This window comes from Lactobacillus sp. ESL0228 (assembly GCF_003692825.1).
Lineage (GTDB): Bacteria > Bacillota > Bacilli > Lactobacillales > Lactobacillaceae > Lactobacillus.
Genome location: NZ_REHJ01000008.1, coordinates 344,383 through 402,053 on the forward strand (window position 1 = coordinate 344,383; position 57,671 = coordinate 402,053).

Consider the following 57,671-nt stretch of genomic DNA (forward strand, 5'->3'; position numbering starts at 1 on the left):
AGTGTGCTTAGCAACCATGATTCCACCATAAATAATGGTAATAGTATATGTCAAGCCAATTAGCAGTGTTCCTAACGGATCAAACATTGCATCCCATTTAAAAACTTTTTTGTTTATTTTGATCGTATCATTGACCATTTGTGTAAATGCTTCAGTATCCTGCTTTCCTTGACCAAAGGTCTTTAAAACTTTTATGCCAGAAACTGATTCTTGAGTTTTATTGTTTAACCTAGAAAAAGCAGCCTGTGATTTATCAAAAGAATCATGCAGTTGATCACCAAGTTTACGTGCGCCCCACGCTAAGAATGGCAAAGGGATTAAGGCAACAATTGTCAAACGCCAATTAACAAATATTATCATTGCCACCATTGTTGAAATTCCCATAATTAATGAATCAACTAGTGTCAAAACGCCTTCACCAGCGACTGATTGAACAGCTGAGACATCATTAGTTGCATGTGCCATTAAATCACCTGTTCTATGCCGTTGATAAAAGGTTCGATCCATTTCCATAAAGTGACGAAATAATTTTGAACGTAGTTTAAGTTCAAGCTTAGCGGCTCCACCCCATATTTGTTTACGCCAAAAATAACGAAAACCATATAATAATAATGCAGCAATAAGAATTGCAAAAATTAATACAGCATATTCTTGCCAACTAATGTACCCTTGATTTAATTGGTCTGCCATTAACCCTAAAATTCTTGGTGGAACTAAATTGACCACAGAAGTTAAAGCTAAAAATGCAACTCCAATTATATATCTCCTTTTTTCTTGTTTAAAAAACCATTTTAATTTAAAAAATATACCCATTTTTCACCTATCTTGCCTAAATAAAAAGACGAGAATAAATCCTCGTCTTTAATTTCAATCTAGTAAGACCTTTTATTTTTGATGCTTCATCATGTTCATCACTTGGTTAACCTTCTTTGCCGAAGGCTTTTGTCCCATTTGTGACATCATGGCAACAATCATATCTTCACTGATTGGTGGATTATCCTTAAAATATTTCTTCATATATGCTCTAGCACCATAAAAGCCTCCAACTAGACCTATTAAAAGTGCAATAACTATTAAAAAGATCGCTAATCCCAATTTCATAAAATAATCACCTCAATTTGTCCAATAGGTATATCTTACCTAAAAATCACATAAATTTAAAGGTCTAACTTAATCTTTTCTTAAACCTTTTTTACGTTGAACTGCTTTTGCTTTTTCAGATGTTAATTCGTTACCGTTTTTGTCAATTATGACTAAATTCTCAACATCTTGTTTAAATCCAGCCCGAAAATTCGCAATAAATTTCTTATGCAGTTCCCGACGCTCTCTTTCTTCCTCATCGGTTAGTCCGACAGATTTTTTCTTGTGGTACAATTCATTAATTCTATTTGTTAATTTTTTTTCATTATCTTTCGTCATGTTACACCTCTTGGTTTAAAAGTCTAACCTATTTTTACAAATAAAAAAAGGTTTAATAATTAGAACGTTTGTTTGTACTTGATAGTTATATCTGGTAAAATAACATTAAAATTAAGTCCGCTACATGGGAGAAATCTATGACTACCAAACAAAGCTCTAAACAATTACAAATACTTCAATACATATATGACACGGTTCAAAAACGTGGATTCCCACCGACTGTCCGTGAAATCTGCCATGAAGTTGATCTATCTTCAACTTCGACGGTTCATGGTCACTTAGCGCGCTTGCAGCGAAAAGGGTTACTAATTAAAGATGCAACCAAACCGCGTGCCCTTGAAATAACAGAAGCTGGAAAGAATGCGCTTGGTGTAAAGCCATCAGAAATTCCAATTGTAGGTGTTGTTACGGCAGGGCAACCGATTCTTGCCGTAGAAGATATTGAAGACTACTTTCCTCTACCTCCAGACTTAGCAAATGACGCGGGTGACCTGTTTATGCTTAGGGTACACGGCGAAAGCATGATCAATGCTGGCATATTAAACGGTGATAATGTAATTGTGCGTAAACAAAGTTCTGCTACTAACGGTGAAATTGTCGTTGCCATGACAGATGAAAACGAAGCAACTGTTAAACGTTTCTATAAAGAAAAGAACCATTACCGTCTTCAACCAGAGAACGATTCAATGTCACCAATTATTTTATCAAGTGTTCATATTCTTGGAAAAGTTATAGGCTTGTATCGCAACAGTATTATTTAAAGTAACCCAACTGATAATAGCTTTATAAAAACCGTAACTTCACTGTTACGGTTTTTTAATAGTCGACATTTTATATTTTTCCACATTAATTAAATATCATGAATTCACAAATTTTTGGAGCTTTTTGCATGCTTAACCTTGCTATAACAATATTTTTTCTTTGGATTGTGAAATTTTCTGCTGTTTCATATAGGTTTCACAACCATATTTTTCACAAAGTTTACTTAAACATCAGCAATTATTTTAGCCGCTAAAGTGAGAGCAGTTTCATGAGCATCCAGTCCCCAGCCCCTATCTTTGTGACATTCAATACTACTTAATGAATCTGCAGTAAATAAGATTTGAGCAAAATCAACTCGGCGAAATTGAGCACATGCAGCCATGGCTGCACACTCCATTTCAACACAAGCAGCACCAAGTTTTCTAAATTGTTGAACTTTTTGAGCCGTTTCTCTGAAAAAACCATCAGTTGTCCAGGTTAAAACTTTCTTAGCTTTTAAACCATTTTGTTTCATTAAAAATTCAATTCGGCTTAAATAAGCTGAGTTTAAGTCAACAAAGTTGCTGGCTTCCATATAATGAAATGAAGTACCTTCATCTCTAATTGCTTTAGTTGGTAATAAAAAATAACCTTCTGGAAGGTCAACCAATGTTCCAGCCGAACCAATCGTTAATATTTGCTTAACCCCATAACTAATTAGCCAATCAAGTAATTCCGTGGCAGCTGCAGCACCCAGTTTGGCTTGACAAAATGTGATTTTCTCTTGACCAATTTCAACTTCATAAATGGGGGTTTTACCTTCAAAGCAATCAAATTGTCCTATTAAACGATGCGGATATACTATTAAAAATTGTTTTATTGCGTCCTTTGTAATAAATGCAAATAACAATTTTCGGTGAAAGTGATAGTTCACTTTACTTCTTTCATGGTCTGGCTCTAGTACTGCGTTTCGATTTGCGTCAAAATCTAATAAAAATGGCTGTTGCACTTTAAAACCTCCTAGCTAAAATAAGATTACTGGTATTTTAGCATAAAAAAAGAACTATCCTTATCAAAAAGATAGTTCTTTTTATTTGATTAACGACGTCTCTCTGCGATTCTTGCAGACTTACCATGACGTTCACGCAAGTAGTAAAGCTTAGCACGACGTACACGACCGTGACGCAATACTTCAACCTTGGCTACACGTGGATCATTAACTGGGAAGGTACGTTCAACACCAACACCAGAAGCAATCTTACGTACAGTGTAAGCAGCAGCTATACCTGTACCCTTACGCTTGATTACAACGCCTTCAAACATCTGAATACGTTCATGAGTACCTTCAACAACACGGACGTGAACACGAATAGTGTCACCAGCGCGGAATTTAGGAATATCATCACGTAATTGGTCTTTAGTCAATTCTTGAATTAATGGATCCATTATTATTCTCCTTCTTCGGCATTCATAAACGCTATTACGCCAGCGGAACACCCCTAATTATTAATGCTTGTAATTCGCACCTGCATTATCTTAGCAAATTAACGGTTTAAAATCAAGTCCGGTCTTCTTCTTGTTTAATTTCCGCCAACATCTTTTTTTCTCGGTCAGTAAATTCGTAATTTTGCAATAAATCTGGTCTTTTCAAGTATGTGACCCGCAATGCTTCTTTTCGGCGCCATTCAGCAATTTTTTGGTGATTACCCGACACCAATACTTCAGGTACTTTCATTCCTTCAAATTCTTCCGGTCTAGTATATTGTGGGTATTCTAATAATCCTTGAGCAAAGCTTTCATCAACTGGTGACGCGGCATTTCCTAAAATGCCCGGTATTAATCTCACAGTAGCGTCTATCATACTCATCGTGGGTAATTCACCACCAGTTAAAACGTAATCACCAATTGAAACAACTTCATCAGCCATATCATAAACTCGTTGATCAAAGCCTTCATAATGTCCACAAATAAAGGTTAAATTTTCTTCATGCGACCAATTTTGAGCAACTTTTTGATTAAAAATTTTTCCTTGAGGTGCCGTGATGATCACTTTCCCTTTATTTTTTAAAGAAGCAAGTGCTTTTTTTATTGGCATAATCTGCAAAACCATCCCAGCACCACCACCATAAGGAGAATCATCAACATGATGGTGGACATCAGACGTAAAATCACGAAAATTGACTAAGTTTAATTGCCATTTATTATCCTCAAGACCGCGACCTAGCATTGAAGTTTGTAACGGCGTAAACATATCTGGGAAAAGAGTAAGCACATTAATCTTCATCGCGTAAACCCTCCAACAGTTCAACATAGACTTTTTTAGAGTCAATGTCGACTTTTTTAACAACTTCATCAATATATGGAATTAAATATTCATTACCTGAAGTTTCTGTAATTTCCCAAACATCATTAGCTCCAGGAGACTCTATTCCAGTAACTATACCTAAATTACTACCCGTTAAATTATCAACTACCTGACAACCAATAATATCTCGATAGTAGTAAACACCTTGTGGCAAATCATGTTGATCTTCCTTACTAACCACGAGAGTTTTACCTTTCAATTTTTCGGCAGCCTCAAGTGAACTTATTTCGGTAAATTGAACTAGCCAAAATTGTTTGAAAGGTCTACTACTTGCTACAGTTAAAACTTGCTCAAGTTGATTTTTTAAATATAATTGCTGTCCTTTAGCAAAACGCTGCTCCGGAAAGTCAGTAATCACATCAACCTTTAATTCTCCCTTTAATCCATGCGTCGTTAAAATACGGGCAACATCGTAAAATTGCATTTTTTCTCCTAACTCAAAAGAAAAAAGCTTGAAGCAGTTGGCTCCAAACTTTTAACTAACAAATCATTACTTGTTGAATTTTGAATCATGCAACTTCTTCATTAATCCAGCACCAGAAAGAAGTGAACGGACTGTGTCGGAAGGTTGAGCACCTTTCTTCAGCCATTCAAAAATCTTATCTTCATCAAGTTTCAATTCTTTTGGTTCAGAAACTGGATTGTAGTAGCCAACTTCTTCAATGAAACGACCATCACGTGGCATTCTTGAATCGGCAACAACGATTCTATAAAATGGTTTTCTTTTGGCACCCATACGGCGCATACGAATTTTTACTGACATAAGTTTAATATCCTCCTAAAAGTTACGAAATATAATATAGCACTTTTGTTTTTTGGTGTAAAGTGTTTTTGCTTAACAGAAGATTTTGTTATGAACGATAGCGTTTAACCTTCATACGTTTTTTCTTATTTTTCTTGAATTTTTTGCCCATATGACGCATTGCCATTCTACCCATTGGTGAATTCATTCCAGGAAGTTTATCCATTCCTTTAAAATTGCCCTTGGTAATTTTGCTCATCATATCACGGGCCTGCTTAAACTGCTTAATCATGCGATTAACTTCCACGATTGGTCGTCCAGAACCTGAGGCAATTCTTCTACGCCGACTCGGATTAAGCAAATCAGGATCCTCTCTCTCGGCTTGAGTCATTGATGAAATTATTGCTTTAACATAAACAATTTGCTTCTTATCAAAGTTCATATTCTTAAGCTGCGGATTATTAGCCATTCCTGGAATCATTTTAATTATTTGATCAAGGGGACCCATCTTCTCAACCTGTTCCAATTGGTCGACAAAATCATTAAAATCAAACGTATTTTCCTTCATCTTTTCGGCAACTGCTTCAGCTTTCTGAGCATCATAATCTTGCTGAGCTTTTTCAATTAAGGTTAATACATCGCCCATGCCTAAAATTCTTGAAGCCATTCGATCTGGATAAAATGGTTCTAAATCTTCTAATTTTTCCCCTTGTCCAGTAAAAATAATCGGCTTACCAGTTACCGCTCTAATTGACAAAGCTGCACCGCCACGTGTATCACCATCAAGCTTAGTTAAAATAACGCCAGTGATATCTAGGCGAGTATCAAAGCCTTTGGCAACATCTGTTGCAGCTTGTCCAGTCATTGCATCAACAACTAAAAGAATGTTGTCAGGTTGGGCAACCTTCTTGACTTCTTCCAGTTCTTTCATTAATGGTTCATCAATCTCTAAACGACCAGCAGTATCGATGATAACATAATCGTTTTTATTTTGATTGGCCAGCTCTAATCCATTTTGAACTATTTGAGCAACATTAGTTTGATCTTTTTCACTATAAACTGGGACTTGGAGATTATTACCAATTTGTTGCAACTGTTCAATAGCAGCTGGACGGTAAATATCACCGGCAATTAATAACGGTCGTGCTTTTTCTTGATTCATTAGGCGTTTTGCTAATTTGCCAACAGTAGTAGTTTTACCCGTACCCTGCAAACCAACCATCATAATGATTGTCGGAATATGCTTTGATTTAATCAGTTTAGTAGCACTTGACCCCATTATCTTAGTTAATTCATCATTAACGATCTTGATAACTTGTTGACCGGGGTTTAAACTTTCTTGTATTTCTTTACCTAAAGCCTCTTGCTTAATCGTTTTAATAAAGTCTTTAACGACCTTAAAATTAACATCCGCTTCTAATAATGCCAGCCTAATTTCACGACTAGCATTATTAATATCTTCTTCTGAAATTTTGCCTTTTCCAGTTAAATTCCGAAGTGCTTTTTGAATTCTCTCACTTAAATTTTCAAAAGCCATCGATTACTCTTCCCTCATTTTCTGTATTAGTTCATTTATCACTGTTAAAGCTTGGTCCTGCTTAGCTTTTTTAACTAATTCTATCAAAGTAAGCAGACCCTGCTCAATATCATGATAATCTTTTTGCATCTGCAATTTATCTTCATAATTTTGTAAAAGTTTGCGACACCGACGTAAATTGTCATAAACTGCTTGACGTGAAACTTGATGATTATCTGCAATTTCACTTAAAGAAAGATCATTGTAATAGTAGTCTTCAAAATAATTTTGTTGGTTTTTTGTCAAAAGCTTGCCATAATATGCATAAAGATCGCCTATAATTTCATTTTTTTCGAGTTCATCCATTACGCTCACCTTGAATTAGTATAGCAAAAAAGTGCCTACTTGACGATTTAGAACATTATTAATTAGTAAATCTACTTATAATAATAAAACTTGCTTTTCAGCTAAAATATCGGTATCATTACCACTGGTTATTTTACTTAGTAAACTTATTATGAAGCTAGTAAAAACAATCATAAAGCTAATGCAAATCAGTGGCGGTACTTGGGGGATTATAACTTTGGTACCGTTTTTTACTTTAGATAACCTGTCAGAACTTGCACAGTACCTACTGGATATGTTGCTTTACTTTCTACAAGTATAAAATTCAAAGTCGCAAGGAGAATATATATTGAATTTATGGAAAACGATGAATCGGAAAGAAGATCCCACTATTTACCAGCAAAAAGATGGTCAATTAAATCGAACTTTAAAGGTCCGGGATTTTTTAGCATTAGGAGTTGGAACGATTGTCTCAACATCCATTTTTACATTACCAGGAGAAGTTGCCGCCCTGCATACTGGTCCTGCTGTTGCAATTTCATGTATTATTGCATCAATTGTAGCAGGTTTAGTTGCTTTTGCTTATGCCGAAATGGCAGCTGCCATGCCCTTTGCAGGCTCAGTTTACTCATGGATTAATGTGATTTTTGGCGAATTTTGGGGTTGGATTTCCGGATGGGCGCTACTAGCAGAATACTTAATCGGTATGGCCTTTATCAGTTCCGGACTATCGGCTAATTTACGTGCACTGATTGCACCACTTGGTTGGAAATTACCCAATACTTTAGCAAATCCATTGGGTATTAATGGAGGTATTTTTGATTTAGTTGCTCTAATTGCAATTTTAATTGCAGCATTTCTGGTTAGTTTTGGTGTTTCCAAAGCATCAAAGGTTGAAAACATTTTAGTCATAATCAAAGTAATGGCAATTTTATTGTTCGTAATTGTTGGATTAACAGCTGTTAAAAAAGCCAATTTTTTACCATTTATCCCACAATATCGTGTTACTAGTCATGGGGCTTTTGGCGGCTGGCAAGGAATTTACGCCGGTGTATCAATGATTTACATTTCGTTTCTAGGATTTGATGCTATCGCATCTAATTCTGCCGAAGCTGTCAATCCCCAAAAAACAATGCCGCGCGGAATCATCGGTTCATTGCTAATTGCAGTTATCTTATTTGTCGCTGTAAGTCTTGTTTTGGTTGGAATGGTGCCATATCAGCAATACCTAAATTCAGCTGAACCAGTTGGTTATGCTTTAAGACAAACAGGTCATGGATCAATTGCAATTATTGTTCAATCAATTGCCGTTTTAGGAATGTTTACTGCCTTAATTGGATTATGTATGGCCAGTTCCCGTCTAGTTTATTCCTTTGGTCGTGACGGGATGCTACCACAAAAACTAGGTAACCTAAATAAAGACCACCGCCCAGAAAATTCTCTTTGGGCAGTTGCAATTGTTGCTATTATTATTTCAGCTTTTATTCCCTTCTCATTTCTAACTCAACTTGTTTCTGCAGGAACCTTAATTGCGTTCATGTTCGTTTCAATTGGGATTTATAAATTAAGACCTCGTGAAGGTCAGGATATTGCTGACCCAGCTTTTAAGATGCCACTATATCCCCTCTTACCTTGTTTAGCTTTTCTAGGTTCTTTCGCTGTTTTTTGGGGACTAGATAATCAGGCTAAAAAATATATGCTGTTTTGGACAATAGCGGGAATGTTAATTTATTTTCTATACGGAATTTATCATTCTAATATTACCGAAAGAAAATAACAAATTAACGATAGCGATTTTTATATAGTAAAAGTGTCAAGCTAATAACTAGCTTGACATTTTTTGGTACAAAAAAATTTAAGCAACGCTTTTATAAAATCCAATGATTCTGCTTACCGTGTTTGCAGTAACAAATTAAAGGCGTTTATATGCGACTAGCGAAAGTACAATGATAAATAAAAAGCACTAATCATCTAGATGCTTAGTGCTTAATAAATTATAAATATGTATTTTAACTAGCTTTCCAATTTATCCATTATAAGTTGGCATCCATATTAAATGTCAACTTGGACATCTTGATGGACTCAATCATCATTTGTCCCCATAGTTGCTCTGAACGCTTGCGCGTATATGCTACCGTTTCTTGGTTAGCCTTGGTTAAGTATTCCGTTAATTCAGCACCGGTTTTATTTCCAGCTTTAGCAATCACTTCACTAACTCTACTACGATAATATTGATTTAATTCTTTCAAATAATCTGTATCTAGCTGTACAAATTGTGGGTAGTGGCTTTCTACAAGCACCGCAAGTGACTTATAATACCACCATGCATCATTCATATTATAATCCATTGAAGTATTGCTATATGATGGATCAGTATCATTCATATTAGCAAAAAACGGCACAAATGGCGTAAAAGTAGGACCACCAATACACAACCACATAACTGCTGCTTTATCTTCTGGAACATCACTTCTAATTTGAAGAATATGAGCATTTTGTGTTCGATTTAAACCAATAGGACGAAAACGATGCTTTTCTTGTTCAGTTCCTTTACCAAAAGGATCATACGGTGTATTTTGATAGTGACTGCCCAATACAAATTCAATATCCTCACGAGTAATTTTCTTTGCTGCTCGCCGAATAAATGGCAGATCACCGTCAGTTGGATCCTGTTCAATTTCAGGATTGAAATATTTTTGACCATACCAAACACGGTTAGTGTTATAAAAACGATCCTGTTGACTATAAGTACCAAAAATATGACGGAAATTCCATCCTTTATGATCAACATTTAGATTGTTTTTAGAAACAAAGTCCTGAATTCCATCGCTCCACATAAAGTTGTCTGGATCATCAAAATCAACTTGCTCAATTGAAACCCGATTAGCTGCAACTGCATATGCATCATCAGGAATTCGTTGTGCAACCCAATGATGACCGGTAACAATTTCCATATACCAAATTTCATCTTTATCACTAAACAAAACAGAATTACCGGCTGGTGACCCATACTTCTTAATCAGCTTACCTAAATACTCAACACCATTTCTAGCTGAATGAATATATGGTAAAACCACCGTTTGCATACAGTCTTCATCCAAACCATCCTTTACTAGTGGGTCGTAAGCTAAGGCACGTTCATTACCATAAGTTGATTCGGTACATGACATAGCAACATTTTCTTGATTAATGCCGCTTTCATCGTAATATCCTCGATTTTTGTAATCAACATTCGGAACAGCTGGAACCGCCTGAGCATTTTCCGGTAAGTCCATTCTGAAATTATTAAGCCAAGATTTAATTTTACGGCCCTTTTCGCCTTTGACTGCTGGCTCAATGATAAACTTTTGTGGAGTAATTGGTCTAAAAGTATCATCATTTCGCGCAATCAATGTTGAACCATCAACTGATGCTTTTTTTCCAACTAAAATTGTTGTACATGCACTGTATTCTTTCATAAAAAATCTCCTTTATTCTTATTATATTAAATCATGAAAAAGACCAACAGCATAATTTGCAGCATCAAAGTCAGCCAAATCGCTAGCCTTTTCACCTAATCCAACTAGTTTAACTGGTAATTTCATCTCATTACGTATTGCTAAGACAACACCACCTTTAGAAGAACCATCCAGTTTAGTCAAAACTAAACCAGTTAACTTTGTGGATTTATCAAAATCTTTTGCTTGCAATAAAGCGTTTTGCCCAGTCGAACCATCCAAAACTAGTAAAGTTTCGGTTGGCTCATTTGGTGCCAGCTTTTTTATTGTACGCTCAATCTTTTCCAATTCGTTCATTAGATTTTTTTTATTCTGTAAACGGCCAGCTGTATCAACCAATAAATAATCAACATGTTCAGCTAGGGCTTTACTTGTTGCATCATAAACCACCGATGCGGGATCAGCCTGCTCTTTTCCTGTAACAACCGGAGCATTGACCCGTTTACCCCATTCTACAAGTTGCTCGACAGCACCGGCTCTAAAAGTATCTGCTGCCGCTAAAATAACCGATTTACCTTGATCCTTAAATCGTTTAGCTAATTTGCCAATTGTGGTTGTCTTACCCGCACCATTTACGCCAACAAAGAGATAGATAGTGGGCTGATCATTAGCATGAAAGCGCAATTTTTCGCTAGCTGCATCTCCATTTTGATCATATAAATCAACCAACTTTTCCACAATTACTTTTTTCAAATCATCACGTGACTTGGCATTTTGTAACTTAGCTTCATCTCTAAGTTCATCTGTTAAAGTTTCAGCTGTTTCATAGCCAACATCAGATTCAATCAGTAATTCTTCTAAATCATCAAAAAAATCCTCATCAACAGTTCTAAACTTAGCAAAAAATTGATTCAGTCGTGAACCAAAACCCTTATTAGTTTTCTCTAATCCTTTTTCGTACAACTCTGCACTAGCTGTTTCTTGAACTTGAGAATTATTTTTATCTGATTTTTTTTCGTCGACAATTGTTTCTTGAGATGTATTATTTGCTGTTGTCTTTTCAGAAAACTTATTGTCACCATTTGGTTGGTGATCTTGCAGTGAAGACGATTCTTTATCTGTTTCAGTTTGTTTTAAAAGGAGATTTTTCCCACTTTTTTCATCGCTTGATACAGTTTTTACATCTTGGTCAATTTCCTCGGTATTTTCTTTTTGGTCTGTTGCCGTCTTTTTAATAGCTGTTTCGTCATCATTGTTACCGAATAAAGACTTTTTTATTTTATCAAATAAACCCAATTTTAATTTACCTCATTTTTTATTTCTCTTAACGACACTGACAATACTTGTGAAACCCCAGATTCTTGCATCACAACACCATAAAGCTGATCTGCTTGTTCCATTGTACCTCTTCGGTGTGTAATGACAATAAATTGTGTGTGCAAGTCATATTTCTCCAAAAATTGAGCAAAACGTGTCACATTAGCATCATCAAGTGCTGCTTCAACTTCATCAAGCACACAAAATGGAACAGGTTTAACCTTAAGCATTGCAAACAATAAAGTAATTGCCGTTAAAGCTCGTTCTCCACCTGACAATAGGCTAAGACTTTGTTGTTTTTTACCTGGAGGTTGAGCAATAATTTCTATTCCCGTATTAAGTAAATCATCTGGAGCAGTTAAAACAAGTTTGGCTTTTCCTCCACCAAAAACAATTGGAAATAGTTCCATAAAGTTTTTAGCAACTTCACTAAAAGTTTTATTAAATCTGACACAAACCTCTTGATCCAATTCAGCCATTGATTTTCGTAAATTGTCACGTCCGCTCAATAAATCATTTTGTTGATTATTTAGAAAATCAAATCTTTTCTTTACATCTTCATATTCTGCAATAGATTTCAGATTTACCGGACCAATATCTTCAAGCGACATTTGATGCAGTTTAACACTCTTTTGTAGCTTCATCCTGGTTTGTTCATCATTTTCTAAATCAGACTGCGCAAGTGCTGCCTCATAAGTTAAAGAGTAATTCTTGCGTAATTGTTCAAGTCTTTGATCTATTTTACTATTTAATTGTGCTATTTTAACTGAAAAATTTTCTTGCTCATTTGCAGCATTTTTGCGTAAATCATAATTACGACTTGCAACTTGATCAAGCTGACTAATTTTAGCATCAAATTGTCCCAGTTGGGCACTGAGCTTGGTCACTTGTTGTTGCAGTTTTACTTGTTTAATAGTATCCTCTTTAGTTTGTGCTTCTAAGATTTGCTTTTTCTGCTGATCAAGATCACGATTATGGCTAATAGCCTCTAACTTATTAGTCAAATTCTTAATTTGAGTTTGTAGTTGCGTTAAGTGCTGCTGCTTTTCAACTTGCTGCTTAGCAATATTTTCTAGCTTATTTGTGTAAACAGCAATCTTGGGATCAAGCTCTGCTAATTGATCTTGTATATGTTGATTAAGAGATGTAAAGTTTTTGATTTTTTCTTGTAGAGAATCAATTTTTATTTTTTGTTGTTCAATTTGTTCAACAAAAGTTTCTTTTTTCTTTTTCGTAATGTGGATTTTTTCTTGAAGCTCTTTTAATTGTTGTTGATGCTGTTTTTGAGTTATTTTAAACAACTTATTTGCTTTCTCTAATCTTTTAACCTCTTTTTTCTGGTTTCGATACGATAACTCAACTTCAGCTAATTCTTGTTTATAATTTTGGTATTTTTCTTGAACTTCAGTAATTTCTCGACTTAGCTTTTGGTCAACAGAAGCCAACTCTTTATAGCTAACTTGATCTTTTTTTAACTGTCTTTCCAGTTTACTAAGCGTTGCTTTTAATTGATTGAGCTCAGCAACAGTCTGCAAAGGAGAATTATTTTTTTGATTACGTGCGCCACCTGTCATTGAGCCACCAGGAGAAACCAAATCTCCGTCAAGTGTTACAATTCGATAGCGAGCAATTCGTTGATGCATTTTTAATGCGTTATCAATGGTATCAACGATAATTGTACTGCCAAGCAAATAATTAATTGCAGGCCTAATATCTTGTACAACAGTGGTTTTAACTAATTCACTAGCTACTCCCTGGTAACCTGTATAAGAATCAAGGATTTTTTTGGTCGAAGTTGGGATTGTATATTCATTCAACCCATCAAGTGGCAAAAAAGTTGCCCGACCAGCATGGTTACTCTTTAAACGATTTATTGCATCGCGTGCACTTAATTTAGAACTAGTAACTAAATCTTGAACACCACCACCAAGCGCTGTTGTCATTGCAGCTTCCAATTCGATTGGAAATGAAATAAGTTCACCTACAACTCCAATCACTCCTGGATAATTATCTAAGTTATTTAAAACAGTTTTTACACCATAATAATATCCTTCATGCCGTTTACGAATATTTTCAAGTGCTTCAAAACGTGCCTTTATTTCCCGGTAGCGCTGGCTGTTGTCTGCTAATATTTGCTGAACATTAGATAACTTACTTTGATTATCATTTTTTTGATTAATTAATTTCGTTAGCGTAACTTGTTCATTTTGGGATTTTTGCCTTAAAATCTTGCCCTGTTCACCCAATCGTTTCAATTCCACTGAGCCATGGTCTAACTGCATTGTTACGTCATTATTTTGATTAGAATGATCATCGACAGTTCTTTTTAATTCTGAATTTAAATAGACGATCTCATTATTATTTGATGTTTGGTCCTGTAATAATTGGATATATTCTGCTCGCAAATCATCCAAATTTTGATTTAATTGGTCAGGATTTGCATCAAGTTGCACAGTCAACTTTTCTCTTTGACCTTTTAACTGCTGCTTCTCCGCCTTTAACTTTTGCTCTTTAAAAGTGAGTTCAGCACATTCATGTTCTAATTCTTTTACCTGACCATTTAAGTCTGTTAATTCTGTTTGATATTCGTTTTTAGTCGCTTCATTGTATTGTTTACTTTGCTCAGCTACCTGTAAATCAGTATTAATTTCTGAAAGTTTCTTTGTCAAAGCTAGTAAATCCTGCTGAATTTGTTCGCGTTGCGTACTGATTTTTTTATATTCTGCTCTTTTAGAAGCAACGGCATTTTGTGATTCCTTCACTTCGCGATCAAGCTTTGACAAAAGAACTTGATTTTGCTCTGCCTTTTCTTGGACTGCTTTTTTTTGCCCATCAATTGTTTCAATTTCAAATGCTAGCAAAGTTTTTAAATCCTGATCAAGCCCATTTTTCTGAAATTGATACTCTTTAGCCAATGAGCTTTGTTCATGCAGTGGTTCAAGACGCTGCTGCAACTCTTTAACCAAATCATTAATACGAACCAAATTATCAGTAGTCTGTTCAAGTTGGGCATTTGCCTCTTCCTTTTGCTTTTTAAACGAAAGAACTCCTGCAGCTTCTTCAAACAGACTACGACGCTCTTCAGGACGAGAATTCAAAATTTGATCAACACGTCCTTGCGAGATAATAGACAAGCTATTTTGTGAAATTCCCGAATCAAGAAATAATGATTTAACATCGCGCTGACGAACGCTTTGCTTATTAATAAGATATTCGTTTTCACCTGAGCGTAATATACGTCGCGTAATAGTAACCATTTCTGCATCTAAATTCAATTCATGATTATGGTTATCAAAGATCATTGACACTTCGGCATGATTTGTTGGTTGCCTAAATTCACTACCAGCAAAAATTACGTCTTTCATGTTAGACCCACGTAACGATTTCGCACTGGCTTCTCCCATTACCCAGCGAATAGCTTCAGTAATATTACTTTTACCACTACCATTGGGTCCAACAATACCAGTAATTCCGTTATTAAATTCAATTTTTGTTTTATCTGCAAATGATTTAAAACCATCAATAATTAGTTCAGTTAATGGCACAAACTTATCCTCCTAATTAAGTTTTGTCAAAGCTACTTTGGCCGCTTCTTGTTCAGCAGCTTTTTTATTGTGCCCCTTACCTTGTGACAAAACCTTACCGTCGACAACTAGTTGAACTGTAAACCTTAACGGCGTTTGTTCCTCTTTTAAAACCGTATATTCAATCTTTACAGGACCGTCTTTTTGTAATAGCTCTTGTAAGTCAGTTTTATAATCTCTGGACGCATCAAATTTACCAGCATCAATGATCGGATAAACAGTTAAGCTTAAAAAGTGTTCTACTGCATCCATGCCTTGATCAAGAAAAAGCGCACCATTAAAAGCTTCAAAAACATCTTCTAACAGTGTTTTGCGTGAACGCGCACCCGCTTTTTCTTCACCATGACCCAGATTTATTTCTGCTGGAAAACCAAATTTTTGTGAAAACTCAGCAAAACCTTCCGTATCAACAATATTGGAGCGCATTCGCGTCAATTCACCTTCATTTAATTCGGTAAAGTTGCAATATAAATAATTGGAAATTGCCAATTCAAGCACTGCATCTCCCAAAAATTCCAACTTTTCATAGTTCCTAATTCCACTTTCAGGATGCTCATTAGCATATGAGGAGTGAGTGAATGCCTCTTCTAGTAATTTTAAATTATTGAATTTAATGTGATATTTTGTTTCTAATTGATTAATAAATTTTGAACTAACCATTTTATCAGTTCCTTTCTTTCTCTAAAATTATACCAGTTTTTATGAGCAAAACTGAAAAAAGAAAACTATTGCATAATAAACTGCAATAGTTTTTCTAAAAATTATTTTATGATTTTATTTATTAAATAGGTAAATCAAAATTTCTATCTGGAAATCTGGTCAACAAATTATTTAGCATACGCTACGTTATACCATAACGGATGGTCATTATTTCTTTGTGACGGTTTTAATGAAAACCCAGTTAATTTGCTGTTAACCGCCCTTATGCTATATGAATTAATAGCTGGGATTACATAAGCCTCATCATTCATATACTTCTGCCATTCATGGAATTTTTGAACCCGGTAATTATGATCAAAGGCCTTCTGTGAATCCATTTCATCAATTAACTTATTATTTTCTGGGGTCACAAACCGTGAATAATTGGACATTGTCCCTTCACTATACATTTGAGTTTGGGAAGGTTCATCTGACAAACTCCAGGCTGCTAAAAACATGTCTACGCCCGGAGCGTCATGTTGCACTTTATCATAGAAAGAATTAAATTCGGTTAAACGTCCGCCAACAAGCTTGACATTTAAACCAATCTTATTCCATTGCTGAATGAAGTTTTGGATAATCGGTTCCTGAATGCTACTTCCAGACATAGCCATAAAATTAATAGTTAATGGTTTACCATTCGGAGTAGTGCGCCATTTACCTTTCTTCTTATAGCCAGCCTTATCTAAAATTTCATTGGCTTTCTTTAAGTTATACGTATAACCTTTATTACTCTTATCAAAGTAATCACCAAACTGCGCCGGAATCAAAGTAGGAATTTGGAAACTTAAGCCATCAGTATAATGTTTATAGACAGCATCTGTATTCATTGCATAAGCTATGGCTTGGCGCAAATTCTTATCACCCATCTTGGCATGTGGATCCATTACGTTCTTAGACTTATTTGCATCCCATTTACCAACCTTAAAAGCTAAATAACTATAGCTTAAGGGAATGTTAGCTACAAAGGTAACATCTTTGGTGTCCTTAACCTGCTTCCACTGACTATTAATTACTCCAGCAATATCAAATTTATGACTCTTAATTGCCTGTGAAGCTGAATTTGGTGAAACTACTTGATAAACAATCTTATCTAGTTTCGGTTTGCCACGCCAGTAATATTTATTTGGCACCCAAGTTACCGATTGCCCCCGCACAAGTTTTTGCAATTGATACGGGCCAAAGAAAAGCGGTTTCTTTCTGATTTGATCAGAAGATTCTAATTTAGCAAACGGAATATTCTTTAAATAGTGATAGGGGGCCGCATTTTCCCAAATATAACCGTTACCAATATTGGTCATACCAGGCTTTAGTTCTTTGCAATGGATAACTACCACACGACCATTTTCACCGTCAGGCATTTCAATCCCAGAAATGGTTTTGGCTTTGCCTTCATGGTATTCAGCCATACCGTTAATAATGTTAAACTGATCTGCATAACGCTGTGATTTGGTAGCCTTATTGGCAATAATTTCATAGGCATATTCAATGTCCTTAGCCGTTACCTGCTTGCCATCGGACCATTTAACCCCCTTTTTCACGGTAATAGTAACGGTTTTAGCCTTACGGTCAAGTTTTAAAGTAGCCGCGCCTTTATCATTAATTTTATAATGATCATCGGTATCAAACAGTGATTCTTGTCCCGGACTCGTGACATCGGCATCTATTTGACTCATTTGCAATTCTTCATTGAAAATTCCAGTAAATGGAGTATCGGTTTCTTCAGCAACTTTTATAGTTCCACCCTGTTTAGCGGGTTTGACGGCTGTCTTTATCGGAAATTTGCTGGCAGTTTTAGCGCCCTCATTACCGCCAGCATTATTACTTTTGCCACAGGCAACTAAAGTTAATGCCGCAGCAGTTACAACTCCAATTGAGCCAATTAATTTATTTTTCTTCATAAATGGATTTCTCCTTCTTTATAATGTTTATAGCTGTTTTGGAATAAGTTAATAATTAAATATTATCACTAAAATTTAATTTTGCAACATAATTTGTTAAATTTGTATTATCATCTTTTAATTTATGCTTTTTTGCTTATAAAAAAATCCCGAGCTTACTCGAGATTTTCTGATTATTAATACTACTTATTTAGCGAACCCAACTTCGCCCCATAACTGGTGACCATTTGAATTATCTGATGGCTTTGTCGAATAACCAGTCAGCTTCTTATTAACTGCTGTAACCTTATATGAATTATCCGTAGGAATAACATAAGCTTCCTCATTCATATACTTTTGCCATTCATGGAATTTTTGTAGTCGGTATGAATGGTCGAAAGATTTTGGTGAATCGATTTCATTTAAAAGCCGAGTGTTTTCCGAGGTTACAAATCTAGTATAGTTCATTGGTGCGCCTTCACCATAAAGAGAGGCCGGTGATGGTTCACTGGCTAAGCTCCAACCAGCTAAAAAGACATCTACTGCTGGATCATCATTTTGAATTTTATCTAAAAATGAATTGTATTCTGTTAAACGCCCACCAACTAATTTAACGTTTAAGCCAATCTTATTCCATTGTTGGATGTAATTTTGAATAGTTGGTTCTTGAACTGAACTACCAGTTTTTGCCATAAAATTAATTGTTAACGGTTTACCATTAGGTTGAACGCGCCATTTGCCTTTTTTCTTGTAGCCAGCTTTATCTAAAAGTTCATTAGCTTTCTTGAGATTATAATCATAGCCCTTAGCAGTTTTATCATAGTAATCACCAAACTGAGCGGGTATTAAAGTTGGTATCTTAAAACTTAACCCCGAAGTATAACGCTTATCAACTGCATCAACATTCATTGCGTAGCCCATTGCCTGCCGCAATGCCTTATTATTCATCTTTGACTTTGAATCCATCACATTCTTGCCTTGTTTGGCATCCCATTTACCAACTTTAAAGCCAAGATAATTATAAGATAATGGAATTTGAGCTATAAAGTTGACTCCACTGGTATTTTTAACTTGATCCCATTGATCATTAACTACTTCTGCTATATCAAATTTATGACTCTTAATCGCCTGTGAAGTCGAATTTGGTGAAATTACTTGCGCAGTAATCTTGTCTAATTTAGGTCTACCACGCCAGTAATATTTGTTGGGAACCCAAGTTACAGATTGACCACGCACAATACTTTTGACTTTAAACGGACCAAAGAAGATTGGTTTCTTTCGAATTTGATCGGAGGATTGTAATTTTTCAAATGGTACATCCTTTAAATAATGATATGGGGATGCATACTCCCAAAAATAACCATTACCACTGTATAACATCCCTGGCTTCATTTCTTTAAAATGCAAAATAACCGTGCGGCCATTTTCACCATCTGGTAATTCAATCCCAGAGATGGTTTTAGCTTTACCCTCATGGTATTCTTTCATACCAACAATTTCCTCAAGCTGACTACTATAGCGCTGGGCCTTTGTCTTTTTATTAGCCAAAATTTCATATGGATATTCGATATCTTTAGCAGTTACTTGTTTACCATCGGACCACTTAACGCCGTTTTTAACTGTAATCGTAATCGTTTTTGCTTTTTGATCAAGCTTCATAGTAGCTGGGCCTTTATCGGTTATCTTGTAATTATCGTCGGTATCAAATAATTCTTCTTCACCGGGTGCAGCGACATTACTATCAATAGTAGTCGTAGATAGTTCATCCGAAAAAATACCAGTAAACGGCGTATCAGTTTTTACCGCATATTTTATTGCTCCTCCCTGTTTAGCTTTTTTAACAGGGACAGCTTGTGGAAATTTACTTGCCGTTTTCGCATTCTCGTTATTTGCCGAATTGCTACCACTTTTACCGCAGGCAACCAAAGTTAATGCCGCAGCTGTTACAATTCCTACAGAACGAAGAATCTTAGTTTTTTTCATATATAAAAATACTCCAATCTATTTAATGAGTAATCATTATTAAGTTTTCGGAATAAGCTAATAATTATATTCTAGCATAGAAAAAAATAAGATTCATTAGCGGCGTATTACATAGAAAAAACAGCTTTGCTTTTGCAAAACTGTTTTAAAATTAATTTTCACGTTGTCTGGCATCACCTGCACGTTGCAAGGCTCGACCAACGTAGTTAATACTTAATGAAATTGCGAGTAATAAGATCGTCGCTGGTAACCATAGCCATGGCCGGCTAACAACGTTAACCGGATCATTAGCAAAACCAATCAATGTACCTAGAGAAGGTACTGTTGGTGGCAAACCGTAACCAATAAAGGAAAGCATTGTTTCAATACCGATATTCCCAGCAATCGTTAATACCACATCAATAATTAACATTGAAGTAATATTTGGTAAAACTTCTCGAAACATAATTTTCAAATCTGATGAACCTGAAGTTTTGGAAGCTAAAACATAGTCTCGATCACGCTGTGATAAAACAAATGCTCGGAAATATCTAGCAGTACTTGTCCAACCAAACATCGAAATTATCCAAACTAAACTTAGAGAACTGTAATTTGGAATAACAGTAACCAACACAATTTCAATTGGCATTCTTGGTAAGACTTGTATAAAGTCAACAATTCTCATGATGATTGCATCGATATAGCCACCATAGTAACCAGACACTAGCCCAACAATTAGTCCGACTATTTCACAAATTGCTGTAACACCCAAACCAATTAAAATTGAGTTTCGCCCACCCATGATTAAGAGATTAAGAATATCACGACCACCATCATCGGTACCTAAAATATGACCATTGACACCCCAACCATAGTAGGCATCAATAATATTTGCTTCTGTAACTTTACCTGCATTTAAGAATAATGATCCTCCAAAGGTAAATAGTAAAATCAAAACAATTATGATAAAAGCAGTTAAAGCAACTTTATCTCTTACAATTTCTCGTACAACTACTTTAAAGGTTGATTCAGGAGAAGATACTTTAGACTTTTGGGCTTCTGTTGTTGAAGTAGTTTCCTTTTTTTCAGACATTTCTCTTCCTCCTTACTTAATTCTGATTCTTGGGTCAACAATACTCATAATAATATCTGATAATAAATTACCTAGTAAAGTTAAAGTCCCAAAGATTAAAATCAGTGCCGTTAACGTAGTGTAATCACGTTGACCAATTGAGTCTAAGAATAATTTACCCATGCCTGGATAACTAAAGACCATTTCAACAACCATTGAACCACTGAGTAACCCAGTAATTACCGTACCAAATGAAGATGCAATTGGCAGTAATGAATTACGCAAAATATGCTTGTTAAATACCACATTTTCCGGTACCCCTTTACTATGGGCTGTACGAACATAGTCTTCGACTTTATTATCAACAATTCCGGTTCTTAAATATTGCACAATTGAAGTTGTAGTTATTACAGCAGTTAAAATAGCTGGTAATAAAATATGATAAATTTGACTTCCTAATGTGCCCCAGAATCCAGATGCATTAGGGGAAACAGATCCACTAATTGGGAACCACCCAAGTGTAAAACCAAATAACCAAATTCCTAAAATAAAGAAAACAAATGCTGGAACAGCAAAGGTAACATAATTAAAAATTTGAACTGCTTGGTCTTGCCACTCATCTTGATGACGTCCAGCAACAACACCTAAAGGTATCGAGATAGCATAAGTAATAATTGTTGTTAATAGAGATAACCAAAATGTATTTATAGCACGGTCAGCAATCAAAGAAGTTACAGGAACATGCTGGATATAACTAGTACCTAAATCACCTTTAAAGACATTGCCCACCCAACGAGCATATTGAACCGGTGCTGGATCATTCAATCCAGCTGCTTGCTTCAAAGCAGCTATTTGCTTAGGATCCGTATTTGGATTAATTTGCCCACTAAATGGATCCCCAGGCATCATTTTAGCTAAGAAGAAAACCAAAATACTCAAAATAATTAATTGTGGGATCATGATTAATATACGTCTTAAGACTGTTTTCCACATTATTAGTCGCGCCCCTTTTCCTTAAGCTCTTCTTGTTCAACCTCATCTTTTGGAAGTGCTACCCAATGATCACCTGAAACTTGTTGTAGCGGAAATACTCTTCCAGACTTGTCATACCATTTGCCCTGATCATTTTGAAATTCCTGTTCGACTTCCTGACGATGCTTTTTATTTTCTTCTCGATGTTCAACATCAACAACAGGAATAGCAGACAATAGCCGTTTAGTATAAATATGCATTGGATGCCTATAAATATCTTTTCGACTTCCAATTTCAACCAAACGACCTCTGTGCATGATTGCTAGATTTTCTGACATATGCTTGACAACACCTAGATCATGAGAAATAAATAAATAAGCTATATTATACTGTTGCTGAATATGCTTCATGAAATTCAAAACTTGAGCTTGAACAGATAAATCCAAAGCACTAGTTGGCTCATCTGCAACAATTAATCTTGGCTTTGTAGCAACTGCACGAGCAACACCAATTCTCTGCCTTTGACCTCCTGAAAATTCATGTGGAAACTTATATATTGCATCACTAGGCATCCCCACAATATCAAGCAATTCTTGAACTCGATCACGTTCTTGATCAGTAGTTAGATTCTCAAAATTGCGAATTGGTTCAGCGATAATATCTTCTATTCTCTTTCGTGGATTCAAACTAGACATTGAATCTTGAAAAATCATTTGGACATCTTTATTATAATTTAGTCTGCGTCTATTTTTAGCCTTAGTAATGTCAACGCCCTTATAAATAATTTGCCCACTGGTAACTTGCTCAACACCAACAATTGCTTTACCAGTTGTGGATTTTCCTGAACCTGATTCGCCAATTAAGCCGTACGTTTCACCCTCATTAATTGTAATGCTAACATCATCAACAGCCCGCACATAATCCGTAATCCGATTCCAAAAACCGGATCTAATTGGATAGTGGACCTTTAAATTTTTTACTTGAATAATTTCTTTAGCCATAAATTAATCCCCACTTACCTTATCTTGAAAGTGGAACGTTTTCCAGCAAGTACATCTTACCCAATGATTAGGTTCAACTTCATGCATTACAGGCTCTTTTTCATGAGCAGTTTCAGGAATCCACGGGATTCTTGCAGCAAAGCGATCACCTTCATGTGGCATATTTTGCAATGATGGAACCGTTCCTTGAATAACATGCAAATCCTCTTCTTCATCTTCAGATTGTGGCATTGAATTCAAAAGCGAACGAGTATACGGGTGAAGTGGATGCTCAAAAATCGTTTTTACATCCGCTTTTTCAACGATTTGACCTGCATACATTACAGCAACTTGATCAGCGGTTTCAGCAACAACCCCCAAGTCATGAGTAATTAATATAATTCCCGAATGTGATTGTCTCTGAATATCTTCAAGTAAATCTAAAATTTGAGCTTGAATGGTAACATCCAAAGCAGTAGTTGGTTCATCAGCAATAATGATTTCAGGTTTGCAGGCAATAGCCATTGCAATCACGATTCTTTGGCGTAACCCACCTGAAAGTTCAAACGGATACATGGCATATGTTTCTTCAGGCTTTGGCATCCCAACCTGATTAAATAATTCAATTACACGGGAATGACGCTCTTTTTCATTCATATCAGTATGGTAATAAAGTGTTTCCGCAACTTGATCACCCACGCGCATTAATGGATTTAAACTTGCAAGTGGATCTTGAAAAATCATCCCAATCTTATTACCACGAATCTTATCGAATAAGGCCTCATTTAACCCTACTAGATTTAATTCATTGTATAAAATATCACCGGTTACTTTCGTATTTTTGTGATCATAAAGACCAATAATACTTGCAGCAATTGTACTCTTACCACACCCAGACTCACCAACAACTGATAAAATTTCATCACGCTTCAATGTGATATTGATATCATCCGCAGCATCATAAAATTTTCCTTGTAAACGGTATGCAGTATGCAAATGCTGGATATCTAGCAAGAGATCACTTTGTTTTTCCAAAGGTCATTTCCCCTCTCAATCTTCAACGAATTTATTAAAGATAATTAATAAATTTATTTAATTTCTAATTATATACATTAAATCGCTTAGATGCAAATTTCATAGCGATTTTCTATAAATTATTTTTGATGCGCTAAGATATAACTCACTGCATCACCAACCGTTTTGATTTTTTCGGCATCTTCATCAGGAATCTCGGCGCCAAATTCATCTTCTAGTTGCAAAATAAATTCAACTAAATCAATGGAATCAGCGTCCAAATCACTAGTAAAATTAGTGTTTTTGGTTATTTCATCCTTATTTACCTCAAAATTATCTGCTAAAATATCACGTATTTTTGAAAAAATTTCATTTTCAGTCATTATAGTTCTCCTTTATAAGTTATTTATGGTGAGTAAATTCTGCCTTAAAATCAGCAATGATTTTTTCAGACAAGATTTTGTCAACTTGCTTAATTGTATAATAGATTGCCCTTTTGCCTGAACGACCGTGTGTTTTAACTATTGGGGCATTTACTCCTAACAAAACTGCACCACCGTACTTATCGACATCAAATTTTGACACTAACTTTTTAAGCGCACCTTTAATTAATCCAGCTCCCAGCTTAACAAAAAAGCCGTTATTAAGTAAGCTATTTTTCAATAAATGTATTAAAACACTTGCTGTCCCCTCAATGTTTTTTAATACAGCATTACCAGTAAAACCATCTGTGGCGACAATATCAGCCTTACCATCAAGTAACTCATTTCCTTCAATATTACCAATAAAATTGAGTTGACTATCAAGTAACAATTTATAGGCTTTTTGATGTAGTTCGTCTCCTTTATCGCTTTCAGCTCCATTATTTAACAATGCCACTTTAGGATTTTTAATTCCCCTGACCTTTTCTGCATAATATGAAGCCATTTTAGCCCAATCCAATATATATTCAGGCTTGGACTTAGCATTAGCGCCAACATCAATCATATTGAAGCCATTATCTGAATTTTTAACAGGTAAAGTAGGCATCAATCCTGGCCGAGCTACGCCACTAATTCGACCAATAATAAAAATACCACATGCTAAAATCGCGCCTGTATTGCTTAATGAAAGCAAAGCGTCTGCTTTACCCTGCTTCACGTATTGCGCTGCAACAACTAGTGAAGAATCTTTTTTGGCTCGAATTGCCTTAACAGGCTCATCTTCATCATTAATGACTTGTGTTGTCGCAACAATTTCAACTCGATCGGTATCATTACCGACTAAGTTCTTTATTTTGTTTAGATCACCAAATAAAATAAATTTGGTTTGCGTTAATTCGGCTTTTGCTTGCAAAACGGCTTGGACAATTGCCTTCGGAGCATTTTCGCCGCCCATTGCATCTATTGCAATTGTTCTCATTTATTACCACAATCTTTCCTATGTTCGTTCATGCTGTATTTCTTTATATTTTAGCACTTGCTTTAAAGTCTTATGTGCCGGCTCTTTTAGTTTGGGATCTTCTTTTATTAAGTCAAATGCTACCTGGTGTGCAACTGCTAGTGTTTCATAATTATTTATTACATTTCCAACCTGAAATTCTGGCAGCCCAGACTGTGCCTTACCAAACAAATCACCTTCACCACGTAATTTCAGATCTTCTTTAGCTAGCTTGAAGCCATCAGTTGTTCCAGCGACCGCTCTCATTCTTGCTTTCCCAGCTTCAGTTTTAGGATCAGCTAAAAACACACAATAACTTTGGGTGTTGCCTCGCCCAATTCTACCACGCAATTGATGCAACTGACTAATACCAAAACGATCAGCATTATAAATAATCATCATGTTGGCATTAGCTACATCAACACCAACTTCAATAACACTTGTTGCAACCAGAATATCAATTTGACCATCTGCAAAATCCGTCATTATCTCATCTTTTTTGGCTCCCGACATCTGCCCATGAAGTAAAACAACTTTTTGTTTAGGAAAATCATGACATAATTTCGCCCAAAGTTCTTCAGCGTTTTTTAAATCAAGAGCCTCAGATTCGGTAATTAAAGGAGTTACAGCATAGATTTGATATCCTTGTGCCAGTTGTTGCTGCATTAATTGATAAACTTGAACCATTTGACCAGTTGTTTTCCAAGTAGAAATAATTTGCTTGCGTCCAGCTGGTAAGTGATGAATTTCCGAGATTGTTGTTTCTCCATAAACAGTCAAAGCTAGAGTTCGGGGGATTGGTGTTGCAGTCATCGTCAAAATGTCGGGCACACACCCTTTATTGCTTAATGCCTGCCTTTGACTTACACCAAAACGGTGCTGTTCATCAATAATTACAATTCCCAAATTTTTAAAGATTACCTTGGGCTGAATCAATGCGTGAGTACCAATAACCACATTAATGGTACCGTCAATTAACTCTCGATAAATTTCACGTCTTTCTAAAGCTTTGGTTGATCCAGTCAGAAGTGCTACTCTAACGCCTAACGGGTTCAATAGTTCCTCAACCTTTTTAAAATGTTGCGTAGCCAAAATCTCTGTAGGAACCATTAGCGCAGCTTGAAAGCCAGCTGTTACTGCAGCAAAAAGCACATAAATTGCCACAATTGTTTTTCCGGATCCAACATCCCCTTGTAAAAGTCTATTCATTTGCTTTTCAGAATGAATATCAGCGTAGATTTCATTGATAACTTTCTTTTGATCATCCGATAATTCAAAGGGCAACTCCTTAGTCAACTTAGCAATTTCAACCAAATCATATTGTTTGGCAATACCCTTAGTTTGATTACCGTATTCACTTAACTGAGCAAGTTCCGTCTGAAACAAGAAAAACTCTCTAAAAATCGCACTTCTTTTGGCCAATTCAGCTTCATAAGAATTATGAGGATGGTGCATTTGTATAATGATTTCTTGCTCAGTGAGCAAGCGATATTTCTGCCGTATTTCTTGAGGTACAATATCTTCTATGTCTGATAAGTAATCATTTAAAGCCAGATTAATTAATTCAACTAACTTTTTTTGTCTTATATTTCGGTTAACTGAATAAATCGGGGCCATCCCACTATCATTTTCTTTAGCAGCTACAAATTTAAAACCCGAAAGACTTTGTCTAGCAGCATTATACTTACCATAAACAGCAATTTCCTTGCCAATCACAATTCTATCTTTTAACCAGGGCTGATTAAAAAAATTGACCATGATAACTTCATGGTCAATTTGCATCTTAAAGCTGAGACGATTTTTTTTGGAACCAAAACGGCTAATAAAGGCTGCAGTTGCAACAATTCCTTTCAACATTACCTTTTGACCATCCATGATCTGATCAAGAGGAATCGTCTGAAGCTCATCGTAGCGAAAAGGAAAATAGAAAAGTAAATCATAAATGCTGTAAATGCCGAGACTTCCTAATGCTACGGCAGTTTTTATTCCTACTCCCTTTAAATTTGTTACAGGGGCAAATACCTTTTCCGTATTCATTTTCTATTCAACAGAAATCAAGAAATTATAAACTGGTTGACCGCCATTATGAACTTCGAACTCAAGGTCATCATGCTTTTCTTCTAGTGCACTGACAATCTGTTGAGCTTGTTGCTGATTAGAATCACGACCGAACATAATTGTGATAATTTCTGAATCTTCATCTAGCATTTTTTCAATCATTGTCATAGTTGACTTAATTAAATCAGTTGTAGCAACTTGAATCTCACCATCAATAATGCCAAGATAGTCATCCTTATGAATATCAATATCATTAATTGATGTGTCACGATTGGCTTGCGTAACTTCACCTGAAACCACTGTTTCAAGCGCATTAGACATATTTTGGATATTGGCTTCAAGACTATCATCGGGATCAAATGATAACATTGCCGTTAACCCTTGTGATATTGTTTTCGATGGAACAATACCAACTGGAATATCACTAACTTCACCAGCCTGTTTAGCGGCCATTACAATGTTACCGTTATTAGGTAACACAATCGCTTGCTTAGCTCCTGATTTCTTAATGGCATCAATGATATCTTGAGTTGACGGATTCATCGTTTGACCGCCAGAGATAATCCTATTCACGCCTTCACTTTCGAATAATTTGCGAATACCATTTCCAGAAGCAACTGCAATCACAGCAAAATCAACACTTTCTTGATTTTCTTCATTGTTATTAACAATTGTTTCATGCTGAATCCGCATATTATCTATTTTTATCTTACCTAGTTGACCAAATTGGCTACCATAAGTGAAAATTTCACCTGGATGTTCAGTATGAATATGAACCTTGGCAACTTCATCATCTGAAACAGCTAATAAGGAGTCACCTAGTTCAGAAAGGTGAGCCCGAAATTCTTCAAGATTGAAGGTCTTTTTATCAGGAATATCGGCAGTTAAATCTACCATTATCTCTGTACAATATCCATGATCAATGTCTTGAGTTGATAACTGACTTTGTACTGATTGATGATGCATGGCATTAATCATTTCATCCATTTCGCCTTCATCTGGTTGATAGCGATCAGCAAAGCTTTCTCCTAATAGTCCTTCTAAAAAGCCTTCATAGATAAATAATAATCCTTGTCCACCTGAGTCAACCACACCCACTTGTTTAAGCACTGGCAATAAATCTGGGGTTGTTTTAAGGGCTCTTTTTGCCCCTTCAACTATGGCCTTCATCACTTCTTCGATATCATCAGTTTCGTTAGCTTTATTTGCTCCTTCTTGAGCAGCAATTCGAGCAACTGTCAGAATAGTACCTTCAACCGGTTTCATCACTGCCTTATATGCTGTTGCAACCCCATTTGAAAAAGCATTTGCTAGTTCTTGGGCATTTAGAGTATTCATGCCCTGTGTGGCTTTATACACGCCTCTAAATAATTGTGAAGAAATAACACCACTATTACCACGTGCACCCATTAGCATTCCCTTTGCAAGACTTTCAGTTAAATCTCCAACCTTTGAGCTAGGATTCTCACTAACTGCCCTGGCGCCACTTTCAATAGTCAAGTTCATATTTGTTCCGGTATCACCATCTGGAACAGGAAAGACGTTCAAAGAGTTGATAAACTCTGCATTTCGACCTAAACGATGTGTGGCCACTCGAACCATATCTCTAAATTTTTTGCTATCTATTTCCTTTAAAACCAATATTCTAAACCTCCGCTTGAGCTATTCGTCAAGCAATTTAACACTCTGAACGATGACATTGACAGCTTGTGTGTCAATCCCCAGTTGATTTTTCAAATTAAATTTAACACTATCCTGTACATTACGGCTAACTTCTGAAATCTTTAAACCGTAACCTACGATAATATAGACATCAATTGTAATCTTATTATCATCTGATTTGACTACAACACCACGCTTATAATTTGCGCGATTCAGAATTCCATCGAATCCATCACGAATAGCATTCTTTGATGCCATTCCAACAACGCCGTAATTGGATGTAGCTGCGCTACCAACGACAATAGCAATTACCCCGTTTGAAATATCAATCAAACCATTTTTTGTTTTGATTTTAACAGCCATCTTTATCCTCCATATCATTGTTCTCGATATTATGAATCTATTTTATCATAGTAATCAAATATTAAGTCAAAATTCCATTTACAAAAAATAGTTTTGCGGTTGCAATGATTTTTAAATTATGCTATCTTTATTTAGTATGAAAACACAATAAAGGAGGTTTAGCAAATGGCAAAAGATTATATAACTGGTAAAAAGACCACTTTTGGTAATACACGTTCACACGCTTTGAATTCATCACGTCGTGCGTGGAAGCCAAACCTTCAAAAAGTTCGTATTCTTGTTGATGGTAAACCAAAACGTGTATGGGTTTCAACTAAGACTTTAAAATCTGGTAAAGTTACCCGTGCCTAATTGCAAACAAAAAGCTGACAGAAGAAATTCTGTCAGCTTTTTGTTTTATCTAAAATCAAAATTTTGATAGCGATCAACATCTTTTGACTGTATAACTGCTACCGTACCCGTTGTAAATGATAATTTGAAATAATCTTTTTCTGATAAAAATTCATTAGAACTTAGTGAAACTGGTATTTTTGTAGAATAACTTTGCAAATCGTATTTAGCTCCAACAATGCTTAAATCCTGCACTACGTTTAGTGGAACTACTCCAAAATATGTATAATCTTTCTTTTTTCGGATTATATGTGTACCAGAATTATAAAATTCAAAAGAATTTTGTAAATCCAAAAACTCAATTTTTTCCGCGTACCCGTTAAATTCCGGCTTCAACAGCATAAATAAATTAGTCAAAAAATGGTCAAGTCGACCACCTGTTGCCCCAATTGCAGTTAAATGGTCAAGATGATAATTTTCAAACGCATATCTAAGCATTAACTCGGTATCGGTCAAATCTTTTTCCGGGACTGAATAACGAATGTCAGCTACATTTTTTTGAATCTTGGCTAATTCAAATTTTTGTAACGAATCAAAATCACCAACTGCTAAATCAGGAACAAACCCCAGCTCTTCCAATAACAAGCTACCACGATCAACCCCAATTAATAATCCAGCCATTTGTTGAACAGCTACAATTTGTTTTTTAATATCGCAGGGCCATTGAGCTTTTGGAGCCCCTAAAAGTGCAAGTCCTTTCATCGTAAAACACCATTTAGTTCATTAATTTGTCCAGCAATATTATTTTGACAAAAGATATACGAACCAGCAACAAAAATACTTGCACCAGCTTTTCGAGCAATCTTGGCTGTTTCAGCATTGATTCCACCATCAACTTCAACTGGAATTTTATTTTGCAACAAATTAACTGCTTGATTAATTCTTTGAGTTGATTCCGGGATAAACTTTTGTCCTCCAAAACCAGGATAAACCGTCATTAACAATACCTGATCAAGCATAGACATATACTTAGTCAGAACTTCAATTGGAGTATCTGGATTGAGTACCATTCCAGTCTTAACTTGGTGGTGTTTCAAGTAATCTAACCAGTAATTGAGCTTATCCTCAGGCATAGATTCATAATGAAGAAGCATCACATCCGCTCCCTCTTTAACAAATGCTGGTACCATATCATCTGGATTATTACTCATCAAATGTACTTCTGCTTCAAGTTGTGGGAAGTCACGTTTGAAATCTGCTACCAATTGCGGGCCAAAAGACAGATTAGGTACAAAATGACCATCCATAATATCAATATGAAAACGGGTAATTCCAGCTTTTGCAGCTATTTTAATACTTTCACTTAATTTCAAATTATCAATATTTAAAATTGAAGGTGCAATTAACATATCTTTCCTCACTTCAAATACTCAGGAAGACGGCCATTAGCAATTTCTGCTCTCATAAGGAGATAATCATCATACCGACTCCGTTTGATTTTTTCATTTTCAACTAAACACTTGACCGCACACTGTGGTTCTTTAAGATGCTGGCAACCACGAAATTTGCAATGTACACTAGCTTTTTTGAATTCAACTAAATATTCACACAACTCATTTATTTTAATTGGAGTAAGATCAATAGCAGAAAAGCCAGGAGTGTCGGCCAAAAAACCTTGACCTAATTGAAATAACTGCACAGTTCTAGTCGTGTGTTTACCTCGATTTAAGCTAGTGGAAATAGCTTGGGTTGCTTGATTCAAATCTTGTCTTAAATGATTAATCAGGGTTGATTTACCAGCTCCTGATTGTCCTGCCAAAGTCCAAATCTGACCATTAGCAATCATTGTTGGTAATTCATTAGCTAATTTTTGCCAGTTATCAAAAATTGGATATCCAATTTTTTCGTAATATACTAAATCTTGCCTCATTTTTTCTAATTGAACGTTTGAAGCGATATCAGTTTTCGATAAATAGATACTTACAGCTACATTTTGCCAAGAAAAAAAGGTTAAGAAACGATCTAACAACTGCAATGAAAAGTCCGGTTCAACTGCCGAAATAACTAATAAAACGTGGTCAACATTTGCTACTGCCGGTCTCCCAATTAAGTTAGATCTTGGTAAGACTTCCACTAAATAGTTAGTTCCTTGTTCATCGAGTTGAATGCGAACATGATCCCCAACTGTAGGCTTTAATTTGTTCTTTCGAAAAACCCCGCGAGCCCTAGTTCTAACAACGCCACTAACGGTTTTGACATCATAAAATCCAGCAATTAAGCCAATTACAATTCCCTCAGTTTGCTTTATCATTGCTTGACCTTCTCATTTAATATTATTTGTCCATCACGAACGACTCTTAAAGCACCAGCACCTTGCTTAAGCAAAAATGGAATTGAAAAGTTTACGTCGCGCTTAATGTACAAATCACGATAAATATTATTCAGAGAATGATTGTCATCAGAAATATATATTTGAATATGATTACCACGACTTTCTGTATCTTCATCATTTTTTTCATACGTAACGGTAAACGTTTTAATTGCAGTAGAATCTTTTTCCTTTTTTGGTCCTTCAGAAACACTTACCGTAATCGTACTACCATGAGAAACTTCAGTATCGGATGCAGGGCTCATTGATATGACCATTCCTTTTTTAACTTTGCTAGAATAAGTTGGATTTACTTGCAAGGTCAAGCCATGGCGATGTGCAAATTTCTGAGCAGTTTTAAGTGACTTATTACGTAAGTCTGGTAATTTGACAGAATCATTTTTAAAGCGATCATCATTTCCTTTAGAAACACTCAGCGTAATTGTTGTTTGTGCTGGCTTGACTTCGACATCCGCAGCAATGCTTTGAGAGATAACTGCTCCAAATGGGACATTAGAAGAATACTGATTTTCGCGAATAACCTCAAATCCTAATTTTTCCAATTTAACTACTGCACTCTGGTAATCTTCACCCGTTACATCGGGAACTTTAACCATTCCTGCTCCGTCAGAAATATAAAGGTCAATAAATCGTCCCCGTTTAATATTGCGTCCTGCTCCAGGAGAGCTTTTAATTACCTTTCCTTGAGCAATATTATCCGAACTCTTATGCTTAATTCGACCAACTTTGAGACCAACATTTTCTAACTTATCACGCGCACTTTGTTCAGTTAAATTAGTGACATCTGGAATGCGAACTTCATGATTATTTCTACCAGATAGAACAAAAGCCATCAAAAAAATGACTAAGATAGCGGCAACACCAACAAACAGCCACCACCATTTATATTTACGTAAATTTTGAAAAAAAGCTGTTCTTTTAACTTGATCATCATTTCCAGAATGTGAAATTGCATTCACCTTTTTTTCTGAACTATCCTTAGGTATTTTTGTCGGCTTGAAATTGGGTAAAATGATGGTTTCATCATTATTAATTCCTCGTCCATCTGCATATGCCGGCTCATTAGCACGTTCAGGATTTAAGCTTGTATCCAAGTCACTCTGCATTTCATGTACTGAAGCATACCGATTTCTTGGATCCTTGGCTGTTGCTTTTAAGACAACATTTTCTAAAGACTGAGGAACCTGATCATCTTTCTCTTTAATAGACGGGATTGCTTCTTGGGCATGCTTAAGCGCAATCGCCACTGCTGAATCACCATTGAATGGAACAGAACCTGTGATTAATTCATATAAAATTATACCAAGTGAATAAATATCTGACTGTTTAGTAACAAGTCCACCCCGAGTTTGTTCTGGTGACATATAATGAACCGAACCAACTGCGGAATTCGTTTGTGTAACTGAATTCTGATTTAATGCTACTGCAATACCAAAATCAGCAATTTTAATATTGCCACGCTTATCCATCAAAATATTTTGTGGCTTTAAATCACGATGAATCACATTGTGCTTATGTGCTAACTCCATTGCACTTAATATTTGATCCATTATACGGATAACATCATGTAAATCTAACGGGGCATTAAGTCTAATATAGTCTTTTAAATCTGGGCCATCAACATATTCCATAACCATATACGGCAACCCTTGATCAGTACCAACATCTAATACCATCACGATATTAGGATGGCTAAGTTCACTGGTTGCTAATGCTTCACGTTGAAATCGGGCTAAAGTTTGCGGTTCTTTTTGTAAATCAAGCCGTAAGATTTTAACGGCAACTTTACGTTGCAAGATAATATCTTCAGCTAGATAAACATTGGCCATACCACCTTCACCTAGTGTATCTATAATGCGATAGCGATCGCCTAATAAATAGCCCCTATCAATCACCGCTCATCACCACCTTCTTTTAGAATCAAGCAGACCGTAATATTGTCACCACCACCCAAGCGGTTAGCTTCATTAATCAATTTATGGCAACGTTGTTTGAGAGATAAATCACGTGTCGCCAAAATTTGTTGTATTTGTGGGTCATTTAGTGAATTAGTTAATCCGTCAGTACATAGCAGAATAAGATCATTTTCCTTCAGCTCAATTTGCCGAAATTCAGGATCAATGGTGCTGGAGACACCTAATGACTGAGTAATAATATTCTTTTGGGGATGATTTTGAGCTTGTTGCTTAGTAATTTGCCCCATTTTAATAAGCTCATTAACTAAAGAATGGTCTTCTACTAGTTGAATGAATTTTCCCTCAGTATACTCATATGCACGTGAATCACCTAAATGTGCAATCAGAGCTTCTTGAGCAAATACAATTGCTAAAACTATGGTTGTGCCCATTCCATTTAAATCAGGAAAACGGTCAGCAGTTTTTAAAATTGTTTCATTTTCAACACTTAATTGAACGTCTAGCCATTTATGTGCACTTTCACAATCAGTAAAATCAGTCATACTAAAATTATGGCCCAAATGACTAACAGCCATTGTTGACGCAACGTCACCACCTTGATGGCCACCCATTCCGTCGCATACTGTTGCCATTGTTACTCCATTTTTATTTTTATAAACCTGGACAAAATCTTGATTGCTTTCTCGTATCCTACCGATACTTGAAGCAAAAGCTGTTTTTATCAAAACCTTAACCTCGTACTACAAATTTAGAAATAAAGAATCCGTCACTATGATAACTATCTGGCATAATTTTAAGCATCCCTGTTGGTACAGTGATTTTACCAGTTTTAAATGGCTTCAATTCAAATTCAGGATGCTTTTCTAAAAAAATATTGACCACATCTTCATCTTCTTCTTGAGCAATTGAACATGTAGAATAAATCAGTTCTCCATTTACCCGCAGTAATGAACTAACATGCTCAAGAATCGCTAATTGAATTTTTTGTAAATTAGTTAAATCAGATAAACTCTTGTTGTAGCGAATCTCAGGTTTACGCCTAAGAAGACCCAAACCTGAACATGGCGCATCTACTAAAATTTTATCAAATTGACCTTTTTCAAATAAATGGTCAGCTTGGCGCGCATCCAGTTCTTTTGTATTAATGAGCTTTTTAACACCCATCCTAGAACTGTTTTGTTCAACTAAGTTTAGTTTTTTCTGGTGTATATCTAATGCCATTACATTTCCTAAAGGAATTTGCTCAGCGATCTGTTCCGTTTTACCACCTGGGGCACTACAAGCATCTAAAACCTGTTCATTTCCATCAAAATCAAAGGCATTTACCGCCAAACTAGCAGCTTCATCTTGAATTGTCAATAAACCATTTTGAAAAAGTTTCGTTGAACTAATTCCACCATGATTTAAAATCAATTCATCACTAGTTAATTCAGACTCCTGATAAGAAAAACCTAAATTAATTAATTCTTTTTTTACATCGTTTACATTTGCTAAGCGTGAAATACGAACAGTATTTTTAGCTGGTTCATTAATACTTGCAAGCACTTTTGATACTCTTTTGCTCCCCCAATGATCAATTAAATATTGAACTAACCATTCTGGCGTGCTCTCTTTTATACTCAGATAAGTTACTTTATCAGTGGTTTTAGGTAAAATCGGTCCACGACGAATAAGTGAACGTAAAACGCCGTTAACAACTTTAAAACCTGTAGAATGCAAACGACCAAATTCTTTCGCCAAAATATTTGCTTCATTCAAAACAGCCCTATTAGGCACTTTATCCAAAAACAAGATTTGATATGCCGACATCAACAGCAAGGGCTCAATATACCCTTCCTTTAATTTGGTTTTAATTAAGTCTTGAAGCTGAAACTTTAAGTAAATTTTGTATTGAATTGTTCCATAAACCAACCTTGTAGCAAATTTACAATCAGTTTGTGATAAATCTGCTCTTTTTAAAGCATTATTTAAACTAAGATTAGAATAAGAATTATTGCGAAAAACACGCATCAGTGTATCTAAAGCAACAGCACGAGCACTTTTAATTGTCAACAATTTTTTCTCCCACTTTAAATTTACTGCCTTGACCATTAAGGAAATTTTTTATTTCTAATGTTTTTTTGCCTGCTGGTTGTACTTCTAATAAGTCTAAAACAGTGCCTTGAGCAAAACTAATCGCAAAACGATCTGCACTGGCAACTAAACTACCTGCCGGTAATGTGGTCTTTTCTGAGCTAACTTTTGCGCGCCATACCTTAATTCGCTTTCCCTTTACCAATAAATAAGCACCAGGAGCAGGGTTTAAGGCTCTAATTAAATTATTTGCCTCTTTTGCAGTCATTTTTAATCTAATTTGTTCCTGAGTTTTACTAATGTTAGGCGAAAACACAACTTTAGATTGATCTTGTGCGACTTTAGCCTGTGGATCTGCAATTATTTTGGGCAAAGTTTCTAATAGTAAGTCACGACCAATAATTGCTAATTTATCAAATAGACTTCCCGTAGTATCATCAGGTTCAATATTAATCGCTTTTTGAGCATAAATATCTCCGGCATCCATTTGCTTTACCATTTCCATAATAGTAATGCCGGTTTCGGCTTCTCCGTTAATCAGTGAATATTGAATTGGAGCCCCACCGCGATACTTCGGTAGTAGTGATCCGTGTACATTTACTGCTGCTATTTTGACAGATTTTAAAAACTTAGTTGGTAAAAATTGACCATATGCGGCAGTTACAATTAAATCTGCATGCAAATCAATTAATTCGAGTAATTCAGAAGATACAGACAACTTTACTGGTTGGACAATCGGCAAGTTCAGCTTTTCTGCTGCTATTTTGACAGGCGTCTTAGTAATCTTCTGTTTTCTGCCAACTTTTTTATCTGGCTGAGTCACTACTGCTTTAATTTCATAATTGGATTCGACTAGTCCTTTTAAAATTGGTACTGCAAAGTTAGGTGTTCCCATAAATATTACTGATGTCATTAAACATATCCCCTTTACATAATTCGTTCTGGCTCATTATCAATATAAATACTCAAGCCATATTTCTTTGCCTTCTGTGCAGAATCTTGAATTTGATGCAATAATTGATTTAAATTCTCTTCTTTTTTATATTTTACCAGTATTTGATAATAAAATTTGTTTTTTAAACGAGAAATTGCACTTGGTGTCGGACCCAAAATAATTGTCGTTTGTTTTAATTGTTGTTGAAGATAATTCTTAATTTTAAATGCTGCACGAGCTGCATTCTGCTCTTTTTTTGCAGCTACTGAAATTAAAACAGTATAAAAATATGGTGGATAATTTCCAGCATGACGGACACGCATTTCATAAGCATAAAAGCGTTCATAATCCTGTGTTTGAGCAAATTTTATCGCATAATGATCAGGATTAAAAGTTTGAATAATTACCTCACCCTTTTTCTTGGCTCTACCTGCTCTACCAGAAACTTGAGTTAGCAATTCAAACGTTCGTTCCGAAGCATTATAATCTGGAAGCCACAAACCAGTATCAGCGTTCACTACACCTACAAGCGTTACATTAGGAAAGTCTAACCCCTTGGCAATCATTTGTGTTCCTAATAATACATCGGCTTGATAATTTGCAAAATCGTCAAGGATCCTCTTAAATTCACCTTTACGTCTAGTTGTATCGACGTCCATCCGTAAGATTCGAATATTGGGTATCAAATCCTGCAATTCTTGCATTACTTTTTGTGTCCCTGTTCCTAGAAAACGAATTTGCTGGCTCTGACACTTAGGACATCTCTTCGGTATTGTGGTTGTGAATCCACAGTAATGGCACTGCATTTGTTGGACATCTTTATGCATGGTTAAAGAAAGATCACAGTTAGGACATTCCATCACATAACCACATTCACGACATAACATGAAATTTGCATAGCCACGCCTATTGAGCATTAAAATCACTTGTTCTTTTTTAGCTAAGCGCTCTTTAATAGCTGACAATAATTGTTCACTTACATCAAATTGGTTTCCAGCAAAATTTGCATCTTTTAAATCAATTAATTTAACTTCAGGCAACTTTTGCTTATTAGCTCTTTGAGAGAGCTTAAGCAGTTGGTAAACTCCCTTTTGTGCTCTTGCGCGACTCATTAACGATGGTGTTGCACTTCCTAATATCAGCGGACAAGAATTATATTGACTACGCCACCTGGCCACATCGCGTGCATGATAACGAGGATTATCTTCCTGCTTATATGATGCTTCATGCTCTTCATCGATTACAATCAGTCCGATATTTGTTAAGGGTGCAAAAACAGCACTGCGGGCACCAACTACTACGCGAACCTCCCCACGACGAATTCTACGCCATTCATCATATAATTCACCTTCTGATAATCCACTATGTAAAACTGCAACTTGCTGACCAAAGCGAGACTTAACTTGCGCGACCATTTGAGGAGTTAAAGAAATTTCAGGCACTAACATCAATGCATTTTTATCAATTAACAAAGTTTGACTAATCGCTTGTAAATAGACCTCTGTCTTTCCACTACCAGTAACGCCTTCAAGCAAAAACGTTTGTGGAGTACAATTTTGAATTGCATTAGAAATTTGATTCAAAGCAGCTGCTTGTTCATCATTTAAAATAATTTTAGAAGAATGAGCAGATTGTTTATAGTCAACTAATGGATCACGATAAATTTCAGTTGATTCTTTTTTTAACCACCCTTTGGCAACAGCACTAGTCAGTGTGGCAGTCTTAATTCCCGTATCTTTTTCAATAACTGATTGCATCTTAGGAAAAGCGGAATAATTTGTAATTAAATATTGCAGTAATTGCCTTTGCTTTACCGCATTTTGTCTAAGCGATTCATAAGCTTGTAAATATTTATCTTTAGTTAATTCTAAGGAATATAAATTTTCCTTTTTAGTTTTTGCTTGATTTTCAACAATGTATTCAATTTTGGCATCTTGCTTTTTTATTAACTGGTGTATATAGGCAACCTCATGACTAGACTTAATTTGATTTAAGTCAACTATTTTTCCTTTAAAAAAGGGATTTTTTTTCGCCTGATCCGAAATTGGAATTAGAATTTTACGATAATTGGCACGCATGACTCTAGGGAGCATTGTTTTTAAAATTGAAATCCGATAAGAAAAAATTTCATTAGCTAGTGTTTTAGATAATGAAACTAATTCTGGTGTTAAAGGAGGCAACTCATCAACCACTAGTAATAAGTCCTTAAGTTTTCCTTGAAAATTACTTGTCTTACTGAGTCCTATAACAAAGCCCTGTAATTTTCGAGAACCAAATGGAACAAAAACTCGTGACCCAATTGCCACATCGATTAATTCATCGGGAACATGGTATTCAAAAATGCGATCTGTCTGTTTAGCTGCAATGTCAACAATAATTTGCGCTATCATATTACTCACCCTTAAAAAATAACCTTCATCTTTTCGGATGAAGGTCATAACTTTGGACAATTATTATTGGGCTGAGTGATTTGAATCAACTGTAACCTTACCAGCCTCAATTTCCTCTAAAGCTCTTCCAACAGGCTTAAGTGCCTTATACTTTTTCAATGCTTCAGGCTCACCCGCTTCAAGTTCATGTGCTCTTTTAGCAGCAAGTACCGACAATGAATAACGCGAATCAACGCGATCTAACAATTTATCAATTGATGGATATGTAACTCTCATTTTAATCCTCTCTGACCATTTTACGATATGTGTCAATTACACGGTTAACACTAACATGTTCGGCATCGACAATTGCCTTAATGTGATCAACGGCATTAGCAACAGTATCATTAACAACTGCATAATCATAGTCTTGCATTACTAGAATTTCTTGGCGTGCTTGTTTAATGCGACCCATGATCACGTCCTCTGACTCTGTACCGCGATTTTCCAGCCGTAGATGTAGAGTATGTAAATCAGGTGGTGTTAGAAAAATAAACACGCCGTCAGGCATTTGCTTACGTACTTTTTGCGCACCATTGACATCAATTTCTAGTAAAACATCCTTACCCTCATCCAACATTTTTCTCACTGGAGCAAGGGGTGTGCCATAATAATTATTGACATAACGATTATATTCTAAAAGCTCTCCCTGATTAATAGCTTGCTTAAATCGTTCTTTACTCACAAAAAAATAATCTTCGCCATCAACTTCGCCAGGTCTAGGTTTTCTAGTTGTCATTGAAACTGAATACTCAAATGGAAAAACCTGATTCTCAACGATTGCACTTTTAACGGTTCCTTTTCCTACTCCAGAAGGACCCGAAAGGACAAGTAACAAACCTTTTTCTGTCATGCCATACTCCCCTATAAAAAGCTATTACATCTAGTTTGCACTAAAAGAAAGATATTTTCAAGTTAAGAAGTTTTTTAACAAAAAACTTGTTTTTCTGAACAAATGTTCGTATAATTGTTTTAAACAAACGTGCGTTCGAAAATTGGGGTGGAATTAATGAAGAATTCATTTAAAAAAGTTTATCATTACCTATTTGAATATGACAACGACAAACTAAGCATCTATAATCAATATTACAGTGAGATTCTTTCAACACTTGAATTTGCTTTACTTCACCATGCTTTTGTCTTATTAAGTTACCAAGACGGATCAAGTGAAATTGGTCAAATTACTAAACAAATCTCACCTGGAAAATTCGTCTTATCTTCAATGAATAAAAAACTGCTTAGAATAATAGATCTTGACACAATTTTTAGAGTCGATTTGGCTTGAATTAAATTTAACTTTACTATTAACTAAAAATGCGAAAATATTTCCGCATTTTTTATTTTTTCCGTACTTAGAAAAGGGTTGTTACTGTTTTAAATAAATGTTTTTACTTCTTATCTTAAATCCAGCATTTTGATAGGCTTGGATTGCACAATGATTATCTACTTCAACATCAAGTACAAACTTTTGTGAACCTTGTTCTTGTAAAAGCTCCATTATTTTTTTGATAAAGTAGCTACCAAAACCTTGTTTCTGCCACTTATCAGCAATAAATAAACCAAAGAGATAATCAACTTTTCCTCTATCTACAGCACAATAACCTACAATTTCATCATTAAAAAGTAAAATGAAACTTTTGATTTGATCATTAGCTAAACTTTGCGCAATATATTTAGTTGAAGAAGATAAATTTTCACCAAATGCTCTACTCTGCAATTGAGCAACTTGCTCAATGTCCCGTTTTCTAAGATTGGCAATTGTTAATACTTGATTCAAATGGTCTGTTTGCTTAATTTTAGTTGGCTGTTTTGTTGCCATATTATATTCAGCATCATCGATTAAGTTTAAATGAGTTTTAGCCAAAAATTGAGGATTTCGGTTGAGAAAAATTTTTTCACATGGAAAACAAAAATTAGTATAGCCATATTTATTTAAAATTTTTTGGGCATCATCAATCATTTTGCTAGCAATTTGTTGTCTTCGAAAGTCCGGATCCACTAATACATACACATCAACCAAATCATTAGGCTTTTCATCAGCATATAACATTACTAAACCAACTAATTTTTGACCAACATATGCTAAAACAAAAGTCGGCATTTGCTCAAAATAATTATATGCATTACTTAAGTACGGATCAGAATATGTCTGATCAAATCGATGAACCTTTTCAATCAGTTTTTGACAGTTTACCAATTCTTGTGAATTTAATGTTATCTTTTCCGTAATCTGCACTTTGATTACTCCTCTTTAAAACTTCTCATTAAGTCTTCAGCATTTTGTTTTGCTGCCTGTGTTACGTCGCTTCCTGCCATCATTTCTGCAATCGCGGTAACTGTTTCTTCTTGAGTAAGTGGTCCAATCTGCGTATAAGTAGCACCATCTTCAACTTTTTTAGCAACAAGATATTTCTGATCACTTGCTGCAGCCACTTGAGGAGAATGTGTAATTGCAATTACTTGCTTATTTTTGCCAATTGAATGTAATTTTTTGCCAATTGCTGCGGAAACACGTCCAGAAACCCCTGTATCAATTTCATCAAAAATCATTGTACCAACTGGTTCAACTCTACTGAAAATCGTTTTTAAGGCTAAAATCAAACGTGATTGTTCACCACCTGAAACAACTTTGACTAATGGCATCAAATTTTCACCAGGATTAGGAGAAATCAAGAAAATTACTCGATCAGTTCCTTTTTTGGTAAAAGTAGTGGTTGGCGATAAATCAATCACAAACCGTGACTTAGCCATGTATAAATCAGACAATTCTAATTTGATTTTTGCTTCTAGTTTCTGTGCTATCTCTTTTCTGACTTGATGTAAGTAACCAGCTTCATGTGTTAACCGTGTCTCTACATCTTTAAGCCGTTTTCGCAATTTTTCTTCATCTAGTCCCCCAGTTTCAAATTGACTTAGTTCTTTTTGAACTTTTTCATAAAACACAAAAACATCGTTTAAGGTTGGTCCATATTTTTTCTTAAGTGAATTAAGTAAATCAAGTCTACTAGAAACATATTGAAATCGCTCTTCATCAAAATCTAATTCGTCCATCACATTAGATAATTCGCCTCGTGCATCACTTAATGCAAAAACACCATCATCAATAGTTTTAGCAATATCTTTAAACTTTGTCCCGTATTCAGAGAGTTCATTTGCTGCAGTTTGTGCGTTCCCCACAAGAGATTCAATCCCATGATCTTCATCATCATAAAGTTGCATTAAATACGACGCCGTATCAACAATCTTTTGATAATTATTTAGCTCATTATATTCTTCTTCAAGTTGTTCATCTTCATCTGGATCTGTTAAGTTGGCAGCCATTAATTCATCGTTTTGAAAAGTTAAAATATCCTGCTTTTGGGCAAGCTCTTGCGCATCATTACGTAAATGAGTTAACCTATCTGACAGGTCATGCCATGTTCTAAAATCAGATTGATATTCCCCTAACTTCTTCTTGAATTCAGCTGGAGCATAATTATCAACTAAGTCAATTTGTCGTTCTTGATCCATTAAAACTTGTTGATCATTTTGTCCATGAATATCAACCAGATAATTTCCTAATTCACGAAGAACATTAATCGTAGTCAACTGACCATTAATTCGAACAACACTGCGACCTTTAACTGCTAATTCGCGACTAATAATTAACTGATTATCTGCTTCAGGTAAACCATATTGTTCACAAATTTCAGCAATTTTGGGTGCTTGTTCATCAACTTCAAACAACCCAGTTATTACAGCTTTCTTTTCACCACTTCGCACCATTTCTTTTTGACCACGACCACCCATTAATAATGAAACTGCATCAATGATGATCGACTTGCCTGCGCCAGTTTCACCAATTAAAACGGTCATGTTTTCTTGAAAGCGAACCTTCAATGCCTTGATAATTGCAAAGTTCTTAATATCCAGTTCAACTAACATAGCTTTCTCCTATAGCCCTGCAACTGCTTTTTCAACGATTTCTGCTGGAGTTTGCGACCAAAGCAGTCTCCCACCAGTTGCCAAATCTTTTTGTAAATGAATTAAAAACTCAATGTTGCCTTTACCACCTTTAATTGGCGAATAATCAACATCAAGGACATTAAAACCAATTTCTAAAGCCTGTTTAATTGTATGTTCAATCACAGCACAATGAACTTGATGATCTGTCACAATTCCGTGTTTACCAACTTTTTCAGGACCTGCTTCAAACTGGGGCTTAATCAAACATACGGCATCACAATGATCTTTTAAAATTTCGTACATTGGTGGCATGATTAAATCAAGTGAAATGAATGAAACATCAGTCATAGCAAAATCAGGTAACCCTTTTGTAAAATCTTTCGGCATACTGTAACGAAAATTTTGTTTTTCCATGACAACAACACGTGGATCATCCCGCAACTGCCATGCGAGTTGATTATAACCAACATCCAAAGCATAAACCAATTTAGCTTTATTTTGTAAGGCAACATCAGTAAAACCACCAGTAGAAGCGCCAATATCAAGGCAAATTTTATCAGACAAATTAATTTCAAATGATTCTAAAGCTTTTTCAAGTTTAAATCCGCCTCTAGAAACATACTTTTTTCCTAAATCTTTAATAAAAAATTGTTCATTGATAGGAAAACTTGTACCACTCTTATCAATTCTTTGATGGTTATGATCGCAAACAAGTCCGGCCATAATTGCTCGTTGTGCTTGCGTACGGGAATTAAACAAGCCTTGTTTTGTTAATAAAACATCTGCTCTTTCTTTATCCATTATAATACCTTTTGATATAAGTTGAGAAAACCGGATAAAACCGAACTATCTAAAATTTTTAAGCTCTTTTGTGCATGCTCCATCAGTTGTCGTAATTTTTGCTGGCTGTGCTTAACTCCTAGCATGGTTAATGTATTATTTTTGCCATTTTTCTGATCTTTATGTGTCATTTTCCCAGCTTCTTCAGGTGTTTCAACAATATCAACCAAATCATCATATATCTGATATGAACGACCAAAATCTTGTGCAAATTTAAGCAGGGCATCTTTTCGTAAATCATCAACATTAGAATAAACAATTGCCATTTCAACGCAGGCTTTTATAAGGCACCCCGTTTTCAGCCATTCCATTTCATTAATCAAATCGGTATCATCTGCAACGCTTGCATTATTTGTTGAATCAATATCTAAATATTGACCACCAACCATTCCATTTACTCCGACTGCTTTTGTAATAATTTCAACTATTTCAGCTGAATTACTTGCTTGAGCAATCCATTGTATGCCTAACGGCAATAAAGCATCACCTGCTAAAACTGCTTCTGCCTCACCCCACTTTTTATGACTGGTTAACTTGCCACGCCGATAATCATCATTATCCATTGCTGGCAGGTCATCGTGAATTAACGAGTAGGTATGAATCAATTCTATTCCACAAGCTAATCGAATCTCTTTTTCGCTAATCCGTTTATCCAAGGCGTCTACAGTTGCCAAAAATAACAAGGGACGCAGGCGCTTACCCCCAGCCATTACTGAATAAGACATAATTTGACTCATTGTTTTATTGTTAATTTCCTGCTCCAAATGTTTTTTTAGAAAATTATCTATCTCTGGAGTCCATTTTGTTCTAAATTCCTTAAATATCATTTTATTCTTCCGGTGCTGCTGCATTATTTGGATCCAACTTATGTTCTGTACCATCACTTTCAATTAACTTTGCCACAGTTTCTTCAGCATCAGTTAATCTTTGGTTTAAATCTTGACTTAGCTTCACTCCTGTCTGAAATTCTTTAAGCGCATCTTCTAATGCGACGTTTCCATTTTCCAAATTACTAACAATTTCTTGCAATTGTTGTAATTCTTCTTCAAAATTATTCTTCTTTGTTGGCATTTTTTATTCTCCTAGTCGATTTAATAATTGCAGTTGCGACTCCATTTTTTAGGTGCAGTTTAACCTCATCATTTTTCTTGAGTTGTTCAATTGAACTAACTGCTTGGTTTTGATTATTAACTACATAAGCATAACCACGATCCAATGTTTTAAGCGGACTATAGTCATCTAGCTGTTGTCCAGTTTGAGCAAGCTGATGATGTTTTTCTTGCAAAAGATTTTGCATATTTGCTATTAATTTTTGATAATAGAAAGTTTCCTGTTGAAGTAATTTTTCTACTTTTTGATCTGGTTTATTAGTCAATAACCGTTGTTGTAACAACTCATATTCTTGTCGATCATGTTCTAAATGATGTGTCATACTGCTATGAAGTCTGCTACGCAAAAGGTCTAAAGTTTGAGCTTGCTCATCATAAAGCCTAGTTGGTTCACGCATAACTACAGAATTAGTGATTCGAGTTAATGCTTCTCGCCTAAGCCGAATCATATTCTGAATACTTGCTAATAGACTGCTCTGCATTTGATGAATATTTGCTAGCTCAGTTGGTAAATTTGGCGTAGCGTATTCTGCTGCGGCAGTTGGTGTAGCTGCCCGAATATCAGCTACTAAATCACAGAGTGTAGTATCGGTTTCATGACCTACTGAAGAAATGACAGGCATTGCCATTGCATAAACTTGACGAACGACTTTTTCTTCATTAAAAGGCCATAAGTCCTCAAGCGAACCGCCCCCACGTCCAATAATTAAAACATCATACTTATCACCGCTAGAGTTAATTTGATTCATTGCATCAACAAGTGAATCTGCTGCTCGCTCTCCTTGAACCTGTGCTGGGAAAAGATCAACTTGTGCATGAGGAAAACGTCGATTGACAGTGACTAATATATCATGAATTACTGCTCCAGATGCGCTAGTAATTACCGCAATTCGATCCGGAAAATGAGGAATGGGACGCTTATGACTTTGATCAAATAAACCCTCATCAGCTAATTTTTGTTGTAACTGTCTAAGTTGTTCATATAAAGCTCCCAAACCAGCAGGTTCCATCGATTCAGCATAAAATTGATACGAGCCTTGTGGACCATAAACATTGACATATCCAGTTATATAAACCTTCATTCCCTCCTCAGGTTTAAATTTAACCTTATCAAAATGTGAGCGAAACATCACAACATTTATTTTTGACTTTTCATCTTTTAATGAAAAATACTGATGCGAATTTCGACGATAGCGAAAATTAGAGAGTTCACCTTGAAGAAAAACCTTATGTAGATACGGGTCATTTTTAAACTTTTGGGTAATATAGTAGTTTAAATCTGTAACAGTTAAATATTTATTATCTGGCATTTTCCCTCCTTGTTAATCTAACAACTTGTTCCATTAGCGATTCGACGGTTAAAGGACCGATTCCGCCCGGAACTGGGGTGATAAAACTGGTTTTAGGTGCTACATTGTCAAAATCAACGTCCCCAACAGTTTTACCATTAACTTGACTAATCCCAACATCAATTACAACAGCACCCTTTTTTACCATTTCGGCTGTAACTAAGTTGACTTGACCAGCTGCTGATACAAGAATATCTGCTCTCTTGGTATATTGCTCAAGATTTTTAGTTTTCTGATGCAATATTGATACAGTTGCATCTTGTTCAAGCATTAAAGCCGCTAGCGGTTTGCCGACAATACTGCTTCTACCAATAATAACTACATTCTTGCCCCTTAACTCAATTCGATAATAATTTAATAGGGCTAAAATGCCATGTGCTGTTGCGGGCTCTACAAAATGATCCCCTCGCCATAACCTGCCAATATTGGCAGGAGTTAGACAATCAACATCTTTTGATGGACTAATCTTTGCAAGTGCTTCATTCAAGTTAATCTGATCGGGAACAGGTAATTGAATCATTATCCCATTAACGCGATCATCTAAATTTAAACGATCAATTAATGCTAATAAGTTTTCTTGTGTTACATTTTCAGATAGTTGATAGATATTTTGCTTAATACCAATCTCAGTTGCACGCTTTTTCTTTGAGCGCAAGTATATTTTACTACTTAAATCATTACCAATATTAATTACGCAAAATAGCGGATTTATTCCATTTTGTTTTAAAATAGCAACTTTTTCTTTAAGCTTGATACTACGCAGGTCTGCTAATGCTTTTCCGTCTAGGATTTGCCCCATAGCTTATAACTAATTCCTTTTCTACAAAAATAGTCGGCTCTACGGCCGACTATTAGTTATTTTGGGATAAAGTTTGCCAACATACCATTGATAAAAGGTTTATCTTTTGGATCTGCAAATTCATCGCATAAATTTAGTGCTTCGTTGACCGCTGCTTTGGGTTCAATTTCAGTGCTATACTTAATTTCAAACAAAGCAACTTCCAAAATTGCAAGCAATATTTGATTAATTCGATCAATTCGCCAGTTCTGTTTAAGATAAATGGCTAACGATCCCTTTAATTCATCCCGCTTTTCAATCACGCCTTCAATAATAGTTTTTGAATAAGCAGAAAGTTCTTTCAGATTAAGCATCTTAACAGTTTTAATTTCAACTTCAGCAGGAGTAGACTTAAGATCTTGATTCGCCAAGTATACTGCCTGCATTGCAATTCTACGACTCTGGTGTTGATTCATTTTTACTCTTTTCATCAATGTCAGAGAACAGCTGGGACGTTCCGCTTTCATCATGTTCTTCATCTGGAAATACCAAGCCTACAACATGAACATTAATTTCTTTAAGATTTAAGTCAGTCATTTGCAACACTTGCTGTCTCAGTGAATTTTGCAAATCCATAGCAACTTTGGGAACATAACTACCGGCAACAACGCTAACATAAACATCAGCAATCAAGTTATGTTCATCATCAAGCTTAACCGTAATTCCCTTACCATGATTTTCACGTCCCAAAACACGATTAATGCCTGATTTTACACTGCCATGAAGCCCAGCAATTCCTTCAACTTTTTCGGCAGCAATGCCCATGATAACTTCAAGAACACTTGAATCTATTTCGATTTCTTCGCCGTTATTTTTATCATCTAAGACAATTTTTGAACTATCTGCCATTTTATTTACCTCGAAAAACTACTTATTTGCGCGAGATACGTATGTCCCGTCGACAGTATTAATTATTAATGCATCGCCTTCGTTAATAAAGAAAGGTACGTTAACAACCAAGCCTGTTTCCATTGTTGCAGGTTTACCACCGCCAGAGGAAGTATCACCTTTAATATTTGGCTCAGTTTTAGCAACTGTTAATTCAACAGTGTTAGGCAATTGGATTCCCAAAGTCTTGCCTTCATGCATAATAACACTTACGTCCATATTTTCTTTCAAAAATTTGGCCTCTTCTTCAACTTGAGTATTCGGAATTGCCAATTGATCATAAGTGGTTGTATCCATGAAAACATAGTTTGAACCATCATTGTATAAATACTGCATACTCTTAGTTTCAATTTCAGCGGTCTCAACTTTTGCTGTTGAACGGAAAGTATATTCTTGAACAGCACCAGTATTTAAGCTCTTAAGCTTTGAACGAACAAAGGCACTGCCTTTTCCGGGCTTAACATGCTGAAATTCAACGATTCGCCATAAATCATTGTTGTATTTAATGGTCAAACCATTCTTAAACTCATTAACTGAAATCATTGTCATATTAACTACCTCATCTCCATAATAATATCTTACCAATTCATACGTGATTTTACTATAAATAATCTTTAACTTTTATAAAGAAATTAATTCATCCTTAGGCAAAGTTGACAATAGCTGCGGCGATTGATCATTAATCAAAATGTCATCCTCAATTCTAACCCCACCTTTATTCGGCAAATAAATGCCTGGTTCAACCGTGTGAACCATCTTATTAATTAATTTTTGCTTACCAAAAGGTAGTGCAGGTTGGCATAATTCGTGAATTTCTAAACCAATACCATGACCGATACCATGACCAAAATACTGACCATAGCCTTGCTCTTTAATGTAGTCACGAGCTGCTTTATCAACATCACTACCGCAATTACCGACAACTGCAGCTGCAATTCCCCGTTTTTGGGCTTCATGAACGATACCGTAAATTTTTTGTAACTCAGAATCAACCTGACCAACTGCAACGGTGCGCGTAATATCGGCTGCATAACCATGGTAAAAGGCACCGAAATCAATTACAACCAAATCACCTTTTGTGATTTTTTTATCGCTGGCAACACCATGAGCCCAGGCAGAACGAACGCCTGAAGCAATAATGGTTTCAAAACTTGGTCCGTCTCCGCCATGAATCTTAAATAAATAATCTAATTTAGCACCAATTTCACGTTCACTTACCCCAGGTTTAATCATCGGTAGAATTTCTTTGAAACTAATCATTGAAATTTCAATCGCTTGCTTTAAGGCTCCAAGTTCAATTTCATCTTTAATATTTCGAACTTGTTCAACTAGCTCTTCACAGAGTTCAAAGTCAATTTGTGGGTTAGATTTTTGTAAATTAGCAAATTCAACAGCTGAAATAGCTTCTCCCTCAACCAAAACCTTTGTTAAACCAGCTGCTTTGAGCTGATTACTAATCTCTTGAATTTGATCATTTCGCTTCATGACCACTTTTAATTTGCCTGGCGCTTGAGCCTTAATTTGGTCTTTAAAGCGCGAGTCAGATAATAGGATTCTGTCTCCTCGTGCAGTTAAAATGAGTTGCGCCTCTTCACCAGTAAAATTTGTCAAGTAGCGATAATTTGCCTGATTAAAAATAAGAAGACTATCAGCTCCACGGTCTTTAATCAACTTAGTCACTTCTGAAATACGTCGACCTAAAAGTGTCAATAATTTATCTGTTTGATCCATCATAAACTCCCCTAATTAGTAAATACCTGAGTTTATTTTACCGCTAAGGTTTTGTTAAAAACTACTATTTAAGTATTTTTATAATAAATCTTTAAACGCATAAAAAAGACGAGAAGCACATGCTTTTCGTCTTCTTATTAAGAACTAACTTACTTAGCTTCTTCTTCGACTGGAATTACAGAAACTTGCTTTCTATACTTATCCATCCGTTCAAATTTAACAACACCATTTATTAATGCAAATAAAGTGTCATCTCCACCTTGGCCAACATTCTTGCCTGGGTGAATCTTAGTACCACGTTGACGATAAATAATCGTACCTGCGTGGATAGTTTGACCATCTGCAGCCTTCGCGCCTAGACGACGACCAGCTGAGTTACGACCATTGGCAGTAGAACCTCCACCCTTGTGGTGGGCAAATAATTTAAGATCTAAAATATTTATATTCATAATCATTTCACCTCTAGCCTAGTTCAATCTTTTCAACTGCAACCTTAGTATAAGGTTGACGGTGACCATATTTTGAATGTGAGTGCTTCTTAGGCTTGTACTTGAAAGTCACAACTTTCTTTTCCTTACCTTGCTTTTCAACTTTAGCAACAACCTTAGCACCCTTAACTAACGGGGCACCAACCTTAACATCCTTGCCGTCAGCAACTAAAATCACTTCATCAAAAGTAATTTCTTTGCCTTCTTCAACATCAAGTTTCTCTACAAAAATATTATCGCCTTCAGCAACTTTGTATTGCTTACCGCCGGTTTTAATAATTGCGTACATTACAACCCTCCAAAAAAATACTTAGACTCGCCAATTGAGGTGCTTAGTTATCTAAAGGCTTCAGACCCCAAAATGTGCGGTTGCAGATGTGGAGGTTTCCACAAATACAACTACTGTATCATACTCCTACTGAACCAATTTATCAATGAAAAAACAAATTTCGATAAGTATTTAACAACTAGTTTAAATTTGCCACTTACCGCCATGAACCTTAGCAACATTTTCAGTAACAATAAAGGCTTCGCTATCAATTTCGCGTGCCTTAGAAACTAATTGTCCGTATTCATTAGTATCAACGATGATAACTAACTGTTGCTTATTTTCATCACTATAGCCGCCAACTACATTATAAACAGTCAAGCCATCATAATCTTTTTGAAGCATCGTTTTAATTTTATCAAGTTTTTCATTACTCATAATACGAACCTGAAATTTCTTGTCAAAGCCCGTTTCAGCGTAGCGCATCGTAATAGTTGTAATTATTTGGGAAAAGGCAGCCAATAAAAAGGCCTCGGTTCCATCAACAAAAATATTTAACACAATAATCACCATATCAATTGCCATCAGTGACATTGCAGGATCAACAAAGAAATATTTTTTGATAATTAATGGGGGGATGGTTGTGCCTCCAGACGATGCATTAATGCGATACAGCATTGAAACACCAATGCCCATCAGTACTCCGCCATAAATTACCGCAAGCATATTATTTGAGGTCAATTTAAAGCTGGGAGTAATTGCCATTAATACTGGTAAAAGCAAACTACCTAGTGCAACTTTTTTGAAAGTTGCTTTACCCAAAAACACAACTGCTAAAATAAGCATTAAGGAATTAACTATAAAAACCGTTAGCGAACGATTAATTCCCCATACCGCATCTACTAAAATTGAAATACCGGTTGATCCTCCAGCCGCCACATTGATGGGGGCATAAAAGAAATTAATAGCGACGGTAATTATTTCTAATCCAGCCAAGAAAAATAGCCAGTACTGCCAAGTATGTGAGTGTTTATTTGTTTGCATCTCATCTTCCTCTCATAAAACGTTATTAATCATTGTACCGAAAAACAATTATTTTATTCAAGAAATATGCAAAAACCAAAAGCTTTCTTAATGAATTTAAAACGGTAATAAAATTTATCATTATTTATCAACTATCGGCAAACTCATCTACTTCATTAATTAATCCCAAAATTAGTTAAGAAACAAAACTTACTTTTCGATCTTATATTCCAAACTCTGATTTCCTTCATATGCAGGCATACCCTTTTCAGCACGATAAAGTGCTCGTTCAAATGCTTGGTATCCCTTACTTGAACTAACAGCAAATTTAACATTATACTTACTTGCAAATTCGCGAATATTCCAAGTACTATCATGAGCCGCAAATGCCGTTATCAAAATAACAATATCTAAATTCTGTATCTGTTTTTCAATGGTTTTCTTTTTGCCTTCAAAAGCGTCTATTGCTTGTGGAATCCCGTGGTAACGTTTGACAATACCTTCAAGCAAGGCTTCATTTTGATTATTACCGATTGCAATTCCGACTCGTTGATAATGTAAATCCATATCCAACTTAGTTAACGATGTAGCGTCTTCATCATGATGCTGTTTCTTTTTGCTTGCGTGTTTAGCCGTTTGAGGAGCATCAAGATCATATACCCAGCGAATTTGAATTGCCATAGCAGGATTTTTCTTTAAATTCACATCGCCATCATACCAGGCCAAGTCAACAATCGAGCCATCTTCAAGTTGAACATTTTTCTCTTGAAAATTACTAGCATCTACTGGTAGAAGAATGGTTTTCCCACGAATCCGTAATTTTTTGCCACTAATATTGCGACTAATTGCTAAGTGTCCCGGTCTTCCCTGAACAACCGCGTATTTAAAGATAGAAATCGAATCGACTTCCAACTTAGGTAATTGGCGAAACCCGACAACTCGTAAAATCTCAGCTTCATAATATGAATTAGCTTTTTCAGCTACTGCTTCAACAATGTCACCACTTTTTAAATTTAAATCGTGAATTTGCGATTCCTTTAGTGTAAAAACACACCGGTTACTATCGTTTACTAAGTCACAGCCCGATAATAAGCGAATTACGGTATAGCGGTGCCCCTTTCGGTAATCACGTTTAACTTGCTTTTTAGGCTGTAAAGCCTGTTGAAACACTTTTTTGTTGATGACTTCTTTAGTTGTTTGTGATTGTTTAATTGCTTGTTCCAAATGAGAAAAAGTTTGCTGATAATTTTCATTCTGCTGAGACATTTGTAACTGGTGTACAGCCTTAAGAGCCTTATTTTTAGCCTGAATATCTCCTGGAGTGATTATTAATGTTGTCAGATTAGTAAGCAAGTTATTTATTGCTAACTCAAGCTTAGCCTGTTTCTTGTCATGAGTCAGACTATCAAACTCACTATTGGGCACATCATCTGCCATATTCAAAATTGCTTTAATTGCCGCTAAACCATTGCGCAACGATTGAGCGTCTCCTGAAACTTGATTCAGAATTCTTTTTAAATTATTTCGATAATCAAACATATAATTTCAACTTCTTTATTTTGATTACTTAAGTATACCAGTAAACAGAAAGCAGTTAAAACCAAACCGCGCTAAAAGTGAAATACGATATAACTAATAGTTTAAAACAAAAAAGTACTCAAGCTTTATGCTTGAGCGCCTTTTATAAAATTATTATTACTGCCTACCAAACAAAATGCAAAGTCTTACGTTTACTTAATTCCTGTGGATAAAGTCCAAGTTAATGAGGTCGTATAAGTTCCTGCTGCAATATTGGCATCGGTTGGTAAAGACAACTGGATATCTTTTGGATCCCAAGCAAAAACTTCTGCTCCGCTACCAGTAGTAGCTTTTGCGGTTGCAACCTGAACTGCAGTACTGTCGGCAGCTAAATTAACCGTCAAATTTTTAATCACATTATCAGCCAGCCAAGTAACGTCATTACTAAAATTTTTATCTGCATTATTTCCTGTTAAGCCAAAAACGTTTGCAGTATGACCAGCTGCAGTATTGTTAAAGGCTAGCTTGGCGCCAGTTATTGTTTTGGCGCTAGCACCACTTCCAGTAGTCAGCGGGCCGTCGGCTTTGACGCTTAATTGCCAATCTCCTGAATGACTATCACTCTTATCATCAGTGTCTGTACGGTCTCTTTGCTTATCAATCACTGTTACCCAAGTCTTGCCCTTAACATTGTCTAAATCAGGATCAGTAGTAGAAAGCTTCGGGGTCTGGTTATCTGCCCCAGCATATCCAGGATGTACATCATTACCGGTACTATTTAAGTTCATACCAGCTGCTGTAAAGATCGGAGCAGCGGGATCAAACTTAGTATGACTACCAAAATCCAGCACTGCGGGCACGTATTGTAAACGTAAGTATCCGACGCCATCATCTGGTTTATTTGGATTATCTGGGTTTGGATTTGGCTTGGCGTCTTGGTCCTGGCTAAAGCCAATTCCTACTGTACTATGATTGGTATCTGGTAAGGCTTTACCACCGTTCATTTTTGCATTGCCTTCTTGAGTTTTAGCTTGAATAATGGCCGGGGTAGCGACAGCTACAGTCGATAAGACTGTGGCACTTGTCATTACCATACTGGCTATTTTAGTTAATTTCATCTTGAAGTTCCTCCTTCAAATTCAGATTTTTCATACACAATTAATCATCTTGCAATGATTATCCAACGATTGTTTACTAATTAATAAAGATTGATCATCTTCCAAGTATTGAAATCGTGATAGGTTTTGATGGTAAAGTACAGACACGTCGCAAAGGCAATTGCTAAGAGAATGGACAAACCCAACCAAAACCACTGCACGCGGCGATAGGAAAATTTTGCGATCAATGCTTTCAAAATGACACCACCTCCTTTATAGTTAAAAACTAGCGCGGCCGAAGCATGAAAGTCCAAACCAAACCGCCGAGACTTAATACCAGTAAAACCCCGCAAATAATCGTGGCGTACAGCCAATAATTAATCGGCTTCTTAACGGCGCGGTCATTGATTGTCTTAGCCTGCGTATTATTCACCTTCATGGTTTCGTTAAAGGTCCAACTTACCGGGAAGCGATTCTGCGTATTCAATCCTTTTAGGGTGACTTTGATCTGATAGGTGCCAGCTTTGAGCGCATCATAGCTCCAGGAAATGGGCAACACAATGCGCGAATTAGGGGCAATCATAAAGTTGTTGGCGTTAAAGGTGCGCACCTCGCCACCAGCTTCTCCTATTGCTACTTTGACGTTAGCTTGGGAAATAGCCATGGGAGCAATGTTGCGCAAGGTAACTCCTAAAGCGGGGTGACGGTTAAAGAGTATCGGCGTGGTTTTAGCGTACTTCACCTTGGGAAAGACCTGATAGTTCTGTCCGCGTAAGACAATTCCTACGGAATAGGCGTAATTAGAAGTAATCATGCCGCCCTTAGTCTTGGGCGTCTTGGGGTGTTCGACAAAGTGCCAATCCCCATAGATCATGCCATCAAAGCGCTCTTTAGGCAGCTTAACGGTAGCACTGATAATGCGGGATTGCTTCGGCCCTAACTTAAGCTTCTCGTCGCCTCGATGCAGCGTGATTAAGGTAGTTAGAGGATGCTTTAAACTAGGATCAAGCGCTTTAGTCTGGGGCGTGAAATCAATGCCGCCCCCATCTTGGGTATAAGCATTACGCAAATTAACCCGCACTGTAATGGTCTTAGAGGCAAAATTTTGGACTTGCATTTTAATGACATGAGTAGAGTTTTTCCGATAAGCTAGATTAAAGTAGTTGAGAGTTGTATCGACTTGCTCTTCTGGGAAAAGCGGCTTAACTTCAAAATCAGTACTATCATCTGATTGAGCGGCTGCTACCATGGTTTGCGGGGTTAACCAAATTGCCAAGACCAAAATTAACCCTAGCCACCAACGTTTTCTACCTTGCAAAAATTACTCCTCCTCTTACGTTTAAAAAAATAATTGGCAATTAAACCCGCTGAATCTAAGTTAATTCAGCGGGAAAACTTCAAAACCCATGCAGCTGTTTTTATCAAACCAATCGCTAATTTCGTAGTAGTAAAATGAACAAGCAAAAAGTATCACTATTACAAAAGTTGGCAAACCGATTAACTATATTAAAATAGTGGTATCAACATTGCACTGGTAGTTTGAATAGCGCAGTTAGTATAAATGTATATAGCCATAGGTTTGGACTAACAAATTGAATTATAAAAATACGAAACAAGAAATATATAATTCAAAAATAGTCGTAAATAGGAAATGAAAGCTATTACTAAATGCGCTTAAGTTTATGATATATCAATTTGCGGGATCGTACAGAGTATATAAAAAAAAAAAAAAAAGTAATATAGAATTACCGTTATTAGGAAAAATTGTAAATTCTGAAAAAGCTGTATTTAATTAAAGCTAATTAGCTACTAGCATGGGGTTAGCAATTACTAAATAAGTAAACAAGAATTAATAAAATAAAGCAAATAAGCCAAGAAAAAGTAAACATTAATTCTTAGATAACGGTAGTTATTAATAACAGATTAAGATTTTGTTATGCTTAAAAGCAACAAAAAAGCGTTCACTCATTTAAATGATTTAAACGCTTTAAAAATTGATTTTATTAATTTTAATGGCAATATTGGATTAAAAGAGTTTATAGTATCTCGTTAGAAGGCACCACCGCCGGAGCCACCACCAAAGCCACCCGATGAACCGCCTGAAAAGCCTCCAGATGACCCAATTATTGATGAACTAGCACTGGCCCCGGCACCCTTAACAAAGCTTGCTGAGAAGCTTTCTGCAAAACTGTTTTTACCAGAACTATAAAATGGACCATAGAGATAGAAATTACTTTGCGCCAACTCCTCTTTATTAAATTCTAAATTTATTTCTTTTAACACCTTTTTAGCTAAATCGAAACTAACGGCGTAAGGCATGAAATCTTCCCAAAGAAGCAGATCCCCGACATTGCGCATTTTAAACTGTCCAATATCACTTAACATATGTTTAAAGCCACGTACTTGATTGGTTTTTTCAGCACCAAGCTTGGAATAAATTGAAATGCGCCAATTGGCAACTAATAGTCCGATACCTGTTCCAAATAAGAGAGCTATGATTACGAGTATAAGATTAATATTACTTACGTTAAAAGCAAAATATGCAGAACAGCAACTAATAATAGTTAAAACAATAATAACTGCTTGATTAACTTTTTTTCGATTTATCAGCTTTTTAGAAATTAAACCCTTTTTTTGAACTTGTCGATATCTTTGTTGCGCCCACTGATCAAAATATTTACCAATTTTGGTACCATGATATTTACGAATTTGCTCAGTAGTCACCGTTTTTCCGTCACCGACAATTTCAAACAATCCACCTAACAACTTATCTTGCTTAGTTATCTGCTCATCTAAACAGCTAATGCGATAGCACGTTTTTCTGCCAGCTTGATAATCAGTAATTTCCAGCTTGTGTTTACTAGTTAACTGCATTAAATAGGCAGTAAAAGCCTTGACGTCAGGTTTACGAGCTCTGTCTAATATTTGTGCACTTACAGGATCAACATCTGGAATTTCA

General features: G+C 35.8%; 57 protein-coding genes and 1 other annotated feature (2 of these 58 only partly in view). Of the genes, 4 read left to right on the top strand and 53 right to left on the bottom strand.

Features of this window, described 5'->3' with window-relative positions; genetic code table 11:
* The 3 genes from F5ESL0228_RS05145 to F5ESL0228_RS05155 all read right to left on the bottom strand — a co-directional run.
* Nucleotides 1-813, bottom strand: the 5' portion of a protein-coding gene (locus F5ESL0228_RS05145; RefSeq protein WP_122018401.1) for an ABC transporter ATP-binding protein. 942 nt of this gene lie to the left of the window's left edge; 813 of the gene's 1,755 nt are visible here — the first part of the coding sequence; its start codon is at nt 811-813; its stop codon lies off the left edge, out of view.
* A gap of 72 nt (nt 814-885) precedes the next feature.
* Entirely contained in the window at nt 886-1,101 is a 216-nt protein-coding gene (locus F5ESL0228_RS05150; RefSeq protein WP_122018402.1) for a YneF family protein, read from the bottom strand.
* Between the two features lie 69 nt (nt 1,102-1,170).
* Nucleotides 1,171-1,419, bottom strand: coding sequence for a DUF896 domain-containing protein (locus F5ESL0228_RS05155; protein WP_122018403.1), 249 nt, complete (start codon nt 1,417-1,419; stop codon nt 1,171-1,173).
* A 137-nt stretch (nt 1,420-1,556) separates the two neighbouring features.
* On the opposite strand from F5ESL0228_RS05155, the gene lexA reads away from it, so the two are divergent.
* A complete protein-coding gene (gene lexA, locus F5ESL0228_RS05160) occupies nt 1,557-2,180 on the top strand; it encodes a transcriptional repressor LexA (protein ID WP_122018404.1) in 624 nt (207 codons plus the stop codon).
* A gap of 224 nt (nt 2,181-2,404) precedes the next feature.
* Here the strand turns inward: lexA and F5ESL0228_RS05165 are convergent, their stop codons facing one another.
* From F5ESL0228_RS05165 to ylxM, 7 genes are all read right to left on the bottom strand, one after another.
* Nucleotides 2,405-3,169: a nucleoside phosphorylase gene (locus tag F5ESL0228_RS05165; protein ID WP_122023070.1), complete on the bottom strand. Its 765-nt coding sequence runs from the start codon at nt 3,167-3,169 to the stop codon at nt 2,405-2,407.
* An 89-nt stretch (nt 3,170-3,258) separates the two neighbouring features.
* On the bottom strand, nt 3,259-3,606 hold the full coding sequence (rplS, locus tag F5ESL0228_RS05170) for a 50S ribosomal protein L19 (RefSeq protein WP_122023071.1): 348 nt from the start codon (nt 3,604-3,606) through the stop codon (nt 3,259-3,261).
* A 112-nt stretch (nt 3,607-3,718) separates the two neighbouring features.
* Nucleotides 3,719-4,444 carry a tRNA (guanosine(37)-N1)-methyltransferase TrmD gene (gene trmD / locus F5ESL0228_RS05175; protein WP_122023072.1) on the bottom strand — a complete coding sequence of 242 codons (726 nt, stop codon included), beginning with the start codon at nt 4,442-4,444 and terminating at the stop codon, nt 3,719-3,721.
* On the bottom strand, nt 4,434-4,949 hold the full coding sequence (rimM, locus tag F5ESL0228_RS05180) for a ribosome maturation factor RimM (RefSeq protein ID WP_122023073.1): 516 nt from the start codon (nt 4,947-4,949) through the stop codon (nt 4,434-4,436). The genes trmD and rimM overlap by 11 nt, the downstream gene beginning before the upstream one ends.
* Nucleotides 4,950-5,015: 66 nt before the next feature.
* A complete protein-coding gene (rpsP, locus tag F5ESL0228_RS05185) occupies nt 5,016-5,288 on the bottom strand; it encodes a 30S ribosomal protein S16 (protein WP_122018409.1) in 273 nt (90 codons plus the stop codon).
* Nucleotides 5,289-5,376: 88 nt separating this feature from the next.
* Complete coding sequence (gene ffh, locus F5ESL0228_RS05190) at nt 5,377-6,804, bottom strand: signal recognition particle protein (protein ID WP_122023074.1); 1,428 nt, start codon at nt 6,802-6,804, stop codon at nt 5,377-5,379.
* Between the two features lie 3 nt (nt 6,805-6,807).
* A complete protein-coding gene (gene ylxM / locus F5ESL0228_RS05195; RefSeq protein WP_122023075.1) occupies nt 6,808-7,149 on the bottom strand; it encodes a YlxM family DNA-binding protein in 342 nt (113 codons plus the stop codon).
* Between the two features lie 328 nt (nt 7,150-7,477).
* On the opposite strand from ylxM, the gene F5ESL0228_RS05200 reads away from it, so the two are divergent.
* Complete coding sequence (locus F5ESL0228_RS05200; RefSeq protein WP_199713323.1) at nt 7,478-8,905, top strand: APC family permease; 1,428 nt, start codon at nt 7,478-7,480, stop codon at nt 8,903-8,905.
* 256 nt (nt 8,906-9,161) lie between these two features.
* On the opposite strand, the gene F5ESL0228_RS05205 is transcribed toward F5ESL0228_RS05200, so the two are convergent.
* The 15 genes from F5ESL0228_RS05205 to F5ESL0228_RS05275 all read right to left on the bottom strand — a co-directional run bounded on the left by F5ESL0228_RS05205 (nt 9,162) and on the right by F5ESL0228_RS05275 (nt 29,547).
* Complete coding sequence (locus F5ESL0228_RS05205) at nt 9,162-10,586, bottom strand: C69 family dipeptidase (protein ID WP_122023076.1); 1,425 nt, start codon at nt 10,584-10,586, stop codon at nt 9,162-9,164.
* Between the two features lie 21 nt (nt 10,587-10,607).
* Nucleotides 10,608-11,861: a signal recognition particle-docking protein FtsY gene (gene ftsY / locus F5ESL0228_RS05210; RefSeq protein WP_122023077.1), complete on the bottom strand. Its 1,254-nt coding sequence runs from the start codon at nt 11,859-11,861 to the stop codon at nt 10,608-10,610.
* Between the two features lie 2 nt (nt 11,862-11,863).
* A complete protein-coding gene (smc, locus tag F5ESL0228_RS05215) occupies nt 11,864-15,427 on the bottom strand; it encodes a chromosome segregation protein SMC (protein WP_122023078.1) in 3,564 nt (1,187 codons plus the stop codon).
* A 12-nt stretch (nt 15,428-15,439) separates the two neighbouring features.
* Nucleotides 15,440-16,126: a ribonuclease III gene (gene rnc / locus F5ESL0228_RS05220; RefSeq protein ID WP_122018415.1), complete on the bottom strand. Its 687-nt coding sequence runs from the start codon at nt 16,124-16,126 to the stop codon at nt 15,440-15,442.
* A 167-nt stretch (nt 16,127-16,293) separates the two neighbouring features.
* On the bottom strand, nt 16,294-18,066 hold the full coding sequence (locus F5ESL0228_RS05225) for an oligopeptide ABC transporter substrate-binding protein (protein ID WP_122023079.1): 1,773 nt from the start codon (nt 18,064-18,066) through the stop codon (nt 16,294-16,296).
* 186 nt (nt 18,067-18,252) lie between these two features.
* Nucleotides 18,253-20,028 carry an oligopeptide ABC transporter substrate-binding protein gene (locus tag F5ESL0228_RS05230; RefSeq protein WP_122023080.1) on the bottom strand — a complete coding sequence of 592 codons (1,776 nt, stop codon included), beginning with the start codon at nt 20,026-20,028 and terminating at the stop codon, nt 18,253-18,255.
* A gap of 151 nt (nt 20,029-20,179) precedes the next feature.
* Nucleotides 20,180-21,100, bottom strand: coding sequence for an ABC transporter permease (locus F5ESL0228_RS05235; protein ID WP_122023081.1), 921 nt, complete (start codon nt 21,098-21,100; stop codon nt 20,180-20,182).
* A 12-nt stretch (nt 21,101-21,112) separates the two neighbouring features.
* Nucleotides 21,113-22,072, bottom strand: coding sequence for an oligopeptide ABC transporter permease (gene opp4B / locus F5ESL0228_RS05240; protein ID WP_122023082.1), 960 nt, complete (start codon nt 22,070-22,072; stop codon nt 21,113-21,115).
* Nucleotides 22,073-22,074: 2 nt separating this feature from the next.
* The gene (locus F5ESL0228_RS05245; RefSeq protein WP_122023083.1) at nt 22,075-23,052 is read right to left on the bottom strand and encodes an ABC transporter ATP-binding protein; all 978 of its coding nucleotides are present in this window, start codon (nt 23,050-23,052) and stop codon (nt 22,075-22,077) included.
* Nucleotides 23,053-23,055: 3 nt separating this feature from the next.
* On the bottom strand, nt 23,056-24,066 hold the full coding sequence (locus tag F5ESL0228_RS05250) for an ABC transporter ATP-binding protein (RefSeq protein WP_122023084.1): 1,011 nt from the start codon (nt 24,064-24,066) through the stop codon (nt 23,056-23,058).
* Between the two features lie 119 nt (nt 24,067-24,185).
* Nucleotides 24,186-24,428, bottom strand: coding sequence for an acyl carrier protein (gene acpP / locus F5ESL0228_RS05255; protein WP_122018423.1), 243 nt, complete (start codon nt 24,426-24,428; stop codon nt 24,186-24,188).
* 19 nt (nt 24,429-24,447) lie between these two features.
* Nucleotides 24,448-25,446, bottom strand: a complete 999-nt coding sequence (plsX, locus tag F5ESL0228_RS05260; RefSeq protein ID WP_122023085.1) for a phosphate acyltransferase PlsX — start codon at nt 25,444-25,446, stop codon at nt 24,448-24,450.
* 18 nt (nt 25,447-25,464) lie between these two features.
* Nucleotides 25,465-27,501, bottom strand: coding sequence for an ATP-dependent DNA helicase RecG (gene recG, locus F5ESL0228_RS05265; RefSeq protein WP_122023086.1), 2,037 nt, complete (start codon nt 27,499-27,501; stop codon nt 25,465-25,467).
* 3 nt (nt 27,502-27,504) lie between these two features.
* Nucleotides 27,505-29,163, bottom strand: coding sequence for a DAK2 domain-containing protein (locus F5ESL0228_RS05270; protein ID WP_122023087.1), 1,659 nt, complete (start codon nt 29,161-29,163; stop codon nt 27,505-27,507).
* 21 nt (nt 29,164-29,184) lie between these two features.
* Nucleotides 29,185-29,547, bottom strand: coding sequence for an Asp23/Gls24 family envelope stress response protein (locus F5ESL0228_RS05275; protein WP_122018427.1), 363 nt, complete (start codon nt 29,545-29,547; stop codon nt 29,185-29,187).
* Between the two features lie 165 nt (nt 29,548-29,712).
* Between F5ESL0228_RS05275 and rpmB the strand changes: the two genes are divergently transcribed.
* On the top strand, nt 29,713-29,898 hold the full coding sequence (rpmB, locus tag F5ESL0228_RS05280; protein ID WP_034981532.1) for a 50S ribosomal protein L28: 186 nt from the start codon (nt 29,713-29,715) through the stop codon (nt 29,896-29,898).
* 45 nt (nt 29,899-29,943) lie between these two features.
* Here rpmB and F5ESL0228_RS05285 read toward each other — a convergent pair whose 3' ends face one another.
* The 10 genes from F5ESL0228_RS05285 to gmk form a co-directional block, all read right to left on the bottom strand.
* Complete coding sequence (locus F5ESL0228_RS05285; RefSeq protein ID WP_122023088.1) at nt 29,944-30,639, bottom strand: thiamine diphosphokinase; 696 nt, start codon at nt 30,637-30,639, stop codon at nt 29,944-29,946.
* Complete coding sequence (gene rpe, locus F5ESL0228_RS05290) at nt 30,636-31,286, bottom strand: ribulose-phosphate 3-epimerase (RefSeq protein WP_122023089.1); 651 nt, start codon at nt 31,284-31,286, stop codon at nt 30,636-30,638. Before rpe ends, F5ESL0228_RS05285 begins: the two co-directional genes overlap by 4 nt.
* 8 nt (nt 31,287-31,294) lie before the next feature.
* Nucleotides 31,295-32,188, bottom strand: a complete 894-nt coding sequence (gene rsgA / locus F5ESL0228_RS05295) for a ribosome small subunit-dependent GTPase A (protein ID WP_122023090.1) — start codon at nt 32,186-32,188, stop codon at nt 31,295-31,297.
* Nucleotides 32,185-34,161 (bottom strand): Stk1 family PASTA domain-containing Ser/Thr kinase, encoded by a 1,977-nt coding sequence (pknB, locus tag F5ESL0228_RS05300; RefSeq protein WP_122023091.1) that lies wholly within the window; start codon nt 34,159-34,161, stop codon nt 32,185-32,187. The genes rsgA and pknB overlap by 4 nt, the downstream gene beginning before the upstream one ends.
* Nucleotides 34,158-34,907, bottom strand: a complete 750-nt coding sequence (locus F5ESL0228_RS05305; RefSeq protein WP_122023092.1) for a Stp1/IreP family PP2C-type Ser/Thr phosphatase — start codon at nt 34,905-34,907, stop codon at nt 34,158-34,160. The genes pknB and F5ESL0228_RS05305 overlap by 4 nt, the downstream gene beginning before the upstream one ends.
* 4 nt (nt 34,908-34,911) lie before the next feature.
* Nucleotides 34,912-36,273, bottom strand: a complete 1,362-nt coding sequence (gene rsmB, locus F5ESL0228_RS05310; protein ID WP_122023093.1) for a 16S rRNA (cytosine(967)-C(5))-methyltransferase RsmB — start codon at nt 36,271-36,273, stop codon at nt 34,912-34,914.
* On the bottom strand, nt 36,224-37,168 hold the full coding sequence (fmt, locus tag F5ESL0228_RS05315; RefSeq protein WP_122018434.1) for a methionyl-tRNA formyltransferase: 945 nt from the start codon (nt 37,166-37,168) through the stop codon (nt 36,224-36,226). The genes rsmB and fmt overlap by 50 nt, the downstream gene beginning before the upstream one ends.
* A 14-nt stretch (nt 37,169-37,182) precedes the next feature.
* A complete protein-coding gene (gene priA, locus F5ESL0228_RS05320; RefSeq protein WP_122023094.1) occupies nt 37,183-39,579 on the bottom strand; it encodes a primosomal protein N' in 2,397 nt (798 codons plus the stop codon).
* A gap of 63 nt (nt 39,580-39,642) precedes the next feature.
* Nucleotides 39,643-39,855, bottom strand: a complete 213-nt coding sequence (rpoZ, locus tag F5ESL0228_RS05325) for a DNA-directed RNA polymerase subunit omega (RefSeq protein ID WP_122018436.1) — start codon at nt 39,853-39,855, stop codon at nt 39,643-39,645.
* A gap of 1 nt (nt 39,856) precedes the next feature.
* On the bottom strand, nt 39,857-40,471 hold the full coding sequence (gene gmk, locus F5ESL0228_RS05330; RefSeq protein WP_122018437.1) for a guanylate kinase: 615 nt from the start codon (nt 40,469-40,471) through the stop codon (nt 39,857-39,859).
* Between the two features lie 156 nt (nt 40,472-40,627).
* Here gmk and F5ESL0228_RS05335 point away from each other — a divergent pair, with 156 nt between their 5' ends.
* Entirely contained in the window at nt 40,628-40,903 is a 276-nt protein-coding gene (locus tag F5ESL0228_RS05335) for a hypothetical protein (protein WP_122018438.1), read from the top strand.
* Nucleotides 40,904-40,984: 81 nt separating this feature from the next.
* Here the strand turns inward: F5ESL0228_RS05335 and F5ESL0228_RS05340 are convergent, their stop codons facing one another.
* The 18 genes from F5ESL0228_RS05340 to F5ESL0228_RS05430 form a co-directional block, all read right to left on the bottom strand.
* Nucleotides 40,985-41,854, bottom strand: coding sequence for a GNAT family N-acetyltransferase (locus tag F5ESL0228_RS05340; RefSeq protein WP_122023095.1), 870 nt, complete (start codon nt 41,852-41,854; stop codon nt 40,985-40,987).
* Nucleotides 41,855-41,859: 5 nt separating this feature from the next.
* Nucleotides 41,860-43,542, bottom strand: a complete 1,683-nt coding sequence (gene recN / locus F5ESL0228_RS05345) for a DNA repair protein RecN (RefSeq protein WP_122023096.1) — start codon at nt 43,540-43,542, stop codon at nt 41,860-41,862.
* Between the two features lie 9 nt (nt 43,543-43,551).
* A complete protein-coding gene (locus tag F5ESL0228_RS05350) occupies nt 43,552-44,364 on the bottom strand; it encodes a TlyA family RNA methyltransferase (protein ID WP_122018441.1) in 813 nt (270 codons plus the stop codon).
* Complete coding sequence (locus tag F5ESL0228_RS05355; RefSeq protein ID WP_122023097.1) at nt 44,364-45,230, bottom strand: polyprenyl synthetase family protein; 867 nt, start codon at nt 45,228-45,230, stop codon at nt 44,364-44,366. Before F5ESL0228_RS05355 ends, F5ESL0228_RS05350 begins: the two co-directional genes overlap by 1 nt.
* Nucleotide 45,231: 1 nt before the next feature.
* Entirely contained in the window at nt 45,232-45,474 is a 243-nt protein-coding gene (locus F5ESL0228_RS05360) for an exodeoxyribonuclease VII small subunit (protein ID WP_122018443.1), read from the bottom strand.
* Complete coding sequence (gene xseA / locus F5ESL0228_RS05365) at nt 45,455-46,822, bottom strand: exodeoxyribonuclease VII large subunit (protein WP_122023098.1); 1,368 nt, start codon at nt 46,820-46,822, stop codon at nt 45,455-45,457. The genes F5ESL0228_RS05360 and xseA overlap by 20 nt, the downstream gene beginning before the upstream one ends.
* Entirely contained in the window at nt 46,812-47,660 is an 849-nt protein-coding gene (locus tag F5ESL0228_RS05370; RefSeq protein WP_122023099.1) for a tetrahydrofolate dehydrogenase/cyclohydrolase catalytic domain-containing protein, read from the bottom strand. Before F5ESL0228_RS05370 ends, xseA begins: the two co-directional genes overlap by 11 nt.
* A gap of 56 nt (nt 47,661-47,716) precedes the next feature.
* Nucleotides 47,717-48,115, bottom strand: coding sequence for a transcription antitermination factor NusB (gene nusB, locus F5ESL0228_RS05375; RefSeq protein WP_122023100.1), 399 nt, complete (start codon nt 48,113-48,115; stop codon nt 47,717-47,719).
* Nucleotides 48,093-48,548 carry an Asp23/Gls24 family envelope stress response protein gene (locus tag F5ESL0228_RS05380; protein WP_122018447.1) on the bottom strand — a complete coding sequence of 152 codons (456 nt, stop codon included), beginning with the start codon at nt 48,546-48,548 and terminating at the stop codon, nt 48,093-48,095. The genes nusB and F5ESL0228_RS05380 overlap by 23 nt, the downstream gene beginning before the upstream one ends.
* Before the next feature lie 18 nt (nt 48,549-48,566).
* Nucleotides 48,567-49,136, bottom strand: a complete 570-nt coding sequence (gene efp, locus F5ESL0228_RS05385; RefSeq protein WP_122023101.1) for an elongation factor P — start codon at nt 49,134-49,136, stop codon at nt 48,567-48,569.
* A gap of 72 nt (nt 49,137-49,208) precedes the next feature.
* Nucleotides 49,209-50,318: a Xaa-Pro peptidase family protein gene (locus F5ESL0228_RS05390; RefSeq protein WP_122023102.1), complete on the bottom strand. Its 1,110-nt coding sequence runs from the start codon at nt 50,316-50,318 to the stop codon at nt 49,209-49,211.
* 149 nt (nt 50,319-50,467) lie between these two features.
* Nucleotides 50,468-50,767 carry a 50S ribosomal protein L27 gene (gene rpmA, locus F5ESL0228_RS05395; protein WP_369916851.1) on the bottom strand — a complete coding sequence of 100 codons (300 nt, stop codon included), beginning with the start codon at nt 50,765-50,767 and terminating at the stop codon, nt 50,468-50,470.
* A gap of 13 nt (nt 50,768-50,780) precedes the next feature.
* Nucleotides 50,781-51,095 carry a 50S ribosomal protein L21 gene (rplU, locus tag F5ESL0228_RS05400; protein ID WP_122023103.1) on the bottom strand — a complete coding sequence of 105 codons (315 nt, stop codon included), beginning with the start codon at nt 51,093-51,095 and terminating at the stop codon, nt 50,781-50,783.
* A gap of 13 nt (nt 51,096-51,108) precedes the next feature.
* Nucleotides 51,109-51,187: a sequence feature (ribosomal protein L21 leader region), on the bottom strand.
* 91 nt (nt 51,188-51,278) lie between these two features.
* Nucleotides 51,279-52,118, bottom strand: a complete 840-nt coding sequence (locus F5ESL0228_RS05405) for a YitT family protein (RefSeq protein ID WP_122018451.1) — start codon at nt 52,116-52,118, stop codon at nt 51,279-51,281.
* 189 nt (nt 52,119-52,307) lie between these two features.
* Nucleotides 52,308-53,636 (bottom strand): DUF2325 domain-containing protein, encoded by a 1,329-nt coding sequence (locus tag F5ESL0228_RS05410; RefSeq protein WP_122018452.1) that lies wholly within the window; start codon nt 53,634-53,636, stop codon nt 52,308-52,310.
* Between the two features lie 191 nt (nt 53,637-53,827).
* Nucleotides 53,828-54,733, bottom strand: coding sequence for a WxL domain-containing protein (locus tag F5ESL0228_RS05415; RefSeq protein WP_122023104.1), 906 nt, complete (start codon nt 54,731-54,733; stop codon nt 53,828-53,830).
* A 265-nt stretch (nt 54,734-54,998) separates the two neighbouring features.
* Nucleotides 54,999-55,961: a DUF916 and DUF3324 domain-containing protein gene (locus F5ESL0228_RS05425; RefSeq protein WP_122023216.1), complete on the bottom strand. Its 963-nt coding sequence runs from the start codon at nt 55,959-55,961 to the stop codon at nt 54,999-55,001.
* An 800-nt stretch (nt 55,962-56,761) separates the two neighbouring features.
* Nucleotides 56,762-57,671, bottom strand: the 3' portion of a protein-coding gene (locus F5ESL0228_RS05430; RefSeq protein ID WP_122023105.1) for a DUF2207 domain-containing protein. 869 nt of this gene lie beyond the right edge of the window; the window shows 910 of its 1,779 coding nt (coding positions 870-1,779); the start codon falls outside the window, past its right edge; the stop codon is at nt 56,762-56,764.

What these genes read in the sequence shown, in the direction of transcription:
- F5ESL0228_RS05285 (WP_122023088.1), bottom strand. Translation starts at nt 30,639, where the DNA reads ATGAAAGGACTTGCACTTTTAGGGGCTCCAAAAGCTCAATGGCCCTGC.
- rpmA (WP_369916851.1), bottom strand. Translation starts at nt 50,767, where the DNA reads ATGAATATAAATATTTTAGATCTTAAATTATTTGCCCACCACAAGGGT.
- F5ESL0228_RS05415 (WP_122023104.1), bottom strand. Translation starts at nt 54,733, where the DNA reads ATGAAATTAACTAAAATAGCCAGTATGGTAATGACAAGTGCCACAGTC.
- F5ESL0228_RS05245 (WP_122023083.1), bottom strand. Translation starts at nt 23,052, where the DNA reads ATGGCTAAAGAAATTATTCAAGTAAAAAATTTAAAGGTCCACTATCCA.
- efp (WP_122023101.1), bottom strand. Translation starts at nt 49,136, where the DNA reads ATGACAATGATTTCAGTTAATGAGTTTAAGAATGGTTTGACCATTAAA.
- rsgA (WP_122023090.1), bottom strand. Translation starts at nt 32,188, where the DNA reads ATGATAAAGCAAACTGAGGGAATTGTAATTGGCTTAATTGCTGGATTT.
- fmt (WP_122018434.1), bottom strand. Translation starts at nt 37,168, where the DNA reads ATGACATCAGTAATATTTATGGGAACACCTAACTTTGCAGTACCAATT.
- F5ESL0228_RS05390 (WP_122023102.1), bottom strand. Translation starts at nt 50,318, where the DNA reads ATGGATCAAACAGATAAATTATTGACACTTTTAGGTCGACGTATTTCA.
- F5ESL0228_RS05335 (WP_122018438.1), top strand. Translation starts at nt 40,628, where the DNA reads ATGAAGAATTCATTTAAAAAAGTTTATCATTACCTATTTGAATATGAC.
- F5ESL0228_RS05350 (WP_122018441.1), bottom strand. Translation starts at nt 44,364, where the DNA reads ATGGATAAAGAAAGAGCAGATGTTTTATTAACAAAACAAGGCTTGTTT.
- rplU (WP_122023103.1), bottom strand. Translation starts at nt 51,095, where the DNA reads ATGTACGCAATTATTAAAACCGGCGGTAAGCAATACAAAGTTGCTGAA.
- F5ESL0228_RS05155 (WP_122018403.1), bottom strand. Translation starts at nt 1,419, where the DNA reads ATGACGAAAGATAATGAAAAAAAATTAACAAATAGAATTAATGAATTG.
- trmD (WP_122023072.1), bottom strand. Translation starts at nt 4,444, where the DNA reads ATGAAGATTAATGTGCTTACTCTTTTCCCAGATATGTTTACGCCGTTA.
- F5ESL0228_RS05370 (WP_122023099.1), bottom strand. Translation starts at nt 47,660, where the DNA reads ATGGGGCAAATCCTAGACGGAAAAGCATTAGCAGACCTGCGTAGTATC.
- F5ESL0228_RS05360 (WP_122018443.1), bottom strand. Translation starts at nt 45,474, where the DNA reads ATGCCAACAAAGAAGAATAATTTTGAAGAAGAATTACAACAATTGCAA.
- lexA (WP_122018404.1), top strand. Translation starts at nt 1,557, where the DNA reads ATGACTACCAAACAAAGCTCTAAACAATTACAAATACTTCAATACATA.
- F5ESL0228_RS05425 (WP_122023216.1), bottom strand. Translation starts at nt 55,961, where the DNA reads ATGGTAGCAGCCGCTCAATCAGATGATAGTACTGATTTTGAAGTTAAG.
- rimM (WP_122023073.1), bottom strand. Translation starts at nt 4,949, where the DNA reads ATGCAATTTTACGATGTTGCCCGTATTTTAACGACGCATGGATTAAAG.
- rnc (WP_122018415.1), bottom strand. Translation starts at nt 16,126, where the DNA reads ATGGTTAGTTCAAAATTTATTAATCAATTAGAAACAAAATATCACATT.
- F5ESL0228_RS05205 (WP_122023076.1), bottom strand. Translation starts at nt 10,586, where the DNA reads ATGAAAGAATACAGTGCATGTACAACAATTTTAGTTGGAAAAAAAGCA.
- F5ESL0228_RS05380 (WP_122018447.1), bottom strand. Translation starts at nt 48,548, where the DNA reads ATGGCAGATAGTTCAAAAATTGTCTTAGATGATAAAAATAACGGCGAA.
- rpsP (WP_122018409.1), bottom strand. Translation starts at nt 5,288, where the DNA reads ATGTCAGTAAAAATTCGTATGCGCCGTATGGGTGCCAAAAGAAAACCA.
- F5ESL0228_RS05355 (WP_122023097.1), bottom strand. Translation starts at nt 45,230, where the DNA reads ATGATATTTAAGGAATTTAGAACAAAATGGACTCCAGAGATAGATAAT.
- F5ESL0228_RS05410 (WP_122018452.1), bottom strand. Translation starts at nt 53,636, where the DNA reads ATGTTTGATTATCGAAATAATTTAAAAAGAATTCTGAATCAAGTTTCA.
- acpP (WP_122018423.1), bottom strand. Translation starts at nt 24,428, where the DNA reads ATGACTGAAAATGAAATTTTTTCAAAAATACGTGATATTTTAGCAGAT.
- F5ESL0228_RS05275 (WP_122018427.1), bottom strand. Translation starts at nt 29,547, where the DNA reads ATGGCTGTTAAAATCAAAACAAAAAATGGTTTGATTGATATTTCAAAC.
- recN (WP_122023096.1), bottom strand. Translation starts at nt 43,542, where the DNA reads ATGTTAGTTGAACTGGATATTAAGAACTTTGCAATTATCAAGGCATTG.
- priA (WP_122023094.1), bottom strand. Translation starts at nt 39,579, where the DNA reads ATGATAGCGCAAATTATTGTTGACATTGCAGCTAAACAGACAGATCGC.
- F5ESL0228_RS05225 (WP_122023079.1), bottom strand. Translation starts at nt 18,066, where the DNA reads ATGAAGAAAAATAAATTAATTGGCTCAATTGGAGTTGTAACTGCTGCG.
- F5ESL0228_RS05150 (WP_122018402.1), bottom strand. Translation starts at nt 1,101, where the DNA reads ATGAAATTGGGATTAGCGATCTTTTTAATAGTTATTGCACTTTTAATA.
- F5ESL0228_RS05235 (WP_122023081.1), bottom strand. Translation starts at nt 21,100, where the DNA reads ATGTCTGAAAAAAAGGAAACTACTTCAACAACAGAAGCCCAAAAGTCT.
- rplS (WP_122023071.1), bottom strand. Translation starts at nt 3,606, where the DNA reads ATGGATCCATTAATTCAAGAATTGACTAAAGACCAATTACGTGATGAT.
- rpe (WP_122023089.1), bottom strand. Translation starts at nt 31,286, where the DNA reads ATGTTAATTGCACCTTCAATTTTAAATATTGATAATTTGAAATTAAGT.
- gmk (WP_122018437.1), bottom strand. Translation starts at nt 40,471, where the DNA reads ATGACAGAAAAAGGTTTGTTACTTGTCCTTTCGGGTCCTTCTGGAGTA.
- F5ESL0228_RS05230 (WP_122023080.1), bottom strand. Translation starts at nt 20,028, where the DNA reads ATGAAAAAAACTAAGATTCTTCGTTCTGTAGGAATTGTAACAGCTGCG.
- F5ESL0228_RS05405 (WP_122018451.1), bottom strand. Translation starts at nt 52,118, where the DNA reads ATGCAAACAAATAAACACTCACATACTTGGCAGTACTGGCTATTTTTC.
- ylxM (WP_122023075.1), bottom strand. Translation starts at nt 7,149, where the DNA reads ATGGATGAACTCGAAAAAAATGAAATTATAGGCGATCTTTATGCATAT.
- rsmB (WP_122023093.1), bottom strand. Translation starts at nt 36,273, where the DNA reads ATGGTCAAGGCAGTAAATTTAAAGTGGGAGAAAAAATTGTTGACAATT.
- ffh (WP_122023074.1), bottom strand. Translation starts at nt 6,804, where the DNA reads ATGGCTTTTGAAAATTTAAGTGAGAGAATTCAAAAAGCACTTCGGAAT.
- recG (WP_122023086.1), bottom strand. Translation starts at nt 27,501, where the DNA reads ATGAATACGGAAAAGGTATTTGCCCCTGTAACAAATTTAAAGGGAGTA.
- plsX (WP_122023085.1), bottom strand. Translation starts at nt 25,446, where the DNA reads ATGAGAACAATTGCAATAGATGCAATGGGCGGCGAAAATGCTCCGAAG.
- opp4B (WP_122023082.1), bottom strand. Translation starts at nt 22,072, where the DNA reads ATGTGGAAAACAGTCTTAAGACGTATATTAATCATGATCCCACAATTA.
- rpoZ (WP_122018436.1), bottom strand. Translation starts at nt 39,855, where the DNA reads ATGAGAGTTACATATCCATCAATTGATAAATTGTTAGATCGCGTTGAT.
- nusB (WP_122023100.1), bottom strand. Translation starts at nt 48,115, where the DNA reads ATGAATCAACACCAGAGTCGTAGAATTGCAATGCAGGCAGTATACTTG.
- rpmB (WP_034981532.1), top strand. Translation starts at nt 29,713, where the DNA reads ATGGCAAAAGATTATATAACTGGTAAAAAGACCACTTTTGGTAATACA.
- xseA (WP_122023098.1), bottom strand. Translation starts at nt 46,822, where the DNA reads ATGCCAGATAATAAATATTTAACTGTTACAGATTTAAACTACTATATT.